This is a genomic window from Gilvirhabdus luticola (assembly GCF_040117515.1).
In the GTDB taxonomy this organism is placed as follows: Bacteria; Bacteroidota; Bacteroidia; order Flavobacteriales; family Flavobacteriaceae; genus Gilvirhabdus; species Gilvirhabdus luticola.
In genome coordinates this window covers 1-57,671 of the sequence record NZ_JBEEEN010000005.1, presented here as the reverse complement: position 1 = coordinate 57,671, position 57,671 = coordinate 1, and the positions used below count along the sequence as shown (strand labels likewise).

General features: G+C 34.2%; 34 protein-coding genes (1 of these 34 running past the window's edge). 20 read left to right on the top strand and 14 right to left on the bottom strand.

Translation table 11 applies throughout. The features are described 5' to 3' along the window. Both AAFP94_RS09600 and AAFP94_RS09595 read left to right on the top strand, forming a co-directional pair. On the top strand, positions 1–545 hold the 3' portion of the coding sequence (locus AAFP94_RS09600) for a gluconate 2-dehydrogenase subunit 3 family protein (protein WP_316662441.1). It extends 22 nt beyond the left edge of the window; only the last 545 of its 567 coding nucleotides appear in the window; the start codon falls outside the window, past its left edge; the stop codon is at positions 543–545. A 5-nt stretch (positions 546–550) separates the two neighbouring features. Beyond that, positions 551–2,140 carry a GMC family oxidoreductase gene (locus tag AAFP94_RS09595; protein ID WP_316662440.1) on the top strand — a complete coding sequence of 530 codons (1,590 nt, stop codon included), beginning with the start codon at positions 551–553 and terminating at the stop codon, positions 2,138–2,140. On the opposite strand, the gene AAFP94_RS09590 is transcribed toward AAFP94_RS09595, so the two are convergent. After that, positions 2,079–3,089 carry an NAD-dependent epimerase/dehydratase family protein gene (locus AAFP94_RS09590; protein WP_316662438.1) on the bottom strand — a complete coding sequence of 337 codons (1,011 nt, stop codon included), beginning with the start codon at positions 3,087–3,089 and terminating at the stop codon, positions 2,079–2,081. The two genes, AAFP94_RS09595 and AAFP94_RS09590, sit on opposite strands and share 62 nt — an antisense overlap. 354 nt (positions 3,090–3,443) lie before the next feature. Between AAFP94_RS09590 and AAFP94_RS09585 the strand changes: the two genes are divergently transcribed. Beyond that, on the top strand, positions 3,444–4,229 hold the full coding sequence (locus AAFP94_RS09585; protein WP_316662436.1) for a class I SAM-dependent methyltransferase: 786 nt from the start codon (positions 3,444–3,446) through the stop codon (positions 4,227–4,229). A 167-nt stretch (positions 4,230–4,396) separates the two neighbouring features. On the opposite strand, the gene AAFP94_RS09580 is transcribed toward AAFP94_RS09585, so the two are convergent. After that, a complete protein-coding gene (locus AAFP94_RS09580; RefSeq protein WP_316662433.1) occupies positions 4,397–5,173 on the bottom strand; it encodes a DUF6090 family protein in 777 nt (258 codons plus the stop codon). A gap of 212 nt (positions 5,174–5,385) precedes the next feature. Between AAFP94_RS09580 and AAFP94_RS09575 the strand changes: the two genes are divergently transcribed. Continuing rightward, positions 5,386–8,715, top strand: coding sequence for an Ig-like domain-containing protein (locus tag AAFP94_RS09575; RefSeq protein WP_316662431.1), 3,330 nt, complete (start codon positions 5,386–5,388; stop codon positions 8,713–8,715). 3 nt (positions 8,716–8,718) lie between these two features. Here AAFP94_RS09575 and AAFP94_RS09570 read toward each other — a convergent pair whose 3' ends face one another. Then, positions 8,719–9,396, bottom strand: coding sequence for an SIR2 family NAD-dependent protein deacylase (locus AAFP94_RS09570; protein WP_316662430.1), 678 nt, complete (start codon positions 9,394–9,396; stop codon positions 8,719–8,721). 60 nt (positions 9,397–9,456) lie between these two features. Between AAFP94_RS09570 and AAFP94_RS09565 the strand changes: the two genes are divergently transcribed. Further along, positions 9,457–9,831, top strand: coding sequence for a VOC family protein (locus tag AAFP94_RS09565; RefSeq protein ID WP_316662428.1), 375 nt, complete (start codon positions 9,457–9,459; stop codon positions 9,829–9,831). A gap of 7 nt (positions 9,832–9,838) precedes the next feature. Here the strand turns inward: AAFP94_RS09565 and AAFP94_RS09560 are convergent, their stop codons facing one another. Both AAFP94_RS09560 and AAFP94_RS09555 read right to left on the bottom strand, forming a co-directional pair. Beyond that, the gene (locus AAFP94_RS09560; protein ID WP_316662427.1) at positions 9,839–10,612 is read right to left on the bottom strand and encodes a carboxypeptidase-like regulatory domain-containing protein; all 774 of its coding nucleotides are present in this window, start codon (positions 10,610–10,612) and stop codon (positions 9,839–9,841) included. An 89-nt stretch (positions 10,613–10,701) separates the two neighbouring features. Further along, positions 10,702–12,522, bottom strand: a complete 1,821-nt coding sequence (locus tag AAFP94_RS09555) for a DEAD/DEAH box helicase (protein ID WP_316662426.1) — start codon at positions 12,520–12,522, stop codon at positions 10,702–10,704. Positions 12,523–12,913: 391 nt separating this feature from the next. Here AAFP94_RS09555 and AAFP94_RS09550 point away from each other — a divergent pair, with 391 nt between their 5' ends. Beyond that, complete coding sequence (locus tag AAFP94_RS09550) at positions 12,914–13,639, top strand: hypothetical protein (protein WP_316662424.1); 726 nt, start codon at positions 12,914–12,916, stop codon at positions 13,637–13,639. 49 nt (positions 13,640–13,688) lie between these two features. Here the strand turns inward: AAFP94_RS09550 and AAFP94_RS09545 are convergent, their stop codons facing one another. After that, entirely contained in the window at positions 13,689–14,264 is a 576-nt protein-coding gene (locus AAFP94_RS09545) for a non-canonical purine NTP diphosphatase (RefSeq protein ID WP_316662423.1), read from the bottom strand. A 106-nt stretch (positions 14,265–14,370) separates the two neighbouring features. On the opposite strand from AAFP94_RS09545, the gene AAFP94_RS09540 reads away from it, so the two are divergent. From AAFP94_RS09540 to AAFP94_RS09520, 5 genes are all read left to right on the top strand, one after another. After that, the gene (locus tag AAFP94_RS09540) at positions 14,371–15,327 is read left to right on the top strand and encodes a DUF4421 family protein (protein WP_316662421.1); all 957 of its coding nucleotides are present in this window, start codon (positions 14,371–14,373) and stop codon (positions 15,325–15,327) included. A gap of 162 nt (positions 15,328–15,489) precedes the next feature. Then, complete coding sequence (locus AAFP94_RS09535) at positions 15,490–17,133, top strand: AMP-binding protein (protein ID WP_316662420.1); 1,644 nt, start codon at positions 15,490–15,492, stop codon at positions 17,131–17,133. A gap of 105 nt (positions 17,134–17,238) precedes the next feature. Next, positions 17,239–19,308 carry a M3 family metallopeptidase gene (locus tag AAFP94_RS09530; RefSeq protein ID WP_316662418.1) on the top strand — a complete coding sequence of 690 codons (2,070 nt, stop codon included), beginning with the start codon at positions 17,239–17,241 and terminating at the stop codon, positions 19,306–19,308. A 74-nt stretch (positions 19,309–19,382) separates the two neighbouring features. After that, a complete protein-coding gene (gene hpf / locus AAFP94_RS09525; protein WP_316662417.1) occupies positions 19,383–19,685 on the top strand; it encodes a ribosome hibernation-promoting factor, HPF/YfiA family in 303 nt (100 codons plus the stop codon). A 50-nt stretch (positions 19,686–19,735) separates the two neighbouring features. Continuing rightward, positions 19,736–19,921 carry a hypothetical protein gene (locus tag AAFP94_RS09520; protein ID WP_316662415.1) on the top strand — a complete coding sequence of 62 codons (186 nt, stop codon included), beginning with the start codon at positions 19,736–19,738 and terminating at the stop codon, positions 19,919–19,921. 8 nt (positions 19,922–19,929) lie between these two features. Here AAFP94_RS09520 and rlmH read toward each other — a convergent pair whose 3' ends face one another. Beyond that, positions 19,930–20,403, bottom strand: coding sequence for a 23S rRNA (pseudouridine(1915)-N(3))-methyltransferase RlmH (gene rlmH / locus AAFP94_RS09515; RefSeq protein ID WP_316662414.1), 474 nt, complete (start codon positions 20,401–20,403; stop codon positions 19,930–19,932). A gap of 89 nt (positions 20,404–20,492) precedes the next feature. Between rlmH and nadC the strand changes: the two genes are divergently transcribed. Genes nadC through priA form a run of 3 tightly spaced genes read left to right on the top strand, consistent with a single transcriptional unit; the run spans position 20,493 to position 24,750 of the window. Beyond that, positions 20,493–21,350: a carboxylating nicotinate-nucleotide diphosphorylase gene (nadC, locus tag AAFP94_RS09510; RefSeq protein WP_316662412.1), complete on the top strand. Its 858-nt coding sequence runs from the start codon at positions 20,493–20,495 to the stop codon at positions 21,348–21,350. Position 21,351: 1 nt separating this feature from the next. After that, entirely contained in the window at positions 21,352–22,296 is a 945-nt protein-coding gene (locus AAFP94_RS09505) for a YihY/virulence factor BrkB family protein (protein WP_316662410.1), read from the top strand. Continuing rightward, entirely contained in the window at positions 22,297–24,750 is a 2,454-nt protein-coding gene (priA, locus tag AAFP94_RS09500) for a replication restart helicase PriA (RefSeq protein ID WP_316662409.1), read from the top strand. A gap of 3 nt (positions 24,751–24,753) precedes the next feature. Here the strand turns inward: priA and AAFP94_RS09495 are convergent, their stop codons facing one another. Continuing rightward, positions 24,754–25,449, bottom strand: a complete 696-nt coding sequence (locus tag AAFP94_RS09495) for a LytR/AlgR family response regulator transcription factor (RefSeq protein ID WP_316662407.1) — start codon at positions 25,447–25,449, stop codon at positions 24,754–24,756. Positions 25,450–25,645: 196 nt separating this feature from the next. Between AAFP94_RS09495 and rpsF the strand changes: the two genes are divergently transcribed. From rpsF to AAFP94_RS09470, 5 genes are all read left to right on the top strand, one after another. Then, positions 25,646–25,984 carry a 30S ribosomal protein S6 gene (rpsF, locus tag AAFP94_RS09490; protein WP_316662406.1) on the top strand — a complete coding sequence of 113 codons (339 nt, stop codon included), beginning with the start codon at positions 25,646–25,648 and terminating at the stop codon, positions 25,982–25,984. Between the two features lie 2 nt (positions 25,985–25,986). Further along, positions 25,987–26,283, top strand: coding sequence for a 30S ribosomal protein S18 (gene rpsR, locus AAFP94_RS09485; RefSeq protein ID WP_316662405.1), 297 nt, complete (start codon positions 25,987–25,989; stop codon positions 26,281–26,283). Positions 26,284–26,296: 13 nt separating this feature from the next. Beyond that, positions 26,297–26,758, top strand: a complete 462-nt coding sequence (rplI, locus tag AAFP94_RS09480; RefSeq protein WP_316662404.1) for a 50S ribosomal protein L9 — start codon at positions 26,297–26,299, stop codon at positions 26,756–26,758. 117 nt (positions 26,759–26,875) lie between these two features. Further along, the gene (locus AAFP94_RS09475) at positions 26,876–30,013 is read left to right on the top strand and encodes a TonB-dependent receptor (RefSeq protein WP_316662403.1); all 3,138 of its coding nucleotides are present in this window, start codon (positions 26,876–26,878) and stop codon (positions 30,011–30,013) included. A gap of 68 nt (positions 30,014–30,081) precedes the next feature. After that, positions 30,082–30,549 carry a DUF6495 family protein gene (locus AAFP94_RS09470; RefSeq protein ID WP_316662402.1) on the top strand — a complete coding sequence of 156 codons (468 nt, stop codon included), beginning with the start codon at positions 30,082–30,084 and terminating at the stop codon, positions 30,547–30,549. Here AAFP94_RS09470 and AAFP94_RS09465 read toward each other — a convergent pair whose 3' ends face one another. Then, entirely contained in the window at positions 30,550–31,791 is a 1,242-nt protein-coding gene (locus AAFP94_RS09465; RefSeq protein WP_316662400.1) for an ABC transporter permease, read from the bottom strand. A 119-nt stretch (positions 31,792–31,910) separates the two neighbouring features. On the opposite strand from AAFP94_RS09465, the gene hisS reads away from it, so the two are divergent. After that, positions 31,911–33,281 carry a histidine--tRNA ligase gene (gene hisS, locus AAFP94_RS09460; protein ID WP_316662399.1) on the top strand — a complete coding sequence of 457 codons (1,371 nt, stop codon included), beginning with the start codon at positions 31,911–31,913 and terminating at the stop codon, positions 33,279–33,281. 70 nt (positions 33,282–33,351) lie between these two features. Here hisS and AAFP94_RS09455 read toward each other — a convergent pair whose 3' ends face one another. The 5 genes from AAFP94_RS09455 to AAFP94_RS09435 all read right to left on the bottom strand — a co-directional run bounded on the left by AAFP94_RS09455 (position 33,352) and on the right by AAFP94_RS09435 (position 57,641). Next, positions 33,352–39,870: a choice-of-anchor D domain-containing protein gene (locus AAFP94_RS09455; protein WP_316662398.1), complete on the bottom strand. Its 6,519-nt coding sequence runs from the start codon at positions 39,868–39,870 to the stop codon at positions 33,352–33,354. 197 nt (positions 39,871–40,067) lie between these two features. Continuing rightward, positions 40,068–42,419 carry a PQQ-dependent sugar dehydrogenase gene (locus AAFP94_RS09450; RefSeq protein ID WP_316662397.1) on the bottom strand — a complete coding sequence of 784 codons (2,352 nt, stop codon included), beginning with the start codon at positions 42,417–42,419 and terminating at the stop codon, positions 40,068–40,070. Positions 42,420–42,614: 195 nt separating this feature from the next. Beyond that, positions 42,615–46,148, bottom strand: a complete 3,534-nt coding sequence (locus AAFP94_RS09445; protein WP_316662396.1) for a PQQ-dependent sugar dehydrogenase — start codon at positions 46,146–46,148, stop codon at positions 42,615–42,617. 185 nt (positions 46,149–46,333) lie between these two features. Continuing rightward, a complete protein-coding gene (locus tag AAFP94_RS09440; protein ID WP_316662395.1) occupies positions 46,334–47,149 on the bottom strand; it encodes a hypothetical protein in 816 nt (271 codons plus the stop codon). Between the two features lie 175 nt (positions 47,150–47,324). After that, on the bottom strand, positions 47,325–57,641 hold the full coding sequence (locus tag AAFP94_RS09435) for a LamG-like jellyroll fold domain-containing protein (protein WP_316662394.1): 10,317 nt from the start codon (positions 57,639–57,641) through the stop codon (positions 47,325–47,327). Positions 57,642–57,671 lie beyond the last annotated feature (30 nt).

Here is a 57,671-nt window from a genome sequence, read left to right as displayed (position 1 = left end):
CCAGAAGGGACTTTAGTAAAGCTGTTATTTCTGCCCAACTTCTTTTAGCTTCAGGGGCTTTTACACTTCCTTTAGCATGTGCCAAAACCAAAAACTCTGAAACGGATTCTGTTTTAGATAACTCACAACAAGAAACCTTGAAATTTGCAATGGATGAAATCATTCCAGCAAATAATAAAATGCCTTCCGCTTCAGAAGCAGGTGGTGTTACTTATATTCTGGTAATAGTTGCAGAGTTGCCAGATTTATTGCCTTTGTTTGAAGCTGTAATTGGCCAAATAGATGACATGAGTAATGATAATTTTTCTAAAATCAGTTCAGAAATACGAATTACTATTTTAAAAACATTAGAAGCTTCTAAACCAGAATTGTTTAAGGTTTTAAAAGATTTTACTTATGAGAGTTATTACACCAATGAAACTGTGTTTAAGTTGATAGGATATGAACTACATCCAACGGGAACTATGGGTCCAAAAATGGAACCATTTGATGACTCATTGCTTGATCGTGTAAAGAATTTACCACCAATGTATATTAAAATATAGAGCCTATGAAAAATGAAGATATTGATGTTTTAGTTATTGGTGCAGGAGCAGCTGGAGCTGCTTTGTCATGGAGTTTAACAGAAAAAGGGGCGAAAGTTGTTTGCTTGGAACAAGGTGGTTGGATCGATCCATCTACTTTTCCATCATTAAAACCGGATTATGAAACACATCTTACTAGATCTGGAGATTTTAGCCTTAGTCCAAATATGAGAAACCGTCCTGAAGATTATCCAGTAACAACTGCAGGAGAGAATCCTCCATTTATTATGATGTTTAATGCTGTTGGAGGCACCACTATTCATTGGCAAGGTCTCTTTTTCCGATTTAAACCTTCAGATTTTAAAGTAAAAACACTCAATGGTGTGGCAGATGACTGGCCAATTTCTTACGAAGAGTTAGAACCTTATTACGATTTTAATGATGCTATGATTGGTGTTTCTGGTTTAGCAGGTGACCCATCAAATCCGCCACGATCACCAAGACAAACACCTCCTTTACCACTTGGTAAAATGGGAAATAGCTTGGTGAAAGGTTTCGAAAAATTAGGCTGGCATTGGTGGGTAAATGACCAAGGTATCATTTCAAAAGCATATAAGGGCAGGTCACCATGTATGTTGCATGGCAAATGCATGTTTGGTTGCCCAATGGGAGCAAAAGCTACAACAGATAGGACCTATTGGCCATTAGCTATTGAAAAAGGTGCAGAAATAAGAACGTGGTCTCGTGTAAAAGAAGTGACAGTCGATAGAGAAGGCAAAGCCAAAGGTGCCATTTATTTTGATAAAGATGGTAATACACAAGAAGTGAATGCTAAAGTTGTAGTTGTGTGTTGTAATGGTGTTGGAACGCCTCGTTTATTGCTGAATTCAAAATCAAGTTTGTTTCCTGATGGATTGGGAAATACCAATGGTTTAGTAGGAAAAAATTTCATGGTCCATCCCAATTTATTTGTTAAAGGTATATTTGAAGATGTTATGGATAGCCATATTGGACCTATGGGAAGCCCTTTATTTAGTCATGAGTTTTATGAAACCGATGCGACTCGAGATTTTGTAAGAGGTTATATGTTATACGGAGAACGTACTTTTGGACCATTATCCCAATCAGGTAATATTCCTTGGGGAGAAAAACATCATGAAGCATTTAGTGAAATTTTTCCACATCAAGTTGGTCTTACCGTATTGGCTGATGACTTACCCGAATTAACCAACACAGTGACTTTAGATGATAAAGAAGTAGATTCAAATGGTATAGCGGCTGCAAAAGTGACCTATTCACTTTCGGAAAACTCAAAAAAGATGTTGGATCATGCGGCTAAAAAAGCAAAAGAAGCATTGGAAGCTGCTGGAGCAAAAAAAGTTGTGGTTCCATCTCCTGGAAATATGGCACATTTAATGGGAACAGCACGAATGGGAACATCTGAAAAGAATTCGGTTGTCGATTCGACACATCAAGTACATGGTGTACCAAACTTGTTTGTGGTTGATGGCAGCTCTTTTACAACTGGAGCTGGAGTGAATCCTACATCAACTATTATGGCTCTGGCCTTACGTGCTGCTGATAAGATTTGGGAGAGGAAGAGGGAATGGAATTAAATCTTTTATTATCTTGTGTTTTGCAGTATTTTAGTGTAGCCTGAAAAGCTTCTTCTGAACTGTATTTAAATTTGTAAAAGTATGTTGAAATTAGTTTTGTTGGACTTAAGACTATAGGGTAAATACTTTGTTTTAAAGAAGCAGGACGAAGGTTTAATATTCTTAAGTACCATAATACCCATAAGATTATCAAAATCATTGATAATGGAATCTTTATGTATTTTTTTTCTTGTACTAATTCATTAATTTGAGAAAAACTATCTGGAGCAAGATTATATTTTCCATGAATTTTCCCATCTTTTAAAATATTAAATATCAAATGATTAAAATCATCCTCATGTAATAACTGGATTTTATTTTGCTTCCATTGTTCCAATAAATATTTAGAATTTATTAATATTGAAATTGCACACCTTTTTTTGTTGAATGAAGGCCCGACAACTGAACAAATGCGTAAAGAAACTATGTTTAGATCTTTTCGAGTATTCGCGCCAAAATAGATACTTTCTACCATTTTTTTAATGATTCCATATCTGTAATTTCCAGGTCTCAATTCATGGTCTTCATTGAGCCACAAGGGATTGTCTTTGTGGCCTCCATATGCAGCGGCCGAACTTGAATAGATTAGTTGTTTAACCGAAGGAATTTTGTTGGAAATTTTTAAAACATTTTCTGAACCACCTACATCAATTTCCATTTCAGTTTTTCTGTTTCTTACACGGTTAAAAGTAGCCGCCAAATGAATGACATTTGAAGGTTGTTCCTTTTCAAAAATATTGTTCATTTTTTGCTCTTCTGTAATTGAGCATTTATAATATTTGAAATTATCGGATGAATGATCCATATGATTATTTGTGTCAATACCAATAACAGGTATATTTCTTGAAATTAAATGCTGCGTAATAACCTTTCCCAGATTGCCTGCAGCTCCAGTAATTAAGACTTTCATCACTAAAATTTTAATTAAACAATAATTTTAGATTTTATTTTAGAATCAATATTGGAAATTGACAATTTTTAAAATTAGAACTATAAGTTAATTTGAAAAATGATATAAATCATATTACATAATGATGGTAAATTGTAATTTCAAAGATTTATGAAATATTAATTTTTAAAAGTCATAACATCTAAATAATATCCGATTTCATCTTTCATAAATAATATTGGACATTAATTTTTGAATTATAAAATACATTTGGATAATTAGATTATAAAAGGAAGTATAATTTTATTAAATAAAATTATGAAAACTAATCAGTTGGAATTAATTAGTTGTCCCGAATGCAATTCAGTCCTAAAAATGCAAAAAAGCGACTCAAGCAATAATGAATTCATACTTAGTTGCGAGAATTGTTCAAAAGATTTTGAAGTAAATGAAAACTTTATTGACTTTATAGGAAGTCAAACAATGCCTTATAGCGGCACGTGGGAAAAAATCATCAGATCCTTATATGCCAAAGTATATACACCTGCCACTAATTTTATGTTCCTTCTTTGTGGCGGCGTAAATAATGCTAAAAAAGAGGTTCTGGAACATCTTGAAATAAAAGACAATCAAAAGATTTTGGAAACAGGTATTGGTGCTGGAGAAAATATCTATCTATTGAATAAAAAGGCTAATAATTTGGAATTTCATGGAAATGATATTCAAAATCAAATGTTGGTTCATTCTATTAAAAACCTTAAGAAATGGAACATTAAGGCGAATCTTTACAAATCAGATGCACTTTATTTACCATTTAAGGACGAATCATTTGATGTGGTTTTCCATTTGGGCTCCATTAACCTCTTTCCAGATAAAAAAAGAGCAATAGATGAAATGATAAGAGTCGCAAAACCAGGAACTAAAATTGTAATAGCTGATGAATCTCAAAAAGCCGCAAAACTTTTGAATTTTTTTACGGGTTCTAATGGAGATGTTGATCCTCCAGTCAGCTTAATTCCAAAAGAGATGACCGATCTTGATTTTAAAATAATATGGAGAGGTTATGGCTATTTGATTCAGTTTAGAAAACCAATTAAACCAATAAAAAAGGCAAAAAATAAATTGTATAAATCATATACGAATAGTCTTCATCTAATTTAAATTTAATGTTCAGCGATTGATGATCTTACAGTTTTCTACTGCTTCAACGCTATCAATATAATTGTTTGTAGCGAAAATTATGGTTTAGGTCTTAAGAGTAGCATTTAAGATTTGGCAACGAAGACAAGAATGGAGTTAAAAATCAGTAGAGTAATTATATTTTAAATTTATTGTGCATTCTCCTTTAAAAGCTCAAGGGCCTTTTCAATTCTTCTCAACACAACATATTTTAAGTCTCCCCATTTGAATTGAAGAACTTGAAGTCTTGAAGAAAGTAGATACTTTAATTTACCATCGGTACTTATTTTCTGTAATATAGTATTGGTAACCTCATCATCCCAGGAACCTATTTCGTCTTTTATTTGGTTTAAACTGAACAGATCTTGATATTCGTTAGAGACATGTTCATTAATTAAGGCTATTATTTCATTTTCTGTCATTGCATGGTCTGAAAGCCTCTTGGTACTCATAGAATAAGCTACGTTTAAATCATTTACTACCCATTTGGGTTTAATAATTGACAAAGTCCCATCATTCAGGGCACTCCTGTAAACATCATCTCTTGGGTTATAATGAACTTTGAAAGTGAATATGAAGTTTAGTGGTTCAATTGGAAAGCCCAATGAATCTGTTATGCTCAAAACACTATCCTTTTTAATTTCTTTGGTGTTGATTACATATTGAATAAGTTTTCGCTGATTTTCCATAATATTCAAGCGTTGTCCTGCATACCATTTTATGCCCTCTAATTCAGCTATTAAACTTTTTGAAAGCTCTGTAGCATCGAGTTGTTCTTTTCTTTCATTGTTCCAGTTGTTTACTTGAAGTGCTATTAAAATTCCAATAACCACAAGAATAATTTCGCCAATGGCATAAACAAGGTATTTACTGAACTTATTTTCAGTCAACAGGTGATGTCTAATTTTATTGAATAATTTTATCATTGGCATCGGCTGGTCACATAGAAGCGCAATAATTGGTTAATAAAAAGTTTTGTTTTTTACCTGTTAACGAAGTTCGGCTAATTTTTTTAGAAAGTCAAATGTCAGTTTAAACAGGTTAAAATTTTCAATCATTTTTTTTAAATCTATGAAAACATTCATTTAATCGTAAGACTACAAAATAAAAGTATTTATTTACTATTTTTAGCAATTCAATGCTTAAAACTGGTATAGGTTTGATAGGTAGGTATAGAAATGTACTCTCGATTTTTATTCTCTTTTGGTTTCAGTATGGAATTTCTCAAGCAAACATTCCACCAAATATTGAAGCCATTGGTGACCAGTTTTATTGTCCGTTAAGTCAAATAAATATCGTAACAGATTTTGATATAATCGATCCAGACGATACAGAGATTGAAGTATTGCATATCCAAATATCAACAGGTTATCAATCTGGTCAGGATCAACTTATACTTACAGGCTCACATCCAAACATACAAGCGTCTTGGGATATAACTCAAGGAAAGTTGACCTTAACAGGTATTGGAGGAGTACAAATGTTATATACAGATTTGATTGCTGCGGTAAAGGATGTTGTTTTTCAATCGTCTTCTACAATATTTACTGGAGATAGGTTTTTTTCGTTTAACATCGGTGACGCTAATTATTTGCCTTCAACAGGTCATTATTACGAATATGTTTCTGCGTATGGGATTACTTGGTATGATGCCTTGGCTGCTGCTGCTGGCAGAACGTATTATGGATTGCAAGGATATTTGGCGACTATAGGTTCTCAAGAAGAAGCAGACTTATCTGGTGAGCAAGCTGGAGGTGCAGGTTGGTTAGGAGGCACAGATGAGGAAACTGAAGGTGTCTGGAAATGGGTGACTGGACCAGAGGCAGGAACCATTTTTTGGAATGGAGGAATTAATGGGTCAACGCCTAACTATGCTAACTGGAATGTAGATAACTTTGGTAACCAGAATGAACCGAATAATTGTTGTGGTGGCGAGGATTATATTCATGTTACATTTAATGAAGGCCCTCCAGGAAAGTGGAACGATTTGCCCAACCAAGGAGGTGGAGGCAACTATTTTCCTCAAGGTTATATTGTTGAATATGGAGGTATGCCAGGCGATCCAGTTATAGATATATCTGCAAGCACAAAAATTACGGTACCATCGATTGGTTATGCCTCTGGAGATTCAAGATGTGGTTCAGGAATTGTTGACTTATTTGCATCTGCAAATGATGGAACAGTTTTTTGGTTTGATGCAGCCACAGGTGGAAATCAAGTAGGTACTGGAGATACTTTTACAACACCTGTTTTGAATGCTACTGCAACATATTACGCTTTAGCTTCTGTCAATGGATGTTTAGAAGGAGCTAGAACGCCAGTCATTGCTACTATTTATGATATTCCTCAAATTGATGCAATAACTGAAGATTTGGTTTGTTTTGGTGGTTCTGCGCAATTGTTTGCAACTGCAACCGCTGGAGGTATTGTACATTGGTATGAAAATCCTGTTGGTGGACCTATTATTGGAAATGGTGGAGCATTTTCTACACCAGTTTTAAGTGCTACAACTACTTATTATGTGGATGCAGAAGCAAATGGCTGTACAACAGCAACAAGAACTCCAGTAACAGCAACCATTCAACAAGTGGCAACACCAACAGCTAATTCACCACAAACATTCTGCGATATTGAGAATTCTAAAATTGAAGATTTAACGATTTCAGGAACAGATATTGCGTGGTATGATTCTGATACTGGAGGAACGGCATTGAATACCGCAAACCTGTTATTTACTCAAACGTATTATGCAACTCAAACCTTACAAGGATGTGAAAGCCCATTAAGAATGCCAGTTGATGTTATTGTTTATGAGACCATCGTTCCTCTTTTACCTTCTGAAATTCCTACAATTGCAACTTGTGATGATGCTTCAGATGGTAATGACGCTAATGGCTTTGTAAGTTTTGATCTATCAAGTAACGAAGGATATGTATTAAATGGCAGTTCAAATACAGAGTTCCAGATTAATTATTTTACTGATGATGCTTATACAAATCAAATACCTAATCCAAATGCATTTGTAAATACTATCCAAGATGGACAAACCATTTATGTAAGAATTGCAAATGTTCTTGATACGAGTTGTTATACTGAAACATCGTTTAATATTCAGGTAGACACTTTACCAACTATTCAATCAACCATTGCGTTTAAAAATTGTGATGAAGATGGAAATCCAGATGGGTTTACAGACTATAATCTTGAAGAAGCCAATGAGTTTATCACAAACGGAAACTCTTCAGATGTAGCTATAAGCTACCATTTAACTCAATCTGAAGCCAATTCAGGCATCAACATAATTAATCCATTCCCATTTAACAATTCTACGGCAAGTATAGTTTATGCAAGAGTTGAAAATAATTTAGGTTGTTTTAGAGTAGCTACAGTTAATTTGCAAGTTTCTACTACCTCATTTCCACAAGGATATAGTCAAGAACTTGAAACCTGCGATGACGACGATACTATAGATGGTCAACATGTTTTTGATTTGTCACAAGCATCTTCAGATTTTATTGCCCAATTTCCAACTGGGCAGAACTTAACCGTTCATTATTATAGAAATTTAACTGATGCGCAATTAGAACAAAACGAAATTTTTCCGCAAACCGACTACGTAAACGAAACACCTTTTTCACAGACTATTTATGTACGTGTTGAAAGTGATTATAATGGAGACTGCTTTGGAATTGGACCACATCTAACTTTAACAGTTCATCCAAGACCAGAATTTGAAGTAGACCAATCTGAAATCTTTTGTTTAAATGATGAACCTATTGTACTCATTACATTTAATCCTAATGATAATTATTCGTATGAGTGGACAGATTCTAGTGGATCGGTTGTGAGCAATTCGCCTACTGCAGTTGTAATGACAGGAGGAACCTATACAGTAATTGCAACCTCTAGTTTTGGTTGTGAGTCTTTTCCAGTAGAGTTTACGGTTGTAGAATCTTCCGTTGCAGATATTGGTAATGACGATGTAACGATTGTAGAACTTTCAGACAATAATTCAATAACCATAAACAATACCAATAATAATCTTGGTATTGGCGATTATGAATTTGCTATAGATGACATTTCTGGGCCATATCAGGACGAACCATTTTTTGATCATGTTGGAGCTGGAGAGCATATTATTTACGTACAGGACAAAAATGGTTGTGGTATTTCAGAGCTTGAGGTTTTTATAATGGGCTTCCCTAAATTCTTTACACCAAATAATGATGGCTATAACGATACCTGGAATGTAAAAGGCTTGAGTAATGAATATACACAAAGCTCAACAGTTCATATTTTTGATAGGTATGGTAAACTGATTAAGCAAATAAACCCAAGGGGCGAAGGCTGGAACGGTCTTTTTAATGGTGAAATGGTAAGAACTTCAGATTATTGGTTTGTTATAGAATTGGTGCATGTAAATGGTAATATATCTACCTATAGAGGTCATTTTAGCTTGGTAAGATAGTTTCTAAACTTTCATTAAATCAATAACTTCATGAATACCTTCAGTTGCTTTTTTAGCAATTACTGTAATTTGATGATCACTTCCTAAAGCTGGTTTTGGGTCAATATAAAAAATAGGTGTTTTAGCTTTTACATAATGCATTAAACTTGCTGCAGGATATACTTGCATAGAAGTACCAATAATTAACAATATATCTGCTTTTTCGCAGATACTCATGGCTTTTTCTATCATCGGTACGGCTTCACCAAACCATACAATATGTGGTCTTAATTGATAACCACGTTCACATAGATCTCCAAGGTTTAAGTCATTGGTCCAAGGTTGCACATCAAACTCATCATAAATACTTCTTGCTTTCAATAGTTCGCCATGTAAATGAATTATGTCTGTGCTTCCTGCGCGTTCATGCAAATCGTCAATATTCTGTGTAATGATTGTTACTTTATAGCTTCTCTCTAATTTTGCTAGCACTAGATGTGCAGAATTTGGTTCTACGGTAAGCAACTGACGTCGTCTTTGATTATAGAAATCAAGGACCAATTCTGGGTTTGTAGCAAATCCTTGTGGAGAAGCTACTTGCATCACATCATGACCTTCCCACAGACCATCTGCATCCCTAAATGTTTTGATGCCACTTTCAGCACTCATGCCAGCTCCTGTTAATACCACAATCTGTTTCATAATTACAAATTAGTGTTTTTAAATTAATTATCTTTAACTTAAAATCTAATACTGTTTATTATGAGAAGAAATATGGTAGGCTGGTTTGAAATACCAGTAAATAATATGGATAGAGCTCAAAAGTTTTATGAAGCTGTTTTTCAGGTTGAACTTAAGATTGTTGATTTTGGAGGTTTACTTATGGGTTGGTTTCCTGATAGAGGAGAAGTACCAGGTGCTCAAGGAACTCTAATAAAACAAGATTCTTATATACCTAGTCAAGAAGGAACATTAGTTTATTTTATAAGTGATGATGTACAAAATGAACTGGATAGGATAGAAGCAGCTGGAGGCAAAATTTATCAACCTAAAACACAAATTTCTCCAGAACATGGCTATATGGCTGCTTTTATTGATAGTGAAGGCAATAGAATTGCACTTCACTCAAGAAATTAATAGGTATTTATAGCTTTCCAGTTCTGGACCTACTCAAAATTTTGTATTCTTCATAGCATTCACTTATGGCATCAAGTATTTGAAGGTCATTGGCTGTTTGTACAAAATCTTTAGAATAATTACATTCTGTAATAATAAGGTCTAAATCAACACGATCAACTTGCAACAAAACCGTAAGCATTTCTCTGTCAAAACGAGTGGCAAGAATATTTCTAATCTCATCATCTTGCTTCATCTTTTTTAACTTATGCATTTCGTTGGGTTTTCGCCCAAACATATTATACAAGAAGTCTGCAGGATTAAATATAGAACCCAAAACTTTGGTTAACGCACTAGGCGTTCGAGATTCGTAACCAGTACTCGGTAATCCAGAAATACTGTAACGATATCCAGTATTTATAGGCACTTGTTTTATATCTACTTCAAGGTAACCCGTAAGTTTAAGCTGGTTTACAACGACTTCTTCCAGAGCAAATGCCAATTCTGTCAATTCAATTTTGGAGCTTCCAAATTTTATCCAGTCGTTAGTTACTCTAACTTTAATTGATTTAAAACCTAAATAAGAAAAGTGCAATGTATCATTGACCACAGCACGAATTTCAAATTCGCCATCAACATTGGTCGATGTTCCTCTAACTTGATTTAGATTAACAATATTAACACTTTCCAAAGGTGAATCGTCAGCAGCGTTTACAACAATTCCTTTTACCGTAGTCGGATCTTGCGCATAGCTAAAGGTCGAAACAATTAAAAAAGTAAGTAGGAGCAGTTCTTTTCTCATTCAAACGAATTAGGTTATAAAAGTAATAAACTAAACGTATAAAACCTTTTTTACTTATAATTTTGACTAAAAATTAACAAGAAAGCTTTTTAACGCCTAGATCTTCTTGGTCTTGACGTTCCTGAATTCCCAGAATTAAAATTGGCTTCTGAACGTCTAGATTTAGATGGGTTATTGCTTCTTCTTTCACTTCTATTTCCTGAACCACTTTGTTTTGAGTCAGAACGTCTATTGCTTCCTTTTCTGTCATCGCTACGTTTTCTAAAATCGTTTCGTTTTCCACCACGTCCTCTGTTTCTATCACGACCACCTTTGTTTTCAGTAATTTCTACATTTACAAAACGACCATTATATTTAAAATCTGAGAAGAAGTCTAAAACCTTTTGTTTTATTGCAGTTTCTGTGTTGAAGAACGAAAAACTATCTTTGACATCGACTTTAAAGACATCATCTTTACCTAGTTCTAACAATTCTCTTAAGAAATCTTTTAATTTCATCCAATCATAACCATCTTTTCGGCCAACATTAATGAAAAATCTAGTAGAATCGCTATCACTTATACTGTCTTTAGAACTGCTATGTTCAGCTTGAGCATTAAGGTCTTTAGCTTTCTGGTAATAATTGAAAAAACGTGTAAATTCTACCGAAAAGAATTTTTTAATCAATTCATCTTTACTAGTGTCTTCAAAAAGAGTATTGATGTCGTTAAGGTATTTATCTATCTCGTGGTTAATTTTGGTATCATGGACTTTATTGGCTAATGACATTAGTTGCACTTGACAGATTTCCATCCCATCAGGAATATCTTTTTTCTCAAATTGTTTTTTAATTATACGCTCAATGCTTTTTATTTTTCGCACTTCGCTTTTGGATACAATGACCATAGACACTCCTGTTTTACCAGCACGACCTGTACGACCACTTCTGTGTGTATAGGTTTCAATTTCGTCTGGTAATTGATAATTGATAACGTGAGTAATATCCTCTACATCAATACCACGAGCTGCAACATCTGTAGCAACAAGCATTTGTATTTGATTGTTTCTAAACGATTTCATGACCAAATCACGTTGATTCTGGCTTAAATCACCATGCAAAGCACCTGCATTATAACCATCATCAATAAGCTGTTCGGCCACTTTCTGTGTATCACGTTTAGTTCTGCAAAAAACAACAGAAAAAATGTCTGGATTAGCATCTGCCAAACGTTTTAAAGCCTGATATCTGTCACGAGAATTAACCAAATAATATTCATGAGATACCTGATCTGTACCTTCGTTTCTGTTTCCTACGGTAATTTCAATAGGATTACGCATGAATTTTTTTGCAATGGTAGAAACCTCTTTAGGCATGGTTGCAGAAAACAACCACGTGTTTTTATCTTCAGGAGTATGTGATAAAATAGAGGTGATGTCTTCATAAAATCCCATGTTTAGCATTTCGTCCGCTTCATCTAATACAGCATATTCTATTTTAGAAATATCAACCAAACGTCTGCTTATCATATCTTTCATACGACCAGGAGTTGCTACAATAATTTGTGCTCCTTTCTTTACATCTCTTGCTTGATCTGTAATGCTAGCGCCACCATAAATGGCAACAACGTTTAAGCCTTTGCAGTACTTACCGTACAATTTTATTTCGTTGGTGATCTGCATACAAAGCTCACGTGTAGGGGACAAGATGAGTCCTTGTGTAGTGCGACTATCAATATCAATTTTTTGTAACATTGGGAAACCAAAAGCAGCAGTTTTACCTGTTCCAGTTTGAGCCAATGCCACAAGGTCTTTTTCTTGTTCTAATAAAATAGGAATTGATTTTTCTTGTACTTCGCTTGGAGTTTCAAAACCCAAGTCTGTGATGGCTTGAAGCAATTCAGCCTCAAGTCCAAGTTGTTGGAATGTGTTCATTCTAATTTAAGTATTCGATTATGTTATGCGGTGTTACATAAGAAGCGAATCGACATACTTAACCTAAACTTCAGGTAACACATCCTCACCATGAGGAATTTAAAGCGGCAAAGATAGTGTTTTATTTGAGATTATATTATTAATTTAGGAAACCTATCTGGATTTTGTCGTTTGGGCGTGAAATCATTCACTTTATCGAAATTGCGCGTATTTGATAAAAATTAATGAAATAAATTTCTTACATTAATAATTCTTATACGCTTAAGATTAAGAAGATAAGAGTAAATTGCTTCCCAAAACTATTTTTTAATTACATCCCAGATTTACATAATTGGCTCATTTTGTCATGGTTTATATTATTAACTAATTACTAATTTAAAACCAACAAATTATGAAAAAACATGTATTATTTATTTCAATTTTGACATTAATCTTTTTCGGTTGTAGCAACAACGAATCAGAACCACTTCAAGAAACCCAACAAAGGGAATTTTATTCTAAAATGGTAAAAGATTTCATTGCAAGTGATGATTTCAAAAATTATTTTAATCATAATTTTAAAAATTCTAGTACTGCCCAAGCAAGATCTAGCAATTCTGGCGGCAATGGAAATGGCGTTTGGTTTATTGAGAATGCTGAAGGAGCATTTTGGAGTATTGGGATAAGGAATGATAATGATACACCTGATTTTCCAGATGATGATTTTACTGAAAAAGTAGTTTTTTTAGCAGGTAAACCTTCTGATATTAAGGTGTTTAAAAGTGGTTATGCAATGGCACAATCTTCCTCAAATAATGCATTTTGCTTTGTGATTGATTTTTCTGATTTCTCCTTTTTAGGTAATGATTGCTATGACAAAAAAGGGCATTTTAATATGAAGGTAAGTGGGAATTTAATGGTTGATGAAGCGCCTTGGGGAACATTTTATTTCATAGAATATGATTCAATTTTTCTGCATGCAAATAATATTACAATTAACAATGAATCAATTACCTATGATGAAGAAACTGGAGAGCCTTTATACTGTAATGGGGATGCCACAATTGAAAAATCAGTATCTCTTAAATTAATGGGCGACGGAGACGGTCCTCTTGAAGGTAGAATAGATATTGAATAATTTAAAAGTTATGTTTAAAACACCTCAAAAAATTGAGGTGTTTTTTATTTTACAAACTATTCAAAAAGTCCATTAGTTTTAAAATGGCTTTCCCTCTATGCCCAATATGATTTTTAAGCTCTAAATTCATTTCGGCAAACGTTAGATGTTGACCTAAAGGTTTAAAAATGGGATCATAACCAAAGCCATGCTCACCTTTCTTTTCATTGCTAATTTCACCTTTACAAATACCTATAAAACTATATTGCTTACCATTTAATTCTAGAGCAATCACAGTTTTGAATTGTGCATTGCGATTAGGCTTGTTTTCAAGTGCTTTTAGCAACTTATTTATGTTATCTTTGGCATTACGTTGTTCTCCAGCATAACGCGCAGAAAAAACACCTGGTTTACCATTTAAAGCCTCAACTTCAAGACCAGTATCGTCTGCAAAACAATCGTAACCATATTGCTTTTTAATATATTCTGCTTTTTGTTTGGCATTGCCTTCAATAGTGTTTTGTGTTTCTGGTACATCTTCTAAGCAACCAATGTCTTTTAAACTTAATAGTTTTATATGCGCTGGCATTAAAGCCTGAACTTCTTCAAGTTTATTCAGATTGTTGGTTGCAAAAACAAGTTGCATATTGGTATTTTTAGTTTATTTTTAGCTTTTAAAGAGATATCATGCAAAATAAATCTATCCAAATTTAGTTGTTTACTATTACATGGCTAATAAATATTTTCTAATCTTGCTGCTTTTATTTACTTCGTTTGCAGTAAAATCTCAAACCGAGAACAATTCCAAACGCTTGAGCTTTTTTGAAATAGTAGATTCCCTTTTTATAGACCACGATTTAAAAAACTACTCGGCAAGAGTCTTTTCTAATTATAAAGTAAAACAGTTTAGAATAATTAATGGTGATTTTAAATCAAGCTATGTCCCAAACAACAGGGTTGGTTTAGGATTTGGTTTTGCCAGTAGCAAAGTGCTCATTGATATAGCCTTTAATATTAAAACTGGAAAAAAGGAACCAACCAATAGGTTTGATGCTCAAGGGTCAATTATTTACAAAAATCATCACTATGTAAATGGTTATATACAGGTCTACAATGGATTTAATATTCGAAATAATTTTAACGAACCCAATGTGTTTAGGGATGATATAAAATCGAGAACGTTAGGGTTTAATTATTTATATGCTTTGTCTGAAATTGAATTTTCTTATTCATTATTAAAGGCTGGTTTAATTGAACCTGATAAAAAAGTTTATATCAACGGAGGGTTTGGAGTTTTTATGATGTTTGATTATTTTTCTTCAAATAGTTCTGTATTACCTGAAAATGGTTTGTTGTACTTCAATGAGCAGGCAGATATTAAAAGGTATAATCAACGAGCTGTTGGGATTTTGGGAGGGTTTTTATCTGCCTTTGTTCTTCCAGAAAATTTTATAGCCACTTTCAACATCATGCCTGGTATTGCTTTAGTAAACAAAACAGTAACCCTGCAAGACGGAGGTTATAAACCTTCTAATCCTATCCTGTATAAGTTAGACATTGATTTAGCCTTAAGTTATAATGTAGAACGTTACTATATAAATTTGACTTATGGAACGGGGATTTACTCTACAGATTTAGATTTTAATAACAAGTATCGTTTTAATTTAACTATGGCAAAACTAGCGTTTGGATATAAGTTGAAAATTTAGGTTTAAGGAAGAATTAGGTTATAATGGCGTTCACCCTAATGCTTTGGGGTATTCACTAATGGAATTTCTGGTTGAAGAAGGAAATAAAATGGCTTTAGTTAAGAATTAAGCTAGTTTTATGATTTTTCATTATCTTACTTAAATTAACCAACCAAGAATAAAATGCAAAAATTTAATTCTCCACTTGAGGCTTTTCTGTATTGGGAAGCAAATACACCAAAACGTATTTTTTTAAATCAGCCAGTTAATGGCGAATTGATTTCATATTCTTTTGCAAAAGCAGGAGAGGAAATTCGTAAAATGGCCTATGCTTTACAGTCTTTTAACTTTCCAAAGAATAGCCATATTGCATTAATTTCTAAAAATTGCGCACATTGGATTATGTCTGATTTAGCCATTATGATGGCAGGTCATGTATCTGTTCCTATTTATCCAACACTCAATGCAGACGGAATTAATCAAATTTTGGTGCATAGTAATTCCAAAGCAATTATTATAGGAAAGCTTGATAATTACAAATCTCAAAAATCAGGTATTCCAGACATACCTAAAATTAGTGTGAGCCTATATGGGGTTAAAGAAGAAAGAACTTGGGAAGACATTGTTTTAAAAGGCAAGAGACTAGAACAATTTGAAATTCAAAAGCCCAACGATTTAATCACGATTATTTATACATCTGGAACTACAGGAAACCCTAAAGGTGTGATGCACAATGTTAACAATTTTATGGTAACAGTAAATACAGGAATCTCAATGTTTTCTTTACCAAACCAGATTAGACTTTTTTCTTACTTGCCATTGGCCCATGTCGCTGAACGCTTGTTAACAGGAGCTGTTGGTATAGTTACTGGATCAGAATTTTATTTTCCGGAATCTTTAGAAACTTTTGCTTCAGATTTAGAAGGTTGTCAGCCCTATTTATTCTTTGCTGTGCCAAGAATATGGACCAAATTTCAGGAAAAGATTTTAAGTAACATTCCACAGAAAAAATTAAATGTTTTATTGTCAATTCCTGTTGTAAATAATTTGATAAAAAAGAAATTGAAACAAAAATTAGGATTGAGTAACGCTAAAATTATTGTTTCTGGTGCCGCGCCTTTATCAGCCAGTTTAATTAAGTGGTATCAAAGAATAGGTGTCACTATCTTACAAGGCTATGGTATGACAGAAGATTGCATAATTTCTCATGCCAACTTACCTCATGCCAATAGAATTGGTACAGTAGGAAAAGCTGCTCCAGGTGCCAAAATAAAATTGTCTCCAGAAGGAGAAATATGTATAAAAAATAACTGCCTCATGTTAGGTTATTATAAGGCTCCAGAAATTACAGATTCAGTTTTTGATGAAGAAGGTTATTTTAAAACAGGTGATGTTGGAGAATATGATCATGATGGATTTCTAACCATTACCGGACGCGTAAAAGATAAATTCAAAACAGATAAAGGGAAATATATTTCTCCAGCACCTTTAGAGCTTGCTATGTCTAAAAACACTGACATTGAGCAAATATGCATTGTTGGCACAGGAATACCTCAACCTATTGCTTTAATAACCTTATCTGAATTAGGAAGAGCAAAATCTAAAGAAGATCTATGTACTGGTCTAATAGAAACGGTTTATCAAGTAAATCCAAGTTTTGAAAAGCACGAAAAAATTGAAAAAGTGGTCATTATGAAGGAAGATTGGAATGTAGATAATGGATTGACAACTCCAACTTTAAAAGTAAAACGAAATGCTATAGAAAGAATTCATCAGCCTTATTATAAAAAATGGTTTGAAATGGAAGATAAAGTGATTATTGAATAACATTTTGGTAGACTTGAATTTAATTTGGCATTTGTTAAAATTTATAAATTTCCATTTCATTTTTTTTGAAGTCTTATCTTTACAGCTATTATAAAAATCTTATCAATGAAAATTACTTTATACACCTTTGTGTTGAGTCTATTTATGTTCAATTGTGCGAAAAATGAGCCTATGGCAAGAGCAGAACTATCAGCCGATAACCCATTTAATGTTTCTTTGAATGAACCATACGATTATGCTAACGTAACAGGAGACGATATAGAAGAATATGTGAATGTCAATATAAAAAATGCAAAACAAGACATAGAAGACATTAAAAATCTTAAAGACATTAATTTTGAAAACACGTTTGTTGTTTTTGATAAAATTCAGAATAGTTTAAGTAAAGCATATAGTAATGCACACATGTTCTTTTGGGTGTCGACCGACTCGGTTGCAAGAGCGAAAGGTTTAGAAGGTTTTCAAAAGATTTCGCCATTATTTACAGATGTGTATTCAGATAAATTATTATTTAATCAATTTAAAAAATTTGTTGAATCTGAAAACTATAATCAATTATCTAGTCATAGAAAATTATTGGTTGATGACATAATGGAAAATTTTGAACTTTCTGGAGTTAACTTGGATGAAGAAAGTCTCAAAAAGTTTAAAAAACTGAACGAAGAAATTAATGAGCTTACATCGCAATATTCAACCAATATGAATACTGCCAATCTCTTACTCGCTTTAGATGAGGCAGGAGCTGAAGGTCTTCCAGAAAATTTTAAAGCTCAATATAAAACTGAAGATGGAACTTATGAAATTCCTGTTCAACCTGCATCAAGTGGTCCAGTTTTGAATAATGCTAAATTAGAAGATACAAGAAAGAAATATGCCACATTATATGCAAATAGAGCCAAAGACTCAAACTTGATTATTTTAGATTCCTTGGTGAGTAGGCGATATCAGATAGGAAAAATAATGGGATTTGATTCTTATGCAGCTTATAATTTAAAACCAAAAATGGCTAAAGACCCTGTGACTGTTTGGAATTTTATTAATGACTTAATTTCAAAATCAAAAGAAAAAGCCATTGCAGATGTGGAGGTTCTTAAATCACAACGCAATAAAATAATTGGAAAACAATCAAATGCTGATTTAAACCCATGGGATATTGGTTACTATAACAACGAAATTTTAAAAAATGAATACAACGTTGATCATGAGAGAATAAGAGAATATCTGCCAATGGAATCTTGTTTAACAGGAATGTTTGATTTGTATCAAGAACTATTAGGATTAGAATTTAAAAAAGTTGAAAATCCATCAGTCTGGCATGAAGATGTTGAAATGTATGAAGTTTTTGACGGCAATAAATTAAAAGGGCAGTTTTATTTAGATTTATTCCCAAGACCATATAAAGAATCATGGTTCTATGGTGTGCCTTTAACATCTGGAAGAATGACTACAGAAGGTTACGAAGTCCCCGTATGTATGCTTTTAGGTAATTTTACCAAACCAACAGAAGAACTGCCTTCATTGTTAAGTCATAGTGAATTGAACACTCTATTTCACGAGTTTGGACATGTCATGGATAAGATGGCTTATGAAGGAGAGTTTAGCTCTCAATCAAACTCAAAAACAGATTTTACAGAAGCCATGTCTCAAATTTTTGAGAACTGGATTTTAGATTATGAGGTCTTAAGCTCTTTTGGTAAGCATTTTGAAACAGGAGAGGTTTTTCCTAAAGAATTATTTGATAATATGATTAAGGCAAAAACTGTATCTTCAGGATTATCATCGCAAAGGCAGTTACGTAATTGCTTATACGATATGAATTTGTATGATAGATACAATCCTGATAATCCAATAGATACTGACCAATTATGGAAAGATATTGATCAAAATATGGGAGTATTGAATAGACACATCGAAGGAACGCACCCACAAGCGAGCTGGATTCATATTAACACACATCCTGTTTACATGTATGGCTATTTATGGTCTGAAGTCTATGCACAAGACATGTTTACCGTATTTGAGAAAAATGGGTTAAGAGATAAAGAAACAGGTGTTAGATATAGAAAATTAATTCTTGCAAACGGAAGTCAAAGAGATATTGTAGAAGCAGTTAAAGAATTTTTAGGAAGACCTTCTAATAATGAAGCTTATATAAAAAGTTTGGGTTTGGAATAGATAGAAAATGACATATGTCATCTTAAATAAAACCTAAATGATTTATATTTAAATAATAATAAAAACAAGTAATTATGACCGTTAATATTCAATATGTTCAAATGTCAAGAAGTGAGGCAATGGACAGTTATGTAAACAATAAACTAGAAAAATTAGGAAAAAAATATGATTGGGTTATTTCTGCCGAAGTCCATTTTGAAAAGGAAAACGATCCTTCTGGCAAAGGAAAAATTTGTAAAATAGAATTGAGCCTTCCAGGTCCCAGAATATTTGCTACTTCTAACGAAACCACTTTTGAAAACGCTGTTAAGAAAACGATTAAAGATTTAGAAATTCAACTTAAAAAACGTAAGCAAATTTTTGCTGGACATAAATAAAATCATAAATAATACTTGTAACAAATCATAAGTGTTTGCGTCAAATAGGCATGAAGAAAATAATATTAATTAATGCAATAGTTTGGGCTGCTTTATTGCTGGTTGGTTCTTACTTGTTTAAAGACCATGAAAATTGGAACTATTTTTTCATGATCATTATATTAGGATTTATAACAATTAATTCAGTATTGGCAGTTCACAATAGAAAAGAAAACAAAAAGTGTTTTAAAGCTTAAGCTTTATGTTAACTATGATGGTAAGGTTCATTTCTTAAAATAGTGAATCCTCTATACAACTGTTCAACAAAAAACAGGCGAATCATTTGGTGGGAAAATGTCATTTTAGACAGTGATATTATTCCATTCGCTTTTTTATATACCTCTTCTGAAAATCCGTAAGGACCACCAATTACAAAAACCAATTGCTTAATTCCAGAATTCATATGTTTTTGTAAGTATTCAGAAAACGCAGCAGAATTTAGTTGTTTACCCTTTTCGTCAAGTAAGATTAAAATGTCAGTTGGTTTTAGCTTTGCTAATATCAAATCTCCTTCTTTTTGTTTTTGCTGTTCTTCTCTTAAATTTTTGGAATTTTTTATATCTGGAATGATCTCAAATTCAAATTTTATATAAAAACCTAGCCTGTTAGCATATTCATCTATTAAAGCCTGCAGATCTTTACTATCGGTTTTACCAATTGAAAGAAGTTTAATAATCATAGCTCAAATTTACATTTTTATTAGTATTTGAAGTTTTAATTTGAGTAATTTCATTTCCAATTACTATTTTTACATTAAATATTTTCCCGATGATTAGTAAAGAGCAATTTGATAAAGAAATAGAATTAATTATCAGTAATGCAATACGTGAGGATATTGGTGAAGGAGACCACACTTCATTGGCTTGTATCCCTGAAACTGCAAAAGGTAGAGCCAAATTATTAGTAAAAGATAAAGGGATAATTGCAGGCGTTGAATTCGCAAGGCAAGTTTTTAAATATGTTGATAAAAGTTTAAATGTTCGAATTTTAATAGAAGATGGTACTCGAGTAAAATTCGGTGATATAGCTTTTTATGTTGATGGTTCTTCACAATCTATTTTAAAAGCAGAAAGATTGGTTTTGAACGCCATGCAACGTATGAGTGCTATCGCAACCAAAACAAGAAGTTTTGTCGATTTACTCGAAGGCACTAAAACCAAAGTATTGGATACAAGAAAAACAACTCCAGGTGTTAGGGCATTAGAAAAATGGGCAGTAAAAATTGGAGGAGGAGAGAATCATAGATTTGCGCTATATGATATGATTATGATAAAAGACAACCATATAGATTTTGCAGGAGGTATCACCAGAGCAATTGAATTCACTAAACAATATTTAAGAGAAAAGAATAAAGATTTAAGAATTATTGTTGAGGCTAGAAACCTAGAAGAAGTTGAAGAAATACTCATAAACAAAGGCATCTACAGAATTTTATTAGACAATTTTAATTATCGGGATACTCAAAAGGCAGTTAAGTTAATCGGTAATAAATGTTTAACAGAATCTTCTGGGAATATAGACGAAGTTACTATAAGACATTATGCAGAATGTGGTGTTAATTATATATCCAGTGGAGCTTTAACACATTCAGTTTATAACTTGGACTTAAGCTTGAAAGCTGTTTGAAATGACCAAACACATTGAAGATAAATTAGAAAAAATCCCTATCATCAACCTAATTGTTAGTCTTCTAAAAAAGATTAAACTCCCAGGATTGGAAGGGTTGTCTCTCTATGATTTATTGGAAATTTACACCATAGGTATCGTAAAAGGTGCCTTAACAACCAGAGCAAGCGCTATTGCATTTAATTTCTTTATAGCAATTTTTCCATTTTTGTTGTTCTTGCTAATTGTAATACCATACATTCCTATTGAAGGTTTTAGAGTAGAATTCTTAAAGTTTTTAGAATCATCATTGCCACCAAGTACATCAGATTTTTTCTTTCAGAATATTTTTGAAAATATAGAAAGTACAGAACGAGCAGGTTTGCTATCGTCTGTTTTTTTGTTATCTATGATTTTAATGGCCAATGGAGTAAATGCCGTGTTTTCAGGATTTGAGAATTCATATCATGAGCAAATTACAAGAAATGTTATAAGACAGTATTTATATGCATTTGGTGTTGCTATTATCCTCGCATTTTTACTTATTATTACAATTGCTGTATTGGGATATTTTCAAATTTATGTGGTTCAAGGACTTTTTGATGTATTAGAAAAAGGTGGGTATGTTGAGCAATCTCAAAATGTATTTTGGTATGGTTTAGCGCAATATATGTTTTTTATCATCATGTTATATTTGGCAACTGCGACGCTTTATTATTTTGGAACTAAAGAAGGTAAAAATTCCAAATTCTTTTCAATAGGAGCTTTATTTACTACCTTGCTTATCATTCTAACCTCTTATCTCTTTGGAATTTACATTAATAATTTTGCAAAATACAACGAGCTTTATGGATCTATTGGAGCGCTATTAATCTTGTTGTTCTATCTTTGGCTGAATGCTAATATTTTACTGCTTGGTTTCGAGTTGAACGTATCTTTAAACAGACTTCATAATCGAAAAAAATAAATGGACTACTTTGTAGATGTTATAATTCCAATTCCGCTTGAGAAGCTTTTTACATATAGCATTACTCGCGCTGAAGCTTCAATTTTAAAACCTGGTGTTCGTGTGGCTGTACCTTTTGGAAAATCTAAAATTTATACTGGAGTCATTCATCATATTCATAACAATAAGCCTTTAGTTTATGAAGCTAAAGATATTTATCAGATTCTTGATCAAGACCCAATAGCGAACTCAATTCAATTAAAACATTGGAATTGGATTTCAAAATACTATATGTGTACACTAGGCGACGTTATGCGTGCGGCATTACCAAGCCCATTTATTTTGGAAAGTGAAACCATTATAACAAAAAGTGAAAATCAGAATATTAATGATGAAGAATTAAAGGATGACGAATTTCTGATTTATGAAGCTTTACAGAATCAGGCGTCACTAAAGATAAATGATGTTATTAGTATTTTAGAAAAAAAGAACGTCCTACCTGTTATACAAAGTCTAATAGAGAAAAATATTATTTGGGTAGAAGAAGAAATTTACGAAAAATACAAACCAAAGCTGGTAAGGTATATCAAATTGCATTCTAATTTTTCTTCAGATAAGGAATTGGAATTATTGTTTGATTCTCTTAAAAATGCTCCAAAACAACACCAAGTTATTTTAACATTATTCTCTATTTCGGCTCAAACCAAAAAACCAATTAAAGTCTCTGAATTAATAAAGCAAAGTAGTGCATCGTCATCAATTTTGAAAGCACTGATTGACAAAGGAATTTTAGAAGAATTTTACATTAAAACTGATAGAGTTCAGTATTCAGGTAATGAAACAGAAAATTTAAAAACACTCAATAAGTTTCAATCTAAAGCTTTAAATGAAATAACACTAACATTTAAAAAACAAGATGTTACACTATTACACGGTATTACATCTTCTGGTAAAACAGAAATCTACGTAAAGCTTATTGAAGAAGTTATAAAACAAGGTAAGCAAGTTTTGTATTTGTTGCCAGAAATTGCCTTAACAACACAATTGGTAAGCCGTTTGCAAAACTATTTCGGTAAAAAGGTAGCTGTTTTTCATTCAAAATATTCATCGCATGAACGTGTTGAAGTATGGAATAACGTTCTACATAATTCAGATAAAGCACAAATAGTTTTGGGAGCACGTTCTTCCATTTTTTTACCATTTAATAATTTAGGATTGATTGTGGTAGATGAAGAACACGAGCAATCTTATAAACAGTTTGATCCTGCTCCTCGTTATCATGCTAGAGATACAGCCATTGTGCTTGCAAAACTTCATGAAGCAAAAGTCTTGTTGGGTTCTGCTACACCAAGTTTAGAAAGTTATTACAATGCAAAACAAAATAAATATGGTTTTGTAGAAATTACAAAACGATATAATGACATCTTGCTTCCAGAAATGGAATTGGTTGATTTAAAAGAGAAACGTAAGCGTAAATTATTGCAAGGTCATTTTAGCGACAGACTCGTTGAAGAAATAACTGAAGCACTAAAAGGAGGACATCAAATTATATTATTTCAAAACAGAAGAGGTTTTTCTCCAATTGTAGAATGTATCACTTGCGGTCATTCTCCGCAATGTCCAAATTGTGATGTGAGTTTAACTTTTCATCAATATAAAAATCAATTACGATGTCATTACTGTGGTTATCATACCGTGATGCATCAAAATTGTGAAGCTTGCGGAAGTGTAGAACTGGACACAAAGGGCTTTGGTACAGAACAAGTAGAAGATGAGGTAAAAACACTTTTTCCTGACTGCACGGTTGCTAGAATGGATTTAGACACTACTAGAGGTAAATATGGTTATGAAAAAATAATTACGGCCTTTGAGCAGCAAGAAATAGATATTCTGGTTGGTACTCAAATGCTTACTAAAGGGTTGGATTTTAACAATGTAAAACTAGTTGGTGTTATGAACGCTGATAATATGCTTAATTTCCCTGATTTTAGAGCTTTAGAACGTAGTTTTCAGTTAATATTACAAGTAGCAGGTAGGGCTGGCCGTTTAGATAAAAGAGGTAAGGTTTTGATTCAAACTTATAATCCATATCATAAAATATTACAGCAAGTTTCTACAAATGATTATGTTGCAATGTACAATGAGCAAATGGATGAGCGATATAACTATAAGTATCCACCTATTTATAAACTCATAAAAATAACCTTAAAACATAAAGATTATAACAAAGTAAACATCGCTTCAAGTTGGTTGACAAAATCGTTACGGCAAGTATTTCATGATTTTGTATTAGGACCAGAATTTCCACCAGTATCAAGAATAAGAAATCAATATCATAAAAATATCTTGATTAAAATTCCTCAAAAACAATCACTTAAAAAAACTAAAGAAGCTATTATTAAAATTAACAATAGCTTCTTTAGTATTAAAGATTTTAGGGCTGTAAAAGTAATTTTAAATGTCGATAACTTTTAAAATTTATATGTTATTCAAAGCATCAACCAATTGTGTCTTTTTATTTCGACTTAAAGGAATCTCATAAGCACCAACTTCAACATTCTTACTATTAAATCTGTCTACCTTGTCGAGGTTAACGATATAAGATTTATGGATTCTCAAGAATTTACCTTCAGGTAATTCATGTTCAAAAGCTTTCATTGTAGAAAGAACAACAAGGCTATTTTCTTCAGTAACAAGTTTTACATAGTCACCAAGAGCTTCTATCCATTTAATGTCTTTAATATAAACTTTACGCTTTTTCAGGTTACTTTTCACAAAGATGTGTTCACCTTCAGTTTCATTAAAGTCTAATTTTAATTTATGCTGCTCCAGAGCTTTATCTACGGCAACATTAAAACGTTCTCTGGTAAGTGGTTTATGCAAATAATCTGTAGCATCGTAGTTAAATGCTTTAAATGCATATTCTGTTTTTCCAGTTACAAAAATAATTTGAGGCTTATTATTTAAGACATCAAGAAGTTCAAATCCATTCAATACAGGCATTTCTATATCTAGAAAGATCAGATCTACTTGATGAGAATTTAGACCATTTTTAGTCTCTAAAGCACTACTGTATTCAGCAATTAAGTTAAGCGAAGGATGATTTTCAATCAACTTCACAATTGAGAGGCGCTGAATTGCTGAGTCGTCTACTACTACACAGTTTAAAGTCATAACATTTAATATTTTCGGTTAAGTATCGACAATAGTACAAAAAATTCGGTTAAAAACCAAAAAACATCGATAAAGTGTTTAATTTAACATAATTTTAACACTTTTAACATACATAATAATATTGGTTAGGGATAGTTGCAATATATAAATAAAAAGATTATTTTTGCACCCATTTTTAACAATAAATTGAAATTTTATGAATCATTATGAAACTGTTTTCATCTTAAATCCCGTTTTATCTGAAGATCAGATAAAGGAAACAGTAAAGAAATATGAAGATTTTCTTGTTTCTAACGGTGCTAAGATGATAGCTAAAGAAGATTGGGGCTTAAAAAAACTAGCTTACCCAATTCAAAACAAAAAAAGTGGTTTTTATCACTTATTTGAGTACACTGTACCAGGAGAAGCAATTTCTCAATTAGAAGTTGAGTTTAGACGTGACGAGCGTTTTATGCGTTACTTAACAGTAAAACTAGATAAGCATGCAATTGCTTGGGCAGAAAGAAGAAGAGTTAAACTTAAAGAAAAAGCGTAATTATGTCATCTATAGAACAACAAGCAAAAGGTAAAAAAGACGGTGAAATCAGATATTTAACACCGCTTAATATAGACACGACCAAGAACAAAAAGTATTGTCGTTTTAAAAAGTCTGGAATTAAATACATAGATTATAAAGATCCAGATTTTCTATTAAAATTTGTAAACGAGCAAGGTAAAATTTTGCCAAGACGTTTAACAGGAACTTCATTAAAGTATCAGAGAAAAGTATCTGTAGCTGTAAAAAGAGCTCGTCATTTGGCGTTGATGCCTTATGTAGCAGATTTATTAAAATAAAATACACATAACAATGGAACTTATATTAAAACAAGACGTTGAAAATTTAGGATTTAAAGACGATATTGTAACAGTTAAGAACGGTTATGGTAGAAATTATTTAATTCCCAGAGGAGAAGCTGTATTAGCAACTTCTTCTGCAAAAAAAGTATTAGCAGAAACGTTAAAGCAAAGGGCATTTAAAGAAAAGAAAATTATTGATGATGCTAATGAAATAGCTGAAGCATTAAAAACTTTAGAAATAAAAATTATTGCAAAAGCCACCGAAGGAGCATCAGCTGGAGACAAGTTATTTGGGTCAGTTACCAAAATGGATTTAGTTGAAGCTTTTGAAAAAGAAGGTCATACAATTGACAAAAAATATATTAGTATTACAGGTGGTAATATTAAGCGTTTAGGACAGTATGATGCTGTAATACGCTTGCATAGAGAAGTTTCTGTAGACTTATCTTTTCAAGTTGTAGCACAAGCTTAAGCATATGAAATTATAACATTTAGTTCATAATTATTTGATAAAAAAACCGTTCATTGAACGGTTTTTTTATTTTATTTTTATTTATTTTAATAAACTAATTAATAATCTATAAAAAACATGAAAAAAATTACCTTTTTTTTATTTGTAATGTTATTTGGAGTCATTGGCTATAGCCAGGTTACTACATCTAATATTAAGGGTTTAGTTCAGGATGAAAACTCCGAACCTTTACCTGGCGCTAATGTTGTGGCCATTCATGAACCAACAGGTACTAAATATGGCGCAGCAACGAACATCGACGGACGTTATAACCTTCTTAATTTAAGAGTTGGTGGCCCGTATACAATTACTATAAGCTTTATTGGTTACAAAGAACAAACATTCGATAATGTCTTTTTAACATTGGGTAAGACAGAAAATTTAGATATTAATATGATATCTGATAGCCAAGAACTTGAAGCTGTTGTTATTCAAGGTTCAGGTGGTACAGGTACTTTTGGAAGTGATAGGACTGGAGCAGAAACTAACGTCGGCAGGCGTGAACTTACGCGTTTACCTTCAATTTCAAGATCAGCTTCAGATTTTACAAGATTAGAACCAACAGCTAGTAATGGTTCATTTGCTGGCAGAAATGATCAATACAATAATTTTTCATTAGATGGTGCAATTTTTAATAATCCATTCGGATTAGATGCTGCCACACCAGGAGGACAGACAGATGCACAACCAATTTCTTTGGATGCTATAGAACAAATACAAGTATCTACGGCACCTTACGATGTTACACAATCTGGTTTTACTGGGGCAACGGTTAATGCAGTTACGAAAAGTGGAACTAATGAATTTCACGGGACTGTTTATGGCTTCATTAGAAATGAAGACATGACAGGTAGAAAAATAAAAGGGGATAAGTTACCTAAAGTTAAGTTGGATCAGAAGCAATATGGTTTAAGCATTGGAGGTCCAATAGTAAAAAACAAATTATTCTTCTTTGCCAATTTTGAAAAAGATGAAAGAGACGATTTAGGACAAAACTGGTTACCATCGGAAAGAGGTGGTGTGAACGCCTCTAGAGTTTTAGAATCAGATTTAATAGCTGTTCAGAGCGCATTAGGTGCATTAGGATATGATACGGGAACTTATGAAGGTTTTCTGCATAATTCACAATCTGAAAAAGGAATTTTTAAATTAGATTGGAATATTAATGATAACAACCGATTGGCAGTTATTTATAATTTCTTAAACGCATCTAAAGAAAAGCCAGCACATCCTACTGCTATAGGATCTAGGGGACCAAATTTTGCTACGTTACAATTTGAAAATTCTGGTTATGAAATAAATAATAAGTTGCAATCTGTTCAAGTTGAATTAAATTCAACTTTATCATCAACTGCAACTAATAAATTCCAATTTGGATATACACATTTTGACGATTTTAGAAACCCATTTTCAACACCAGCGCCTAGTATTTTAATTGAACAGAATGGTTCAAATTATATTGTTGCAGGTCATGAACCTTTTTCTATTCACAACAAATTAGATCAAAAAGTTTTACAATTTTCAAATAATTTAAATTTCTTTAAAGGTGATCATACCTTTACCGTTGGTTTTTCTTTTGAAAAATTCATGTTTGACAATTCCTTTAATTTAGGAGTATTTGGAGGAACTTTTGGTTTTCCAATCGGTAACGATTTTAGAAATTTCGCCTCTGTTCAAGAATTTTTAGACAATGCGCAACCTGGAGGATTGATAGACGGTTTAATTCAAGGAGCAATTGATACAAATGATGCATTAAATGCAGCAGGAGAAGGAGTTCCTGGAGGTTGGGCATTGGCTGAAACTAATGTTGGACAATTAGCATTTTATTTACAGGATGAATGGAACGTTAATGAAAAGTTTAAATTAACTTATGGTCTTCGTTTCGATAAACCATTATTCTTTGACTCTTCTCAAAAGGCTCAAGAAGTTATAGACAGGGCATGTTGTTATGTTCCTGATATTCCTTACTACAATCCTAATACAGGAGAAACTGTGTTTTTGGATAATACCGAAATGCCAAATAATGATTGGTTAATATCACCTAGAGTTGGTTTTAACTACGACGTTAAGGGTGATGATACCTTTCAGTTAAGAGGAGGTTCAGGTTTATTTACTGGTCGTTTTCCATTTGTATGGTTGGGAAATCAAATTGCAAACCCAGAAGTGTTCTTTTATAATGTTGTTGACCCAGATTATAAATTTCCACAAGTTTGGCGTACTAATATAGGAACAGATTATAAATTTGATAGCGGTTTAATTTTAACTGGAGATGTGTCTTATACAAAAGACATTAATGGAGCTCATGTACAAAACTGGGGTCTTCAAGATCCAACGGGCACATTAAATGCTCCTGGGGACAACAGACCTATTTATAATGACGTAGATAAAGGAAATAATGCTTATGTGTTTACAAACTCGGATAAAGGAAGAATTTGGAATGTCGCTGTTAAAGCACAAAAAACATTTAATAATGGGTTATATGCTATGATGGCTTATAGCTATTTAAATGCTAAAGATGTAAATTCTATTGAAGCTGAAATTACTGGTGATGCGTTTGATTTTAATCCGATTGCCGGAAACGCAAATGATGATGTTTTAGCCTTTTCTAAATATGGTGACACACATCGTTTTATTGGGGTTGCCAGTAAACGTTGGGATTATGGAAATGATACGTGGTCAACAACAATTTCTACATTCTTTGAATATGCACAAGGTGGACGATTTAATTATACCTATGCTGGGAATATAAATAATGATAGTTCTTTTCAAAATAACGATTTAATATATATTCCTACAACATCTGAAGTTCAACAAATGATGTTCTCTGGTCCTGGACAAGCTGATGCTTTTGAAGCTTATATACAGCAAGATGATTATTTAAGTGAAAATAGAGGAAAAATTGCAGAACGATATGGAGCAATAGCACCATGGAGAGGAAGTTGGGATATTAAGTTCCTACAAGACTATCGTATTAAAATTTCAGAAGATAAAGTAAATACAATTCAATTCAGTATTGATATATTAAATTTTGGAAACCTATTGAGTTCTGATTGGGGATTGGTTCAACAACCTAATAATGTGTCTCCATTAGCCGTAAATACTTCTGGTTCTGAACCTGTATTTACTTTTGATCCGAATCAAACCAAGACGTTTGGGTATGATTCTAGTTTAGAATCTAGATGGCAAATGCAGTTTGGATTACGTTATATTTTCTAATATAAAAAGCAAGAATAAATAGTTAAATTTGCGCCTCTAATTTTAGAGGCGCTTTTTTTACAATACCTATGAAATATTCAAGACTAACTAAAGAACAATTTGAGGAACTACATAAAGAGTTTGTCAATTTTTTAGCCACACAATCTATTACTGCTGAAGAGTGGTCAAAAATAAAGAAATCCCAACCAGAAGTTGCAGAACAGGAATTAGATGTATTTAGTGATTTGGTTTGGGAAGGCGTATTAAATAAAGCTATGTATTTGGAGCATATTTCAGCAAAACAAATGCATTTATTCAGTTTGCGAGAATCAGATATGCATGTTGTAGCCGTTACAATAAAAAGCGATATTAACCTGACTACAAAAGAAGGATTTCAGTGGTTACGTGAAAATTTAATGCATGATGATGTTGAATTTTTACAGGCTACAAAAAGATATTCAGAAGATAAAAACCTTGATAAGTTTAAGTTAATTCAGCAAGGGGCTGTTATCACAAAAGGAGAATTATATCATTTTTTCGATAAACTTATCAATTAGTTATTCATATCGTAGCGATTCTATAGGATCTAATTTTGCTGCTTTAATAGCTGGAAATGAACCTGAAATAATGGCAACAATAAACGCCGTTGTAAAAGCACTAAACATAGCCAGCCAAGGTGTTGTGAATGAAAAACCTAAAGCTGCGGATAGGCCATATCCTACAAGAATACCTAAAATAATACCAAGAATTCCACCAATTTGACCAACCATAATCGTCTCTAAAAAAAACTGAATGGCAATTGTTCTTCGTTTGGCTCCCATAGCTTTTCTAACTCCAATTTCTCGTGTACGCTCTGCTACAGAGACCAACATGATATTCATAAGCGCAATAGAAGAACCAAAAATAGTGATGATACCAATAATCCAGGCAGCTATATAAAGATATTCAGTAATAGCGCCAACTCTATTTATCAAATCATCACTTCGTTCTACTCCAAAATTATTTTCCTCAATAGGGCTTAAAGTTCTAATATTCCTAAAAGTAATTAGAGCTTGATTTAAGGCTTCGTCATAAAATTCTTGTTTATCAACTTTAATCATTAACGAATAATTGGCATTTGGATTGGTAAAAATAGATCTGGCTTTTTGTATGGGAATTAGAACACGATTATCTTCCTTACTGTTAAAGGCATTTTTATTAGATTTTAATGTCCCAATAACTTTAAATTTATGACCTCTAATTGTAATGGTTTTACCTATGGGGTTTATTTCAGTAAAGAACTTTTCTTCAAGGTCACTTCCTAACATACAAACATTAGAGCTATTTTCTATTTCAAGAGCATTAAACTCTCTTCCTTTATTAATTTTAAAGCCAGAATTTTCAATAAAATATTCATTAACACCAAGAACCAATACATTCGGATCTGTTTTTTTATTCTCAAATTTTATTTCAGCGCTTCCTGTACCACCAAAAGATAAGGATGTTGTTGTCATTGGAAAATGATACTTATCAATAAATGTTTTGGCATCTGTGTAACTAATAACCGGATTTATTTTTTGACGCTCGGTACCACCATGTCTTCGAATAGAAAATTCATATTGCTCAATAGTAAATGTATTGGCTCCCATAGAAGTAAAGTCGCTTGATATGGTGTTTTCTAATGCCTTTACAGCACTTAAAATACTCACCAATGCCGTAATGCCTATAGCAATAATCAAAACCGTAAGAATGGTTCTTAATAGTTGACTTTTTATAGAATTAATGGCTATTCTTATATTTTCTCTAAACAATGAGAACATAGATAGGTTTTAAATCTTTTTTATAAGACTAATAAAAGTGAATAAAGTTACCATAAAATAGAAAAAACATGACAGGAGAAATTAAAAATTAAGATATTTGTGTTTTAAACCTCTTTTTAATGGCTCAAAAACCAAGCATACCTAAAGGCACACGAGATTTTAACCCAGAACAAGTAGCGAGACGCAATTATATTTTTAATACCATTAAACAAAGTTTTGAGACTTTTGGTTTTCAGCCAATTGAAACACCAAGTTTTGAAAACTCTGAAACCTTAATGGGAAAATATGGCGATGAAGGAGATCGGTTGATTTTTAAAATTTTAAATAGTGGTGATTTTTTGTCTAAAGTTGAAAATGGAATATACGAATCTAAAGATTCGCAAAAAATAACACCAAAAATATCTGAAAAAGCCCTTCGTTATGACCTAACTGTACCTTTCGCACGATATGTGGTACAACACCAAAACGAAATAGAGTTTCCGTTTAAACGTTACCAAATACAACCTGTTTGGCGTGCAGACAGACCACAAAAAGGGCGTTTTAGAGAGTTTTACCAATGTGATGCCGACGTGGTTGGTAGTAACTCGCTTTGGCAGGAAGTTGAGTTTATACAATTGTATGATACTGTCTTTACCGCTTTAAAACTGGAAGGTGTTATTATAAAAATTAACAATCGTAAAGTATTGTCAGGAATTGCAGAAGTTATTGGAGCACAAGATAAATTAATAGATTTTACCATTGCTCTGGATAAACTAGATAAAATAGGTGAGGAGAAGGTAAAAGAGGAAATGCTTGGTAAGGGAATTTCTGAAGATGGGATTGCCAAATTGCGACCTTTGTTCAGTCTTTCAGGAAGTTTTGAAAGTCAGATAGAAAGCTTAAAAACTATACTTTCATCTTCAAAAGAAGGCAAACAAGGTATTGAAGAGTTAGAGTTTGTAAGTAAAGCGATTAAAGATTTAGGTTTACAAACTGCAAAGCTTCAATTAGATGTTACACTTGCGAGAGGTTTAAATTACTACACAGGAGCTATTTTTGAAGTTGCTGCTCCAGAAGGAGTAGATATGGGGTCTATTGGAGGAGGAGGTCGTTACGACGATCTTACAGGAATTTTTGGATTAAAAGATGTAAGTGGCATTGGTATTAGCTTTGGTTTGGACAGAATCTATCTGGTGTTAGAAGAGCTGGACTTATTTCCTGAAACAGTAATGAATAATATTGAAGTGCTTTTCATCAACTTTGGAGAAAGGGAAGCACTTTACAGTTTAAAAGCCATTAAGCGTTTACGACAAAAAGACATTGCAGCTGAACTTTATCCCGATGATGCTAAAATGAAAAAGCAAATGAATTATGCCAACAAAAGAAATATTCCATTTGTGGTTTTAGTAGGAGAGAAGGAGCTTAATTCTCAAGTTTTCACCCTAAAGAATATGAAATCTGGAGAGCAGTTTGAGTTGTCATTAGATCAATTAATTTCGTATTTAAAATAAAAAAAGTCCCAATGTGAATTGGGACTTAAAAAGTACAGTCAAGACTATGGTAGATTTGGGCCTACAAGGTTTATTGGACTAGCACTTTTTTTGAAATCGTTCCTTCTGTGGTTTCAACTTTTATAATATAAGATCCTACACTTAAAGGATTTGTTTTTAATTCTGTATAATTTTCAGTAATCTCATTGTTGAACCTGAAAACAGTTTGGCCTAACATGTTTATCATTTCTAGCGATTTCACGTTTTCTAACATTGGATTATGAACAATGATACTTTTCTTTTCATTTGAAAAATATGTTTGAAGGTTATTAATTTCTAAATCATCAATACCTAACGATGATGGTTTTGAGAACGTAACTTCAAATCTATCATGATGCTCTCCAGTTGTTAAATATACTTCATAATTGCTTGCTCTTAAATCATGATACAATCCTAATTCTTTATCATGAATAAAGATTTGAATTCCATCATCAATATTTTCCAAAGTATCTATTTTTAGAGTTGAGAGACCTTCTATATTTGTTTTAATTCCAAGAGGTAAGACTTGTTGTTCATCAAAATTATTTACTGCTTGAATAATGAATTTTGCATTGTTAAATTGCCAATACATATCTTCCTTATTATCTTCTATTAATGCAGCGTCATATCCTAAATCGAAATCATTAGACGTATTTTCGTCAACTCCAACAAGTAACTGCCTGTGATATCCTTTAGGAGAGTCTAACATTAATCTTATTTTTTGTCTAGGATCTATATCTTCATCAACTGCTTCAGATTCAGATTTAGTATTTGAATTTCTTAAGAATACCGATCCTGAATTTGTTCCAGTTACAGCTTCTTTCTTGAAGATACGTTGGCTATTTTTAAACAAAATATTACCACCATCTACTGTTGCTAAACCAGTTAAAGCTGCATCTACTATGGCAGAAACAAAGAAACCTTGACCAACTGGAATGTATCGTTCTGGAATTTTAGTACCGACAGCTCCAGTGTTATTAATTCTGACATCATTAGAAATTGCAGCAGTACCACCAATTAACGTATAAGTGGCATATCCACCTTGATATTCAGCTAACACGTGAGTGCTACTTGCAAAATGATCCCAGAAGTATAATGCACCATTAATTACGTTATCCGCATTTCTTCCTCCATCGGCAATACTAATGTTATCGTAAATAAATTCGTTGGCATCAATTGCAGAAGCATAAGGGTTTCCTACTAAATACTGATTTCCAGATGCTAGAGTTAAAGATATATCTCCGTTATTTGGTTTACCTTGAATGACATAATTTTGCTGCTGTGTTATTACTCCACCTGTATCTGCGACACCTTTCATGGTAAATCCTTCTCCAGCATTAACACTTCCGGTACTTCTTACATGTTGCCATTGAGAATAATCATCTCCTGGAAGATTTGCATATTTCCAAATCCAGTAATCAGCAATGCTTATTGGTGAACCTGAAGCGCCATTATAACCTGATGTTAAAAAGTTTATTGAAGCTGGAGAACTTGGTGTTGTTCCATCCATAAATACATTTGGTAGTGAATAGCCTGTATTATTAGATATTACACTTGTCTCTCCAACCGGTAAAGACCAATAATTATAAGTATATAAATCCCTTGTACCTTGTTGGTCTTGTTCTATTGATCCAGCGCTTGTTACATCTAATGTACTCTCTGCACCCTGAACTAATTGAGATTCATCTTCTAAATCTATTTTTCCATCCAATTTCAAATACCAGCTAACATTTAATTCTGAATCATTTTGAACTCTAAACGTAATGGGATTAGACCCAGCGTCTTGTTGGTCTACAATGAGTCCTAAATGCTTTTGGTTTGAGCCATAAGTTACATTATCGTGTTCAACTTTCACGATGGACCAATCGTAAGTCACAACGTCATTCCCATTAACACCATCAGCTGCAATATCTACTGCTGCTGCTAGATCTCCACTTTGTTGCGTCACAAAAGGGAGTGGTGCGGATTGTACATCAATAACTTTAGTGTTATAGATTTTTGCTCCTGCTCCTACATCAATACTAGCAGTTGTAAGGTCGTCAATGATATCATCTTTGTAAGCATCCATTCTAAAGTACCTTTGTAAATTATTCCAAGGTAATGGTGTATCATTTGACTCATCAACAAAATCAGTTACATTTTTAGGCACGATAGCTCCTCTTGTGGTTCCACTATTATCCTCAATCTCTTGATATACCATTTTTTGCAACTCATTTTCTGTTAAAGCTTTATCAAATACACGAACTTCATCTAAATAGCCTTTAAAATAGTTACTATTTGTATCAGGTTGCCTACCAAGTGAAAAACTTGAAGTGTCAGCTGGTAGTCCTCCACTTACTGAAAGATTATTACTAACTTCCATTCCGTTAACATATAAATAGAACTCACCATTTTTATACGTTGCACCAATATGAATCCATTGATTTGTCGTTAATGAAGTTCCATTTGATAATGAATAACTATTAGCATAGGCTGTCACGCTTTTATCAGAATTTAATTGCAAATAAAATACATCTTGACCCGCAATGATTTGATTTCCTGTTGCTGTAGGATCAATTTTTATCCAGGTCATAATGGTTCCTTCACTCCAAGAGCTGATTACAGTGGCATCATCTGCATAATCATTACGACCATCAAAATACAAATGTAGTTTTCTGTCTAAATCTCTTGGAGACCCAAATTGCGCATCGTTAGTATCAAATAGATCTACGATACCATCACCATCTGTATCTGTTGTATCGTCTATAACACCATCATTATTAGCATCAAGACTTGCGTAAAGTGTTCCGGCAATATCGTAAATACCATCATTGTTTGAATCTGTATCAATATAATCTGGTGTACCATCATTATCAGAATCTAAAACATAGTAAACAGTTCCGTTAACAATACCTTGGCTATCATTACCATAAGCATCTGAGTAATTATTGGCACTATCATGGAAGTCATAAATATCCAAAATTCCATCTCCATAATATTCTGGTGTACCGGTTCCATAAACATCTTTTTCTCTAAAAGCTTCAGATTCTGGACCATCTCCAACACCATCTCCAGTTATATCGCCATCTCCATTTTGAAATGTTGCATCAGCTGTATTTCCTGCACCTGATTCATCAACATCAAAAATACCATCATTATCACTATCAAGGTCATGATAATTTGGCACACCATCACCATCAGAGTCTAAAACTACATTACCAGCAGCTGTATCATGCATCCCATCTCCATTAGCATCCACCCAAGCCACATCTAGTTTTCCTGTTCCATTACTTAAATGGCCTAAACCAGCTTCTACAATATCAGGAATACCATCATTATCATCATCAAGGTCAAAAAGATCTGCAATACCGTCGTTATCAAAATCACAAAGTGTTTGTCTAATTTCTATGTCATCTAATGCTAAATCATTACCCAAACCACCTGTTTCATTATTAATAAAAATAACTTGAAATTCATTTACAGGAAGTGTAAGATCAGCAGTAAACTGATACCAATCTCCAGCAGCATTGCCAGCTGTTGTTGGAGCAATATCTCCAGTGGTAATTGAAGCTAGGACATTATCGCTCATATCTCTAAACTCTACTAAAATGTTTGGTCTTAAGCGAGTCGCTATATTAGGAGCATCTGTTCTGTCAATGTTTATGACCCAAAAACTATATGTAATAGGTACTCCAGGTAAAGCTCCACTAATGTGAGCTGTATAGAAAATCCCTGGATCATAAGATGCATTAAAAATGGCCATTCTGCCATCTGTATCTCCCGTATGGTCGCCTCCAGTATACCAATATGTTCCGGCCCATGATGAACTCTGTGCGGTAGTTGCTACTGTATATTCTCCATCATTTAAATCAACGCTCGATAGATCTGGACAAGACCCTGTGTTAGTGCCAACTGTACCATTTTCATAACAATATGTTGTCATAGCATCATATGATGTATTAATAGTTGTACGTGGACCAGTACCAAAAGTCTCTTCTAAAAATTTATAATTTACTGCATAAGAAATTGGTGAAGCATCACAGCTTAATTCTTCATCAGAATCAGGAATACCATCGTTGTCATCGTCAATATCTATATTATCAAAAACACCATCATTATCACTATCATAGAATAATTGAACCGCCGTACCTTGAATTACAAAGTCATAAGTGCCTTCATCAGCATCGTTATTGTTGACCGTAACGGTACAGGTTTGTGTGCCATTAGTTGTAGCTGTATAGGTAATGCTAAATGTAGTACTTCCGCCTGCAGTTACAGGAGAGCTGTAAGAAGTTCCCGTAATTGAGAAATCTGTTGTATTAGATAAAGTAATACTTGAGATAGTAAGATCTAAAGTTCCTGCACTATTATCTATTGTAAAGGTCTGTTCAACAGTTGATCCAATATTAATGGTTCCGAAATTAGTATCGTCTGAATTGTCAGGAGTGGTGTCTCCATCAACAATTTCTATAGCTGCTCCACCTAGAATAGCAATTTCAGGAGCTGGTGTAAACGAAGTACCTGTAATATCAAAAGTATATGGATCTTCGTTACTGTCATCATTATCTATGCTTACAGTTGCATTGTATGTTCCATTTGATGTTGGCGAAAAATCAATTGAAAATGTTGTACTATTTCCTCCTGTTACTGTTGTATTTTGAGCAGGTTCTGTAGTAATGCTAAATTCAGAATCTCCAGTAATTGTTATACCAGAACCAGCATTACTCAAGGTTAATGTGCTTAAAGCATGCGCAATATTTTGTATTGTAAATGTATGTGTAGTTGTTGTAGATATTCCAACTGTTCCCCAATCTGTATCATCTGTAGTTGTTGGTGTTGTATCTCCATCTGCTATATTATTCCCTAAGCCAGTAATGTTTATTTCTGGTAATGGTGTTAAACCTGTTCCTTGTATATCAAACGTCCATGGGTTTTCGTCTGGGTCATCACTATTGATAGTGACCGTTGCAGTTCTTAAACCAACAGCACTTGGTGTAAACGTAATTGTAAATGTGCCTGAACTACCTCTATCAATTGTAGTAATCGAATGACTTAATGCAAAATCAGCTGCGTTTGCACCAGATACAACAATACTACTTATAGTTAATTTATTACTTGAAGCTGGTCCTCCAGAATGTGTATTTTGTATTTCAAAATCGTTAGCTATCCCAACGCCAACATCAGAATTACCATAATCTGTACCTTCAGCAACAGATGGTGTAGTATCTCCAATTGGAATGTCATTTGTAGAGGATTGATCTCTTACATTAATATCTTGAGAGCCACCAGACCATGTACCATTCCCTTGAACATCAAAAGTATACGGGTTTTCGTCACTATCATCATTAGCAATGCTAATGGTAGCTGTCCTAATACCAGTTGCACTAGGATTAAATGTAATATCGAAAGTGGTGCTTCCACTGGCAGCAATAGAACTTGAAGGGTTTGAAGTTACTGTAAAGTCTGAAGCATGAGTTCCAGATATACTAATATATGTTGGACCAGTTCCTGTTAAATTTAGGCCTAACGCACCTTCATTTTGTATTGTAAACGTGTGGATAATCATGCCTACGGCCAAATCGGCATCTCCAAAGTCAGTATTGTCACTCACACTTGGTGTGGTGTCACCATTTGCTATTGAAGTAGAATTACCTTCAATATCTATTTCGCCACTTGGAGTGGTTCCGTTACCTTGAATATCAAAAGTATAAGGGTTTTCATCACTATCATCATTAGCAATTGTTAATGTTGCAGTTCTAATCCCTGTAGCACTAGGGTCAAAGGTTATATTGAATGTCGTAGTACCACTAGCTGAAATTGAACTAGAAGGGTTTGCTGTTACGGAAAAGTCAGCTGCATTAGTCCCTGAAATGGCTACAAATTGTGGCCCTATTCCAGTTAAAGACAAAGAAGCGGACCCGATATTCTCAATTGTAAAGGTTCTCACCACAGTGCCAGATGTAACATCGGCGTTTCCAAAGTCAGTATGGTCGCCGGTATTTGGGGTAGAATCACCATCAATAATTGGAACAGAATTACCAACTAAATTAATTTCGGGTGATGGTAAGTAACCTTCAATAAGAACGTTATCAATCAAAATAAACCTACCAGTTCCATTTGTTTCTTCCTCGAATCTGAATTTTGAATTTGAAGAAAATGTATAACTACCAGTATCAATACTTACGGTATCAGAATAATTTGTATCCACTACCATATCTGATGGTATTGTATAAGTTGCTATAACAGTCCATGTACTCCCACCATTATCGGAATACTGTAAATTAAAATATTCATTATTTTTCATATATGCCGCACGAAAATCAAAAGAAATATCTACCGAAGTATATGGTGTAAGGTCTATATTATTGGTAGTCATCATTGAAGTTGATGATTTGTCTCTAATTTTTACTACAGTGGTTGGATTGAATGCGGCAAAAGGTGTTCTAAAACAATCTGATCCACCAGTGTTCCAAATACCCCAACCAGAGTCAAAGTTTTCAGAATCTATTGTGGTTTGAGAAAATGAGTTTAAAGATATTAATAAACCTACTACGAATATAAGTGGCTTAAATAAAAAAGTAATATTTTTCATAAGCAGTTAAATTTAGTTTTGGGACTAATTATTTAATAAATATTAATTTACACGTGCGTAAATGTATTTGAAACATCCATGAAATACAATAAAAATCGATGAAACGCACTTTTTTTTAACATTTTAAAACAAAAAAACACCCTAAAATGCATAAATAGTGCCTTTAAGGTGTTTTGTTTCAGTTAGTTTAAGAAAATTTAATGTTTTATGATCAATTTTTTAATGGCAATATTTTGGTTTTTATCATTGAATAATTGAACAAAATACATACCATTGGTTAAGTTATTAACCCTAATGGTATTGTTCACGTTAAAATCCGATATTTCCTTTACTAGTCTTCCTTGTATATCAACAAGTTGAATTCGACTAATATATTGGCTATCATGCTGTTTTGTAATAATTTTAAAAGAATTAGAAGTAGGGTTTGGAACTAGAGAGAATGCAAATTCTTCTTTCTTAAAATCACTGTTAGTTAATGTAGTACCAATAAATTCTAATCTTTCAATATTACCTGCATCGGTTACACAATACATGGTTACTCCATCGAGATTAAAAGCAATATCTCTATATCTCGTACCACTCGCTGAATGAAACTCTTCATAAACCTGACTTTCAAGAGCGTCACCTGAAACATTTAATTTAGATCTAAAGATCTTATTTCCCTTTAGAGTAGGTATGAAAAGTGATTTATCCCAGTCAGGAATTAGACCTGCTTCATAGATGTCAATACTTGATGGCGCTACAGTTGGCCAGCTTAAATAGCCTCCTGTTGGTTCTAAGGTAACGGTACTGTTATAAGTTCCTACAGGTTCTTGAAAATTTGTCGAAATAGATGGGTATGACGTAGATTCGTCAGTATAAGGACCTGGACAACTATTTGCATTATAAGACCCACAATTTGCTGGGTAAGCAGACCAATTGCAATAAGCATATCCTAAATCGTCATTATAACCCGAAATTAGAGGCCAACCATAATTTTGTCCTGATAGAATAACATTTATTTCATCATCAGTTTTATCACCATGTTCCGAAGAATACAATTTACCATCTGACCCGAAAACCAAGCCTTGTGGATTTCTGTGCCCATAAGTATAGACATGACTTTGAACTAAATTCAAAGTAGGATTATCTGATGGAATTGTACCATCTAAATTCATTCTTAAAATTTTGCCTTCGTAGTCTGAATAATCTGATGAACTCGTAGGAAGATATTGTGATCTGATTTCATTACAAGCATTTCCACCTCTGTTTTTTTCTTGATCCCCAATAGAATAATACAATTTCTGATCTGCAACTGGTACATTTGGTGGTCCAATTATCAATCTACCACCGCTATGTCCAGTATTACTACCTTCAAAGTCTTCTAAAACTGTGTATGCACTACCACTATCTAAAAAGCCATTTCCACCATTATAGTTATAAGTATATCTTGCAATACGTACTTTTAAGCCACCTGACGAGTAAGAATATGCTAAATAGACATAATTGTTAGTTGTAGTAGTTACATCTGCATATAAATCAGGATGTATGGCCATTCCCAACAATCCATTTTGACTATGGTCATGTGTCACTAAACTTGTTATATCTAACATATAGGACTTTGCTCCACCATTCACAGGGTCAACTCTAACTATATAACCATCTTTTTCAGTAATCCATAAATAGTCATCTGGCCCATAAATCATTTCAAAAGCTTCATTTATACCACTACTTATTGAGGACACGTTCCAATCAGGGCCACTAGTTGTAGGCGTATAAGTGATGTTGTCTGCCATACCATCAACCGTAAAAGTATAAGGGTTTTCGTCATTATCATCATTAGCTATGCTAATCGTTGCTGAATGAGATCCTATAACTGTTGGATTATAAAGTACAGTAAAAGTTTCACTGTTTCCTCCCGTAATAGTATTAGAGCTTGGTTGAGCCGCTACAGAAAACTCACTATCACCTGAAATATTTACAATAGGTGAACCAGAAAGCATTAAAGTTGTCGCTGCTGGTCCTAAATTTTTTATTGAAAAATCTTCTGATGAAGAAGAGTTTGGTGGAATTGTTCCAAAATCAAAACTCCCACTATTATTTACCGTTGTATCTCCTTCGTCTGCAATTTCTATTTCAGGTAGATTGTCTGCACTAATAGTAAATTCCCAGCCGTCGCCACCATCGTTGGTTGCATCACTAAATACTGTGACTGTTGATGTAAAGCTACCTATTGAAAGCGCATTAAATGTAATTTCAAATGTAGGATTTGGTCCTCCTTTTGCAATGCCAATAGGCGTTGGATCAGAAGTAATGCTGAAATCGCTTGAATTAGATAACGTAATACCTGAAACATTTAAAGTAGTATTGCCAGAATTCTGACTATTGTCTATAGTGAAAGTTCTGGTAGCACTAGATTGAAAATCTGTATAATTATTAATTTGAGGACTATTGGAACTATTGTCTCCAATGGATTGCCCATTACCTAATACGTCTATTTGTTGAGCATTGTTTGTTTGCCAGCAAAAAGTTGATAGTAAAATGATAAAAAATCGCGTAAAATTATTCATAAGTGGTCAAATCTTTATTTGGGTTAATATTGTTTAAAAATTATCAGTGTCAAATATAGAATAAAAAACAATAAAATACCGATTAAATGCAAAAAAATCGGATGAAATACATAATAATTAAATAACTAATTCAAAATCAATTATTTATAAAACAAAAAAACGCACTAAAATTTTAGTGCGTTTTTAACATTAACATCAATGTTTTATAATTAATCTATCAATTTTGATAATACCTCCATTATCATCTGTTAACTTCAATAAATACAGACCTTCTGATAGATCCTGAATATTGAGGTTTTCTATTTTACTGGTCATTTTTTTCTCTTTAACAAGTTGACCAGTAATATTGTATAAGCTAATATCGATATTTGATTTTGTTTCGACTTGCTCAATAAACAATTGAGACGAAGCAGGATTAGGATAAATCTTTATAGATTTTCCAAATGTGGAAACTGATTGCTTAACATTGTTACCTCTTGCTGCAATATTTATGCAATAGGATACAACTCCTAAATTCACACTCATTGTAACGTCAGAATTTCCATCATACCCATCAGAAAGATTTACGGTAACAGAATTTACAATTCCTGTTATATCAATATTAGCAGAGCTAACATTGGCTCCACTATATGAACCAGCTGATTGTTGTACGCTGTTTTCATCTAAATACGTTACACTTACAAAGTCTATAAATCGGTTGGAAGGCTTACCATTTATGACTTGATTAAGACCACTAATTGTGAATGAAACATCTTGACTATCAGTTGGTAAATCTAATGTTGCATTATTGCTACCAGAACCAGAATGAGTTAATGGATTCGTTCCGAAGACATCTGTTTGAGGATCACAAACTGTTTCTAAACAATCTGGAATTCCATTTTGCGGATTTACATCAATTGTGTCATCAAAACCTGGGCATACATCATCTGCATCACAAACACCATCGCCATCACTATCTGTAAAAGTTCCTTCACAGTCACAATCTACTGTGTAAATATCATTAATCGTACAGTCATCTCCATCATCGCAAGCAGTTCCAATTAATGTGTCATCAAATCCTGGGCACTGATCAAGAGGGTCACAAACACCATCATTATCTGCATCAGGTTGAAGGTCACCAGCACAGTCACAGAATGAATCATATACATCATTAATAGTACATTCATTACCATCATCACAAGAAGCTCCAACTAAACATTTGTATTGAATCTTCATTACAACTCCTGGATTTTCCAAAGATTGAGGGTTTGTACCAGAAGGACCAGACGTACTACCACTTGAATCGGTAATAGCATAAAATGTTATACCGTCCGGACCAACTACAACATCTCTGTAACGATCGTTTGATGAATGAAACTCTTCATACGTTTGACTTTCCAATCCGTCTCCAGCCACATTTAGTTTAGCTCTGAAAATAGTTCCTCTTTTTAGAGTGGGGATTAACAATGAACTTCCCCAATCTGGAATTAATCCAGCTTCATAAATCGTAATGCTTGATGGTGCTACAGTAGGCCATTCTAAAAACCCTCCTGAAGGATCCACACTTACAGTACTATTATAAGTGCCAATAGGTTCTTCTAAAATAGCGGCAAGGGCATTATTCGAGGCATCAAATTCAGGTATTGGTGTTACAGCAGATGGACAATTATGGTCACTAAAATTTCCAGAATTGCAATTTGGATCACTTGACCAATTACAGTATGCATAAGCTTGGTTGTCATAGTAACCTGCAATATTTGGCCATCCATAATTTCCGCCAGCTACAATAATATTCAACTCGTCATCAACTTTGGCCCCATGTTCTGAAGAATATAAACTGCCATTTGATCCAAAAACAATCCCTTGTGGATTTCTGTGACCATAAGAATAAATATGTGTTTGAAATCCACCGAGAGTAGGATTATCGGAAGGAATAGAACCATCCAGATTCATACGTAATATTTTTCCTTTGTATTCTGAAAAATCACCTACACTAGTTGGAAGGTATTGTGCACGTATCTCGTTACAGGCATTTGCAAATTGATTAGAACCTTGATCTCCAGCTGTGTAATATAATTTCATATCTGGACCAAATATTAATTTACCAGAGTTATGGTCGTTACTTGCATCAAAACCTTCAAGAATTGTGGTCGCACTTCCACTGTTCAAAAGACCTGTTGCTGAATTATAAGTGTAGCGAGCAATTCTTAATTTTCTACCACTGGAATTATATGTGTATGCCAAATAAACAAAGTTATTCGAAGCGTTTAAATCCACATACAAATCAGGGTGAATAGCCATTCCCATTAAACCATCTTGACCAGCAGTTTGATAAACCAAACCACCAAGATTGAGCATAACAGTTTTAGAACCTCCTGAAACGGGATCAATTTTAACCACTGTACCACCGCGTTCGGTAATCCACAGATATCCATCAGGACCAAATTTTATTGTATTAGGATTAGATAGTTCTAAATCTGAAGTAATATTGGTAACTGTCCAATCTGGACCACTTGTTACTGGTGTATAAGTAACATTGGTTGCGTTGCCCTGTATTGTAAAAGTATATGGGTTTTCGTCAGGATCGTCATTTGTAATGGTAACCACTGACGACTGTATTCCACTTGTAGTAGCAGAATAGGTAATGGTAAATGTTGTACTGAATCCATTTGCTACAGGAGAGCTATATGAAGCTCCTGAAAATGAAAAATCTGTTGTATTGGATAATGAAATATTTGAAATATTTAATAAGTCTGTGCCAATATTATTTATAGTAAATGTTTTAGAAAGTTGTGAGCCAATATTAACATCTCCATAGTCTGTATCATCACTAGCTGAAGGAGTTGTATCTCCATTAACAATTTCAATACCATTTCCTTGAACTTCTATTTCTGGCACGGGAACAATTGCGGAACCTTCTATACTAAAGGTATATGGATCTTCATCACTATCACTATTATCTAAACTGATTGTTGCCGTATGAGTTCCGGATGATAAAGGATTATAATCAATTGAAAAAGTAAGGCTATTTCCACCTGTAATTATAGTATTTAGAGCAGGTTCAGAATTAATTGAGAAATATCCAGAGCCACCAGAAATAGCTATTCCTGAACCATTATCGTTTATGGTAAGATTAGTAGCTGCGCTACCAAGGTTTTCAATTGTAAATATATGGTTGGTTAAAGAACCTACGGAGACTGTACCAAATGATGTATCATCACTTATAGATGGAGAGTTGTCCCCATTAGCAATACTATTACCTAAACCTGTAATATTTATTTCAGGTTCTGGAGCAATGCCTGTTCCTTGTACAGTAAATGTATAAGGAGAATTTGTGCCATTAAGAAAAGTAATAGTTACAGTAGCTAATTTTATACCACCAGTTGTAGGACTGAAGGAAATGATATGGTTTATTGGAATGTCATTTCCTTTAAGGCTTCCAAGGTTGGAACTTGTAGGCGAAAAAGCTAAATCTCCAGTTAAAGTAACAAGTATATTATTTAATCTCCTGTTTGGACTTCCTCCACCAGCCGTATTATCCAATACAAAAGTATTGTTCTTTGTTGAACCAACTTCAACATTACCAAAATCGGTATTGTCAAAAACAGAAGGTGTAATGTCTCCACTTGAAATAACATTATTATTACCAATTACTTCCAGCGTTCCTTGAGCCGCAAGAGTGTTAATAAAAAAAAGTAGTGTAAATGAGAGAAAAAAGGTTTTAAAATTAGAGAGATAATTTAAATACATAAACATTTATTTTTTGGTTAGAAAGGCTTTTATATAGCATATAAAATTAAGTATTAAAGTTTCTAAATTTTATAGATTTGTTGGTGAAAATATAGAACTTATTAACCGTTTTAATAACAATTAAAAAGAAAAGTGGCTTGAAATTTAATTTCAAGCCACTTTTGATATATAAACGATCTTTCTATCTATTTAAGAACTACTTTCTTGGACAGAATACCTTTTTCGGTTGTAACTGATACGATTCCATAATTAGTATTGATGTGCTCTAGAGGAATCTTAATACTTTTTGTATTTATATTGTTTTGAGTAAACAATTGCTTTCCTAATATACTAAACACCTCAATTTTTTTTATAGTTAGAGAGCTATTCGTATTAACGTAAAGCATGTTTGTATTCCTTAAGTAATTAACTATAGTTGACCTAGTCTCACTTTCTTCAATAGACAAAGCTGCATTTTCATAGGATTGGTTGTCGTCTTGAAAGGCGATGTAAAATCTATCTAAATAATCACCACTACTAATGTTTTTAGAGAAATTTAAGTCATTTATTGGAGTATAAGTGTCAAGCACTGTATCATAAATGAAAACATCAATGGTATTACTAAAATTCTCTAAAGAGGTTAACGAAATTTCTATATTTCCTGAATTGGTTAAAAACAATCCTAAAGGATATTTCTTCGTTTGATCAAAAGCTCCAACACCTTGAATAACATAACGGTCATCTTCGATCATCCAATTCAAATCATCTGGAAAATCATCTGCTACCATTCCATCATAACCATAATCAAAACCATCTGACGCAGCATTGTTAGTTGTAAATGCCAATAGCAAATGTCTTACATAGCCGGTTGGTGTTGTAAAATCTATTCTTACACGCTGTATCGTACTAGATTGTGTTGCCTGATTATTACTGGTATTATTGATTGCATTACTTGTTGTTGTAAATGCTGAAATACCAAAAACTAAAATAATAGCAAAAGCAAGTTGAGTAATTTTTGTCATAGATTTGGGTTTTGTGTTGACAATTAATTATTTAACGTTAGCTAATATAAGTTTTTTACAGGTAAAAATCTATTAAATGCAGGATTATTCGATGAAATGCATATAATTTAAAAGATTGAAAATAAAAAAAGTGGCTTTTTTAGCCACTTTTTTTATAAGTATTCTGTAAAAATGATTAGTGCTTAATAATCACTTTTTTATTAGTACTCTCGCTTGCGGTACTCTCTACTTTAATAATGTAGTTTCCATCAGCGACATTTTTAACAGGTATTGTAAATTCTTGAGACATTGGTGTGTTAGTAATATTCCACGAACCAACAGTCTGACCAACAATATTGATAAGATACACCTGTCTTACTTCAATGTCATTAGGTGATTTTATATATATTTCTTGAGTTTCATTTAAATAATTTACAATAACCTGATTTACTTTGAGTATTTCTTCATCCTCTATACTCAAGGAGTTTTTATTAGCAAATGCTAAATAGAATCTATCAAGATAATCAGCAGCATCTAAAGTTATTTCATAATCCTTAATGTTTATTTTGGTATACGTACCTAAATATGAATCATAAATGTAAACTTTAACGTTGTTATCAAAATTTTCAAGATCGGTTAACGAAACTTCTATTTTACCAGAATTGGCCAAATATAGTCCTAATGGGAACAATTTAGTTTCATCAAAATCTCCAACACCCTGTATGACATAAGGATCTTCTTCCATCAAGAAGGACATATCATCAGGGAAGTCATCTGTGTTTGGAGCATCATAACCATAATCAAAACCATCCGTGGCTTTGTTGTCAGGCACAAATGCTAATAACAAAGGTCTTCCAAAACCATCTGGAGCTTTAAAGTTAAGCCTTACACGTTTTATCTTATCTTCTTCAGAACCAACTGGCGGAGGAGGAGCCGAAGCACCTTTTGTATTAGTGCCGCGAACAAAAATTGAACCTTCTTGACCAGCGACTGAACCTTCTCTCACAAAAATCCTTTGACTATTTTTGAATCTGACATTGGTGGAGTTTTGTGAACTTGCACCATTTACAAAGAAACCTTGGCCAACTGGAATATGATACTCTGGTGTTTTGGTTGGAGCTCCTTGCTGACTAATAATAGGATGTGAAGTAGCAGGTGTCCCTCCAGATAAATTAAGAATAGCATAACCACCTTCATAAAGTTCAGTGATGTGTGTCTTATTTAATGTATAATGTTCCCAGAAATATATTGTTCCTGTAGTACTTCCTGTAGACCCTGGATTTCCACCAGGTATATTGTCTAGGATAAATTCACGAGAATCTATAGCTGAAGGGTAAGGATTACCAATAACTGCAGCTCTGTTAGGACCAACTTGAGTATCTATCGTATTATTATGCGGTTTTCCTATAAACACATAGTTTTGGGTACCTAAAAGAGGAGTTCCAATGGTTTGGCCTACACCGCTACCTTTCATAGTGTAGCCATTGCCAACTGGTATCATTCCATTGAGCCCAACTGAAACCCAGCTATAATAATCGCCAATAGGTTGATTAATATAGTAAAACTGCCAATAATCATTCAATCCAATTGGTGTTATTCCATCTCCACCAAGACTATATGTACTTAATTCTAAAATATCTCCATTCACTGACCCCGTGATAGGAGTTATTGGTAATGGGTTATTTGAATCCGATCCATCCCGAAGTACACTCAATATACTATAGTCAGCATTGTTTGCTGAAGTATTAGGCCATCCACTTACTGGAGATGCCCAATAGTTATAGTTATAAAAGTTAACTGTTCCTTGTTGATCTCTTTCTAAAAAGCCTTCACTATCTACTTCAAGTAAACTTTCATTGACTTGATTAGCAAAATAACGTTTTTGAACTAGTTGAGATTCACCAATTAAATCTATTGATCCATCAAGATCTAGATAATGAGTTACCCATAGACCATGACCTGTATTAGTTTCATCTTGAGTGCCTTGAGCAGTAATTGTTAATTCACTATTTGGTTCAACTAGTAAGCCTAATACAGTTATATCTCTTGGACTAGTAGAAGTGAGATCAGATTCCACATCGTGATATGTTCTTACTATATTCCAATCAATTCGGGTCGTGCCATCAATTCCAATAGCGTTAGGATAATCCCAAACAGTGTGACCCCATAACCAAGGAGATGTAGCATCAGAAGCGGTGTCGTACCAGTTTCCGGTATTATCCGTTTCATAAGGTAATGGTGAATTTTCTAATTGCCATGTCGTAATATTTCGCATTTGACCATCACGAGTGCCTGCATTTGCTAATAAATAACCATTGGCAACATCTGTACCCTGATTCATTCGATAGTAACCATCAAGGTTAGCCCAAGTTAATGCTGCTGGAGGACCAGGAATATCAATAGGAATTACAGCACCTTGTACATTTCCACCATTATCTATTATTTCTTGATTCATCATATGACGAATTTGATTTACAGATAGCTCGACATTCCAAATTCTTAATTCATCCAACCAACCGGAATAATAGTATAAAGGAGTAGGATTGCCGCCTCCGGCTGATTGATCCATGGCGCCCATAATGCATTCAAAATTATTCGCTATTGGAGGAGGCCCAGATGCTGAACCAAGTTCAATACCATCAATATACATTTTGTAGTTGGTTGTGCCATCATAAGTCACAGCAACGTGATACCATCTATTGGTACTAATAGTATTTGTATGTGTAAATGATAAACCGCTATTCCAATTAAAGTAAATTTTATTTCCTACCAAACTTAAATCATAACCATCAACATAAGTGGAAGCATCTCTTTTAGAAAGTATAGTTTGAAATGCATCGTTTGGTCCACCAGAATTAGTTGTAGGATCTGGTTTTACCCAAATCTCTATACTAAAAGGGCCTGCATCTAAATCAAAATCATTTCTAAAGGTGACGTTATCGTCTATACCATCAAAGTCTAATGTTGCACAACTTGATAAGTTAATGATAACACTATCGGAACAATCTCCACCAATACCATGAACCGTCCAAGTCAATTCATATTGCCCGCTAGGCCCACCAAATTCTGCTCTAGGATCATAGATACTAGGGAAGAAATAATTTGCAGGATCTTCTAACGTCCAATCTGGAATACCTGCGACCGCAGGACCAGAAGTAATACTCCATTCTCCAGTCGCACCAGTTCCAGCGTAATCAAATGCGTCACTAGTTGGAACAGTATACAAACCTGGCGTCCAATTGCCACTTGTCTGTAATTCTTGTGCGTTCAATCGCGCTTTTTTAGTATTATCATAAGCATGAAGTTGAGCAGGAGCACCACAGCCACCAGATACCGTTTGATCTACACCTGCATAAGCATAATCTACTGTAAGAGGCACATCTTCAGAACCTCCAGCACAACCATTTATTAAAGTGGTAACCGTATATATTTGATACCCTGGAGTGATAGGTTGATATGCAAAAGTGTTGCTAGTAGATACAACAGAGCTCCATTGGTCCGTCCAAATTACTGTGCTGCCACCACCACTACCTGGTAAAGTAATTCCATCTATGGCCCATGTACTGGTACAGTTTCTTACTAAAGTGAACCGTATTCTTAAATTTGTTTGCCCAAAGTAATCGCTTAAATCCAGAGAAACATCATTGAAATCTGTATAACTACCTGCACCTGAATCTGCTGGACCTGTAATAGTCGGTCTTAAAAATTCAGTGTAAGTGACACCACCATCTAATGAAATTTCTATGATGATTTCAGCCGCTGGTGCAGGTTCTGTAGTAGTCATTGTTTCATCTGTGTAACAAGCGGCCTGTGGTCCTGTTATATTATAGGCTTCTCTAAAATCTAGAGTAGCATTTTGCAAATCCATTAAACTAAAGATAGGAGTTTCTAATGTCGTTATTCTATCTCCATCTGAATTATATATTACAGGATGACCACCAACGCCTGTAACATTATAATATCCGTTCGCAATTCCAAATTTACCTTCGTTGGTTGACGGAGGTCCTGGGTCATCATTATCGTATAGTATGCCGTTAAAAGTTTTTCCATCATTTGTCACTGACCAATTGTTTGGATTTTCGCTATTCGCAGAAGCGGATAATTTACCTAATTCACCATCTACCAACCAGCCATTAGGATCAGTAGTGTTTAATTGCCCTTGGTCAAACCCACCTTCTTGATTAAGTTGTTCTACTCCATAACTAGTTGATGCAGACATGCTTGAGGTGTCGCCATAACAGAATTCTGTTGGGTTGGCAGTAACTGGTTCTGGTTCTAAATCAGGAGGAATTACGCTTACATAGGCTACAGATGAATAACCTGCGTTGCCACAAGTACCACCAGTTGAAAAGACAACGCGATAGCTTGTCAATCCGATAAGACCTGTAAAGTCATAAGTTAGAATATTACTGTCAGGGTCGCCATCACTAGGAGCTGCTGTAAAACCAGATCCTGTATTATATTCCCATCCTTGAATGAACGGAATATAGGCAGAGTCAATATGTAATGTCAATGTTCCATCTCCTTGGTGACAAGCAATGATCTCGCTGCTTATTGGACCCATTTGTCGAGGAATATTTTGATCCCATGCAAAACCATCTAAAAGCGCATCACCCAAATCAGGAATTATTGTAATTTCTACGTCATCAGATACAGCAGGGCAAGGACCAATAGGGTCATTAGTTGTATACGTTAATATTACAGTACCTGCTATCGCATCGGCTGCACTAGGTGTATATATGGCAGTCGTTGAATTGTTATTAAATGAACCAGTACCACTTGTCGACCAAGTACCAGAAGATGCACCACCACCAATAGTAGCAGCCATAACAGCCGTTCCTGTTTCACATATAGTTTGATCTGTTCCTGCATCAACTGTAGCTTCATTACTTACATTAATTGTTCTAGTATCTGATATAGCAGAACATGAATTTGCAGGATCATTGGTTGTTAATGTTAAAGTTACGATCCCTGAAAAATTAACAGCTGGTGTATAAGTAACATTTTGTGGATTAGCCGTTTGTGCTGTACTGCTTAAAGTTCCACCACCAGAAGTAATAGACCAAGCTCCTGTTGTTGCACTTCCTCCAACACTTGCACCAGATAATGCAATTGAACCTGGTGTTGCAGACTGGCAAATATCATCTGGGCCACCTGCTTCAACCGTAGGAGCTAATTCAACATTTATAGTTCTTGTATCACTATTTGCTGGACAAGTACCAGGTGCATTGGTAGTTAATGTTAAAGTAACCACACCGGTAAAATTATTGGCTGGTGTATAGGTTACATTTTCAGGATTTGCTGTTTGAGCCAAACTGCTCAAAGTACCTCTACCAGAGGTAATTGACCAAGCACCAGTCGTTGCACCTCCACCTACACTTGCTCCTGAAAGAGTGATAGAGCTAGGAGTTGAAGATTGGCAAACAAAGTCAGGACCACCTGCTTCAGCAGTAGTTATCTGATCAACAGATAATGTTGCTATTCCCGAATATGCATTTGAACAGGTTCCTCCAGGACTTGAAATGACAACATCATAATTTCCAGCATCTGCTAAAGTAATACCATTAATAGTGTAACTTGTGTAAGCAGGTCCCGAAGCTCCACCAATGTTGACACCATTTTTACGCCATTGGTAATTCGCAATCGATCCAGTGGCCGCAACGGTAAATGTAACATTACTTCCTTCACAAAGCGTTGCCGAATCAGGCTGATCAGTAATATTGATAACTTGATTTATATTAAGTGTGACATTAGCAGATTGAACACTTGAGCAAGAGCTATCGCCACTTACAATTACATAATAAGTTCCAGCATCACTTAAATTAACCATATTAAAGCTCAAAACATTAGTAGTAGCTCCAGAAATATTTGCTGAATTGCTTACCGCTCCACCAGGAGATTTGTACCATTGATACGTGAGATCATCTCCCACTGCTACTACTGAAAAACTTGCAGGTTCAGTAACACAGACACCAACATTGGAAGGTTGTGTTGTTATTACTACCTGATCTTTAATTGTTAAAGTCATACTGTCGTTCACAGCCGTACACGGACCAGCAGGATCGTTTGTTGTGTAAGTAAGTACAACAGATCCAGCAGAGATATCAGCAGGACTCGGCGAATAAACAGCAGTTGTTGAATTGTTATTAAATGTACCAGTACCACTTGTTGACCACGTAGCAGAGGAAGCACCACCATTAATATCGGCAGCCATAGTTGCAGTAGTGTTGGAGCAAATGGTTTGGTTGGCTCCAGCATCCACAGTGGCTTCAGGGTTGATCGTTAAAGTCATCGAGTCATCCACAGAGGTACAAGGCCCAGCAGGATCGTTGGTTGTATAAGTAAGTACAACAGATCCAGCAGAGATGTCTACAGGACTAGGTGAATAAACAGCAGTCGTTGAATTGTTATTGAATGAGCCAGTACCGCTTGTGGACCAAGTTCCAGAAGATGCACCACCACCAATTGTAGCAGCCATGGTTGCAGTGTTGTTGGAGCAAATGGTTTGGTTGACTCCAGCATCAACGGTGGCTTCTGGATCGATCGTTAAAGTCATACTGTCGTTCACAGCCGTACACGGACCGGCAGGATCGTTTGTTGTATATGTTAGCACAACAGATCCCGCAGAGATATCAGCAGGGCTAGGTGAATAAACAGCAGACGTTGAATTGTTATTAAATGAACCACCACCACTTGTAGACCAAGTTCCAGAAGATGCACCACCACCAATGGCGGCAGCCATAGTTGCAGTATCAGTAGAACAGATAGTTTGGTCAGAGCCAGCATTTACTGTAGCTTCAGGGTTAATTGTTAAAGTCATACTGTCGTTCACAGCAGTACACGGACCGGCAGGATCGTTTGTTGTATAAGTAAGCACAATGGAACCAGCAGAGATGTCGGCTCCACTCGGTGAATAAACAGCAGTTGTTGAATTGTTATTAAAAGAACCAGTACCACTGGAAGACCAAGTTCCAGAAGATGCACCACCACCAATAGTGGCTGCCATAGTCGCACTATCTGTAGAACAGATAGTTTGGTCAGAGCCAGCATTTACTGTAGCTTCAGGGTTAATTGTTATGGTGCCTGATTCTGAATCAGGAGCACAAGTTCCTGTAGCCGTTACGGTATAATTAAATGTGCCAGTAACTGTAGGCGTGCCACTTATAGTAAAATTACCTGCACTATAAACCCCAGATACTCCTGCAGGTAAAGAGCCTGAAGTAATTGATGCACCTGTCCCATTAGTGATGCTGAACACAATTGGTGAAATAGCTGTATTAAAGCAAATAGTTTGATCTTTATTAGCTGGATCACTAATTATTGTGTTTGGGTTGACAGTAACAGTAGTTGAACCAGAAATGGATTGAGTACAAGATAAGTTACTAGTATAGGCAACAGAGACTAAATTATATGTAGAAGTAGTTGATAACGCTCCAGTATTTAAAGTTGCATTTCCAGAACCATCTAAAGCAATAGTTTGAGAGGCGCCACCATTAACATTGTATGTAACCGTTGTATTTGGTTGACCACTAAACTGAATGTTTGTATTAGATCCTTCACAAATGGTAGTACCACCAGAAATGGTTACGGCATCATCAACAATATATATGGTCATAGTATCCGTCACTGGATTATTTGCACATGTTCCAGAAATATTTCGACCCGTAATAGTTAAAATTACCGTGTCACCAGGATTTAATCCGCTTGGAAGTGTATAATTACCTGTTAATTGATTGTTTACACTTCCTCCCGGAAATGTCCCACCACTAGGACTATCAGTCCATCCAAAATGTCGAGCTTTTGTAATTGCTCCATCTATAGCACCTTGCAAGGTAATTTGAGTAGAGGAAGCACAAATATATTGATCAGGTCCGGCATTTACATATGCAAAGTCTGCTACCGTTAAAGCTAAAAAATTTGAAGTAGAACCACAAGGATTAACCGCGGTAACGGTAATGTCACCGTCTATAGCAGTATTAGATACATTAACTGTAATATTTGTGGTACCTTGTCCAGAACTAATAGTATATCCAGATGGAACTGTCCAATTGTAGCTTACGGCACCAACTACAGGTGCTATAAAATAAGATTCTGGTGTTGGAGGACAAATTCCAGAATTTCCTGTTATTACGCCAACGGCAGCAGGCATGCTATCATAAACTTCAATAGTTCCACCTAAACTTGTACCACCACAACCTGTTGTATTAACCGTATAGTTATATGTTCCTGCAGCAACCGTTGCGATACCACTTATAGTATATACACCAGTTCCTGAATTATATGACCCAGAAACACCAGCAGGTAAACCACTAACATTTGCACCAGTTCCACCACCACCAATTTGATATTGAATATTGGTTAAGGAGTTAGAAGTATTAGCACAAATATCTTGATTATTGTTTCCTGTTATTAAACTTATAGTTGCATCTGGATTTACAGTAATAACAACTGAATCCGTGTTGTAACAACCAGTAGTGCTATTTTCACTTCTCACATAGTATGTTGTAGTAGAAGCAGGGCTTACAGTTGAAGATGCCAACGGATTTGAATCATTATCAGCATCAGCTTGACTTGTATGATAGGTTCTATTAGTTCCTGAAGCATTTGTGATAGTTGCTAAATCAATACTACTTCCAACACAAATAGCTTGATCATCTCCTGCATTCACAGCAGGTAAAGTATCAATTGAAATATCAATAGAATTGGTTGTAAAACAACCCGTAGCCAATTCACTTCTCACATAATATGTAGTAGCCGAAGCAGGACTTACCGTTGCAGAAATTGCACCAGTGTCATTGTCAGCATTTGCTTGAGTAGTATGAAAAGTGACAGTTGTACCGTTGGTGGTCACCAAAGTATTTAAATCGATACTTGTTTGACTGGTTGCACAAACAGAACCATCAATAGTACTTAAAGTAGGTAATGGATTTACCGTAATTGTTACAGTATCTATATTTTGACAGCCATTGGAGTCGGTACCAGTAACAGTGTATGTTGTAGTTACTGATGGTGAAAAAGGAACATTATTGGAAACACCATTGTCCCAAGAATATGTTGAAGCTCCACTTCCAGAAAGTGTCACAGAATCGCCAAAGCAAATGGTTTGATCACTTCCGGCATTTACGTTGGGTAGCGGGTTTACAGTAATAACAACTGAATCAGTATCATAGCAACCAGTAGTTCCATTCTCGCTTCTCACATAGTATGTTGTAGTAGAAGCAGGGCTAACGGTTGAAGATGCCAGTGGATTTGAATCATTATCGGCATCAGCTTGACTTGTATGATAGGTTCTATTAGTTCCTGAAGCATTTGTGATAGTTGCTAAATCAATACTACTTCCAACACAAATAGCTTGATCATCTCCTGCATTCACAGCAGGTAAAGGAATAATAGTAATATCAATAGTATCGGTTGTATAACAACCTGTAGCCAATTCACTTCTCACATAATATGTGGTTGCAGAAGCAGGACTTACAGTTGCAGAAATTGCACCAGTGTCATTGTCAGCATTTGCTTGAGTAGTATGAAAAGTGACAGTTGTACCATTTGTGGTCACCAAAGTATTTAAATCGATACTTGTTTGACTCGTTGCACAAACAGAACCATCAACAGTACTTAAGGATGGTAAAGGATTTACCGTAATTGTTATAGTATTACTTGTAGCATTAGCTGGAGAAGGACATTGTACCTCCGACGAAGGAGTCATGATTAAATATACTTCATCACCAGCATTCAAAGTTGTTGTTGTATATGTTGGGTTGGTTCCTACTAACGTTACACCAGGAGTCTCATTCAGATACCAAGCATACGTTGGATTTAGTCCCATATTCAAGGTAGATGCACCAACTGTTGAAAACGTAACCGATTCTCCCGGACATATTGCGGAATTCGTAGATTGAATTGCAACTGATGGAGTAACGGTTGGATTGACTGTAACGGTTATAGAATTGCTAACAACACCACACGCAAATAAATTAGAGGTCATAACTACAGTAACCGTATCTGCATTGGCCAAAGTACTAGTAGTAAAGGTTGAATTGGTTTCACCTGGTTCGTCAATACCATTAATCTGCCATTGATATGAAGGAGTACCATATGTTCCTCCAGGTGTAGCGGTAAAAGTTACCGGAGCAGAATCACAAAAGTTGCTTGGATCACTTGGGTTAGAAAGAATGGAAACAGAGGCTGAAGTACTTGCATCGATCACGGTAACCGTCGCAGTACAAGAAACAGAATTTCCATTGCCATCATCAACGGTTAAAGTTACCGTATTTGTACCAATATCATTACAATCGAAATCTTCTATATCTAAACTTAAGTTTGTTGTTCCGCAGTTATCACTTGAACCGTCGTCAATTTGAGCTGCTGTAATACTTGCTAAACCTGTTGAAGGATCTAAAGCAACATTAATATCTTGACATACAGCATTGGGTGGTGTTGTATCATCAATAATCACATTTTGATTGACATTTATAGAGTTCCCATTTCCATCATCAAAGGTCCAAGTCACCACAGTTGTACCTTGAGTTGTAATTGGGAATGT

What these genes read in the sequence shown, in the direction of transcription:
- AAFP94_RS09595 (WP_316662440.1), top strand. Translation starts at nt 551, where the DNA reads ATGAAAAATGAAGATATTGATGTTTTAGTTATTGGTGCAGGAGCAGCT.
- AAFP94_RS09590 (WP_316662438.1), bottom strand. Translation starts at nt 3,089, where the DNA reads ATGAAAGTCTTAATTACTGGAGCTGCAGGCAATCTGGGAAAGGTTATT.
- AAFP94_RS09585 (WP_316662436.1), top strand. Translation starts at nt 3,444, where the DNA reads ATGCAAAAAAGCGACTCAAGCAATAATGAATTCATACTTAGTTGCGAG.
- AAFP94_RS09580 (WP_316662433.1), bottom strand. Translation starts at nt 5,173, where the DNA reads ATGATAAAATTATTCAATAAAATTAGACATCACCTGTTGACTGAAAAT.
- AAFP94_RS09575 (WP_316662431.1), top strand. Translation starts at nt 5,386, where the DNA reads ATGCTTAAAACTGGTATAGGTTTGATAGGTAGGTATAGAAATGTACTC.
- AAFP94_RS09570 (WP_316662430.1), bottom strand. Translation starts at nt 9,396, where the DNA reads ATGAAACAGATTGTGGTATTAACAGGAGCTGGCATGAGTGCTGAAAGT.
- AAFP94_RS09565 (WP_316662428.1), top strand. Translation starts at nt 9,457, where the DNA reads ATGAGAAGAAATATGGTAGGCTGGTTTGAAATACCAGTAAATAATATG.
- AAFP94_RS09560 (WP_316662427.1), bottom strand. Translation starts at nt 10,612, where the DNA reads ATGAGAAAAGAACTGCTCCTACTTACTTTTTTAATTGTTTCGACCTTT.
- AAFP94_RS09555 (WP_316662426.1), bottom strand. Translation starts at nt 12,522, where the DNA reads ATGAACACATTCCAACAACTTGGACTTGAGGCTGAATTGCTTCAAGCC.
- AAFP94_RS09550 (WP_316662424.1), top strand. Translation starts at nt 12,914, where the DNA reads ATGAAAAAACATGTATTATTTATTTCAATTTTGACATTAATCTTTTTC.
- AAFP94_RS09545 (WP_316662423.1), bottom strand. Translation starts at nt 14,264, where the DNA reads ATGCAACTTGTTTTTGCAACCAACAATCTGAATAAACTTGAAGAAGTT.
- AAFP94_RS09535 (WP_316662420.1), top strand. Translation starts at nt 15,490, where the DNA reads ATGCAAAAATTTAATTCTCCACTTGAGGCTTTTCTGTATTGGGAAGCA.
- AAFP94_RS09530 (WP_316662418.1), top strand. Translation starts at nt 17,239, where the DNA reads ATGAAAATTACTTTATACACCTTTGTGTTGAGTCTATTTATGTTCAAT.
- hpf (WP_316662417.1), top strand. Translation starts at nt 19,383, where the DNA reads ATGACCGTTAATATTCAATATGTTCAAATGTCAAGAAGTGAGGCAATG.
- AAFP94_RS09520 (WP_316662415.1), top strand. Translation starts at nt 19,736, where the DNA reads ATGAAGAAAATAATATTAATTAATGCAATAGTTTGGGCTGCTTTATTG.
- rlmH (WP_316662414.1), bottom strand. Translation starts at nt 20,403, where the DNA reads ATGATTATTAAACTTCTTTCAATTGGTAAAACCGATAGTAAAGATCTG.
- nadC (WP_316662412.1), top strand. Translation starts at nt 20,493, where the DNA reads ATGATTAGTAAAGAGCAATTTGATAAAGAAATAGAATTAATTATCAGT.
- AAFP94_RS09505 (WP_316662410.1), top strand. Translation starts at nt 21,352, where the DNA reads ATGACCAAACACATTGAAGATAAATTAGAAAAAATCCCTATCATCAAC.
- priA (WP_316662409.1), top strand. Translation starts at nt 22,297, where the DNA reads ATGGACTACTTTGTAGATGTTATAATTCCAATTCCGCTTGAGAAGCTT.
- AAFP94_RS09495 (WP_316662407.1), bottom strand. Translation starts at nt 25,449, where the DNA reads ATGACTTTAAACTGTGTAGTAGTAGACGACTCAGCAATTCAGCGCCTC.
- rpsF (WP_316662406.1), top strand. Translation starts at nt 25,646, where the DNA reads ATGAATCATTATGAAACTGTTTTCATCTTAAATCCCGTTTTATCTGAA.
- rpsR (WP_316662405.1), top strand. Translation starts at nt 25,987, where the DNA reads ATGTCATCTATAGAACAACAAGCAAAAGGTAAAAAAGACGGTGAAATC.
- rplI (WP_316662404.1), top strand. Translation starts at nt 26,297, where the DNA reads ATGGAACTTATATTAAAACAAGACGTTGAAAATTTAGGATTTAAAGAC.
- AAFP94_RS09475 (WP_316662403.1), top strand. Translation starts at nt 26,876, where the DNA reads ATGAAAAAAATTACCTTTTTTTTATTTGTAATGTTATTTGGAGTCATT.
- AAFP94_RS09470 (WP_316662402.1), top strand. Translation starts at nt 30,082, where the DNA reads ATGAAATATTCAAGACTAACTAAAGAACAATTTGAGGAACTACATAAA.
- AAFP94_RS09465 (WP_316662400.1), bottom strand. Translation starts at nt 31,791, where the DNA reads ATGTTCTCATTGTTTAGAGAAAATATAAGAATAGCCATTAATTCTATA.
- hisS (WP_316662399.1), top strand. Translation starts at nt 31,911, where the DNA reads ATGGCTCAAAAACCAAGCATACCTAAAGGCACACGAGATTTTAACCCA.
- AAFP94_RS09455 (WP_316662398.1), bottom strand. Translation starts at nt 39,870, where the DNA reads ATGAAAAATATTACTTTTTTATTTAAGCCACTTATATTCGTAGTAGGT.
- AAFP94_RS09450 (WP_316662397.1), bottom strand. Translation starts at nt 42,419, where the DNA reads ATGAATAATTTTACGCGATTTTTTATCATTTTACTATCAACTTTTTGC.
- AAFP94_RS09445 (WP_316662396.1), bottom strand. Translation starts at nt 46,148, where the DNA reads ATGTATTTAAATTATCTCTCTAATTTTAAAACCTTTTTTCTCTCATTT.
- AAFP94_RS09440 (WP_316662395.1), bottom strand. Translation starts at nt 47,149, where the DNA reads ATGACAAAAATTACTCAACTTGCTTTTGCTATTATTTTAGTTTTTGGT.